At 61.7% G+C, this 57,671-nt stretch carries 39 protein-coding genes and 1 riboswitch (2 of these 40 only partly in view); of the genes, 29 read left to right on the top strand and 10 right to left on the bottom strand.

Going from position 1 to position 57,671, the window contains the following annotated elements:
• The 3 genes in view from VQ071_RS08095 to VQ071_RS08105 are tightly spaced (at most 10 nt apart) and all read left to right on the top strand, a layout consistent with a single transcriptional unit that may run on beyond the window.
• Positions 1–1,332, top strand: partial view of an ABC transporter permease gene (locus VQ071_RS08095; RefSeq protein ID WP_340513397.1) — the 3' portion only. The gene continues 363 nt to the left of window position 1, outside the view; 1,332 of the gene's 1,695 nt are visible here — the last part of the coding sequence; its start codon lies beyond the left edge, outside the window; its stop codon occupies positions 1,330–1,332.
• Complete coding sequence (locus VQ071_RS08100; RefSeq protein ID WP_340513398.1) at positions 1,329–2,507, top strand: ABC transporter ATP-binding protein; 1,179 nt, start codon at positions 1,329–1,331, stop codon at positions 2,505–2,507. Before VQ071_RS08095 ends, VQ071_RS08100 begins: the two co-directional genes overlap by 4 nt.
• 10 nt (positions 2,508–2,517) lie before the next feature.
• Positions 2,518–3,150: a metallophosphoesterase gene (locus VQ071_RS08105; RefSeq protein WP_340513399.1), complete on the top strand. Its 633-nt coding sequence runs from the start codon at positions 2,518–2,520 to the stop codon at positions 3,148–3,150.
• Between the two features lie 83 nt (positions 3,151–3,233).
• On the opposite strand, the gene VQ071_RS08110 is transcribed toward VQ071_RS08105, so the two are convergent.
• Positions 3,234–4,808 carry a VanW family protein gene (locus tag VQ071_RS08110; RefSeq protein WP_340513400.1) on the bottom strand — a complete coding sequence of 525 codons (1,575 nt, stop codon included), beginning with the start codon at positions 4,806–4,808 and terminating at the stop codon, positions 3,234–3,236.
• Positions 4,809–5,079: 271 nt separating this feature from the next.
• Between VQ071_RS08110 and ftsE the strand changes: the two genes are divergently transcribed.
• The 6 genes from ftsE to VQ071_RS08140 all read left to right on the top strand — a co-directional run bounded on the left by ftsE (position 5,080) and on the right by VQ071_RS08140 (position 11,576).
• Positions 5,080–5,766, top strand: a complete 687-nt coding sequence (ftsE, locus tag VQ071_RS08115; RefSeq protein WP_340513402.1) for a cell division ATP-binding protein FtsE — start codon at positions 5,080–5,082, stop codon at positions 5,764–5,766.
• Positions 5,756–6,667: a permease-like cell division protein FtsX gene (ftsX, locus tag VQ071_RS08120; RefSeq protein WP_340513403.1), complete on the top strand. Its 912-nt coding sequence runs from the start codon at positions 5,756–5,758 to the stop codon at positions 6,665–6,667. The genes ftsE and ftsX overlap by 11 nt, the downstream gene beginning before the upstream one ends.
• Positions 6,668–6,707: 40 nt before the next feature.
• Positions 6,708–7,886, top strand: a complete 1,179-nt coding sequence (locus tag VQ071_RS08125) for a murein hydrolase activator EnvC family protein (protein ID WP_340513404.1) — start codon at positions 6,708–6,710, stop codon at positions 7,884–7,886.
• A gap of 312 nt (positions 7,887–8,198) precedes the next feature.
• Entirely contained in the window at positions 8,199–9,713 is a 1,515-nt protein-coding gene (locus VQ071_RS08130; RefSeq protein ID WP_340513406.1) for a PDZ domain-containing protein, read from the top strand.
• Positions 9,714–10,691: 978 nt separating this feature from the next.
• Positions 10,692–10,804: riboswitch (guanidine-I (ykkC/yxkD leader) on the top strand.
• Positions 10,805–10,905: 101 nt separating this feature from the next.
• Entirely contained in the window at positions 10,906–11,259 is a 354-nt protein-coding gene (locus tag VQ071_RS08135) for a DMT family transporter (RefSeq protein WP_340513408.1), read from the top strand.
• The gene (locus tag VQ071_RS08140) at positions 11,259–11,576 is read left to right on the top strand and encodes a DMT family transporter (RefSeq protein ID WP_340513409.1); all 318 of its coding nucleotides are present in this window, start codon (positions 11,259–11,261) and stop codon (positions 11,574–11,576) included. The genes VQ071_RS08135 and VQ071_RS08140 overlap by 1 nt, the downstream gene beginning before the upstream one ends.
• An 81-nt stretch (positions 11,577–11,657) precedes the next feature.
• On the opposite strand, the gene VQ071_RS08145 is transcribed toward VQ071_RS08140, so the two are convergent.
• The 3 genes from VQ071_RS08145 to VQ071_RS08155 all read right to left on the bottom strand — a co-directional run bounded on the left by VQ071_RS08145 (position 11,658) and on the right by VQ071_RS08155 (position 14,270).
• Positions 11,658–12,773 carry a hypothetical protein gene (locus tag VQ071_RS08145; protein WP_340513410.1) on the bottom strand — a complete coding sequence of 372 codons (1,116 nt, stop codon included), beginning with the start codon at positions 12,771–12,773 and terminating at the stop codon, positions 11,658–11,660.
• 6 nt (positions 12,774–12,779) lie between these two features.
• Positions 12,780–13,847: an SPFH domain-containing protein gene (locus tag VQ071_RS08150; protein WP_340513411.1), complete on the bottom strand. Its 1,068-nt coding sequence runs from the start codon at positions 13,845–13,847 to the stop codon at positions 12,780–12,782.
• Positions 13,848–13,973: 126 nt separating this feature from the next.
• Positions 13,974–14,270, bottom strand: a complete 297-nt coding sequence (locus VQ071_RS08155; RefSeq protein WP_340513412.1) for a hypothetical protein — start codon at positions 14,268–14,270, stop codon at positions 13,974–13,976.
• Between the two features lie 209 nt (positions 14,271–14,479).
• On the opposite strand from VQ071_RS08155, the gene VQ071_RS08160 reads away from it, so the two are divergent.
• On the top strand, positions 14,480–15,454 hold the full coding sequence (locus VQ071_RS08160; protein WP_340513413.1) for a phosphotransferase: 975 nt from the start codon (positions 14,480–14,482) through the stop codon (positions 15,452–15,454).
• A gap of 57 nt (positions 15,455–15,511) precedes the next feature.
• Here the strand turns inward: VQ071_RS08160 and VQ071_RS08165 are convergent, their stop codons facing one another.
• Together VQ071_RS08165 and VQ071_RS08170 are read right to left on the bottom strand one after the other, a co-directional pair.
• Positions 15,512–16,300, bottom strand: a complete 789-nt coding sequence (locus tag VQ071_RS08165) for a flagellar motor protein MotB (protein WP_340513414.1) — start codon at positions 16,298–16,300, stop codon at positions 15,512–15,514.
• Positions 16,260–17,081, bottom strand: coding sequence for a flagellar motor protein (locus VQ071_RS08170; protein WP_340513472.1), 822 nt, complete (start codon positions 17,079–17,081; stop codon positions 16,260–16,262). Before VQ071_RS08170 ends, VQ071_RS08165 begins: the two co-directional genes overlap by 41 nt.
• Before the next feature lie 167 nt (positions 17,082–17,248).
• Here VQ071_RS08170 and uvrB point away from each other — a divergent pair, with 167 nt between their 5' ends.
• On the top strand, positions 17,249–19,237 hold the full coding sequence (gene uvrB, locus VQ071_RS08175; RefSeq protein WP_340513415.1) for an excinuclease ABC subunit UvrB: 1,989 nt from the start codon (positions 17,249–17,251) through the stop codon (positions 19,235–19,237).
• Between the two features lie 182 nt (positions 19,238–19,419).
• Here the strand turns inward: uvrB and VQ071_RS08180 are convergent, their stop codons facing one another.
• Positions 19,420–20,313, bottom strand: a complete 894-nt coding sequence (locus tag VQ071_RS08180; RefSeq protein ID WP_340513417.1) for a hypothetical protein — start codon at positions 20,311–20,313, stop codon at positions 19,420–19,422.
• A 182-nt stretch (positions 20,314–20,495) separates the two neighbouring features.
• Between VQ071_RS08180 and VQ071_RS08185 the strand changes: the two genes are divergently transcribed.
• The 6 genes from VQ071_RS08185 (at position 20,496) to uvrA (ending at position 32,731) form a co-directional block, all read left to right on the top strand.
• Positions 20,496–22,034 carry a TIGR02677 family protein gene (locus tag VQ071_RS08185; protein WP_340513418.1) on the top strand — a complete coding sequence of 513 codons (1,539 nt, stop codon included), beginning with the start codon at positions 20,496–20,498 and terminating at the stop codon, positions 22,032–22,034.
• A complete protein-coding gene (locus tag VQ071_RS08190) occupies positions 22,031–23,263 on the top strand; it encodes a TIGR02678 family protein (protein ID WP_340513419.1) in 1,233 nt (410 codons plus the stop codon). Before VQ071_RS08185 ends, VQ071_RS08190 begins: the two co-directional genes overlap by 4 nt.
• Positions 23,264–23,281: 18 nt before the next feature.
• Positions 23,282–27,415: a TIGR02680 family protein gene (locus VQ071_RS08195; protein ID WP_340513420.1), complete on the top strand. Its 4,134-nt coding sequence runs from the start codon at positions 23,282–23,284 to the stop codon at positions 27,413–27,415.
• Positions 27,412–28,905, top strand: coding sequence for a TIGR02679 domain-containing protein (locus VQ071_RS08200; RefSeq protein ID WP_340513421.1), 1,494 nt, complete (start codon positions 27,412–27,414; stop codon positions 28,903–28,905). Before VQ071_RS08195 ends, VQ071_RS08200 begins: the two co-directional genes overlap by 4 nt.
• A complete protein-coding gene (locus VQ071_RS08205; RefSeq protein ID WP_340513422.1) occupies positions 28,902–29,402 on the top strand; it encodes a hypothetical protein in 501 nt (166 codons plus the stop codon). The genes VQ071_RS08200 and VQ071_RS08205 overlap by 4 nt, the downstream gene beginning before the upstream one ends.
• 464 nt (positions 29,403–29,866) lie before the next feature.
• Positions 29,867–32,731: an excinuclease ABC subunit UvrA gene (gene uvrA, locus VQ071_RS08210; protein WP_340513423.1), complete on the top strand. Its 2,865-nt coding sequence runs from the start codon at positions 29,867–29,869 to the stop codon at positions 32,729–32,731.
• 62 nt (positions 32,732–32,793) lie between these two features.
• On the opposite strand, the gene VQ071_RS08215 is transcribed toward uvrA, so the two are convergent.
• Together VQ071_RS08215 and VQ071_RS08220 are read right to left on the bottom strand one after the other, a co-directional pair.
• Positions 32,794–33,804 carry an iron-hydroxamate ABC transporter substrate-binding protein gene (locus tag VQ071_RS08215; protein WP_340513424.1) on the bottom strand — a complete coding sequence of 337 codons (1,011 nt, stop codon included), beginning with the start codon at positions 33,802–33,804 and terminating at the stop codon, positions 32,794–32,796.
• Between the two features lie 91 nt (positions 33,805–33,895).
• Positions 33,896–35,854: a helix-turn-helix domain-containing protein gene (locus VQ071_RS08220; protein WP_340513425.1), complete on the bottom strand. Its 1,959-nt coding sequence runs from the start codon at positions 35,852–35,854 to the stop codon at positions 33,896–33,898.
• A gap of 134 nt (positions 35,855–35,988) precedes the next feature.
• Between VQ071_RS08220 and rpiA the strand changes: the two genes are divergently transcribed.
• The 7 genes from rpiA (at position 35,989) to VQ071_RS08255 (ending at position 42,361) form a co-directional block, all read left to right on the top strand.
• Positions 35,989–36,684, top strand: coding sequence for a ribose-5-phosphate isomerase RpiA (gene rpiA, locus VQ071_RS08225; protein WP_340513426.1), 696 nt, complete (start codon positions 35,989–35,991; stop codon positions 36,682–36,684).
• A 163-nt stretch (positions 36,685–36,847) separates the two neighbouring features.
• Positions 36,848–38,362 (top strand): HAMP domain-containing sensor histidine kinase, encoded by a 1,515-nt coding sequence (locus VQ071_RS08230; RefSeq protein ID WP_340513427.1) that lies wholly within the window; start codon positions 36,848–36,850, stop codon positions 38,360–38,362.
• Positions 38,328–39,020 (top strand): response regulator transcription factor, encoded by a 693-nt coding sequence (locus tag VQ071_RS08235; protein ID WP_340513428.1) that lies wholly within the window; start codon positions 38,328–38,330, stop codon positions 39,018–39,020. The genes VQ071_RS08230 and VQ071_RS08235 overlap by 35 nt, the downstream gene beginning before the upstream one ends.
• Positions 39,021–39,144: 124 nt before the next feature.
• A complete protein-coding gene (locus VQ071_RS08240) occupies positions 39,145–39,855 on the top strand; it encodes a YwaF family protein (RefSeq protein ID WP_340513429.1) in 711 nt (236 codons plus the stop codon).
• Positions 39,852–41,438, top strand: coding sequence for a DUF2339 domain-containing protein (locus VQ071_RS08245; RefSeq protein ID WP_340513430.1), 1,587 nt, complete (start codon positions 39,852–39,854; stop codon positions 41,436–41,438). The genes VQ071_RS08240 and VQ071_RS08245 overlap by 4 nt, the downstream gene beginning before the upstream one ends.
• Before the next feature lie 67 nt (positions 41,439–41,505).
• Positions 41,506–41,910, top strand: coding sequence for a VOC family protein (locus tag VQ071_RS08250; protein ID WP_340513431.1), 405 nt, complete (start codon positions 41,506–41,508; stop codon positions 41,908–41,910).
• Entirely contained in the window at positions 41,900–42,361 is a 462-nt protein-coding gene (locus VQ071_RS08255) for a GNAT family N-acetyltransferase (protein ID WP_340513432.1), read from the top strand. The genes VQ071_RS08250 and VQ071_RS08255 overlap by 11 nt, the downstream gene beginning before the upstream one ends.
• A gap of 144 nt (positions 42,362–42,505) precedes the next feature.
• Here the strand turns inward: VQ071_RS08255 and VQ071_RS08260 are convergent, their stop codons facing one another.
• Positions 42,506–43,021: a DinB family protein gene (locus VQ071_RS08260; RefSeq protein ID WP_340513434.1), complete on the bottom strand. Its 516-nt coding sequence runs from the start codon at positions 43,019–43,021 to the stop codon at positions 42,506–42,508.
• Between the two features lie 219 nt (positions 43,022–43,240).
• On the opposite strand from VQ071_RS08260, the gene VQ071_RS08265 reads away from it, so the two are divergent.
• From VQ071_RS08265 to VQ071_RS08285, 5 genes are all read left to right on the top strand, one after another.
• Positions 43,241–51,511, top strand: a complete 8,271-nt coding sequence (locus VQ071_RS08265; protein WP_340513435.1) for an S-layer homology domain-containing protein — start codon at positions 43,241–43,243, stop codon at positions 51,509–51,511.
• A 144-nt stretch (positions 51,512–51,655) separates the two neighbouring features.
• Entirely contained in the window at positions 51,656–51,862 is a 207-nt protein-coding gene (locus VQ071_RS08270) for a hypothetical protein (protein ID WP_340513437.1), read from the top strand.
• Positions 51,863–52,034: 172 nt separating this feature from the next.
• Entirely contained in the window at positions 52,035–53,156 is a 1,122-nt protein-coding gene (locus VQ071_RS08275) for a S1C family serine protease (RefSeq protein WP_340513438.1), read from the top strand.
• A 19-nt stretch (positions 53,157–53,175) separates the two neighbouring features.
• A complete protein-coding gene (locus VQ071_RS08280; protein ID WP_340513439.1) occupies positions 53,176–55,116 on the top strand; it encodes a stalk domain-containing protein in 1,941 nt (646 codons plus the stop codon).
• A 154-nt stretch (positions 55,117–55,270) separates the two neighbouring features.
• Positions 55,271–57,671, top strand: partial view of a U32 family peptidase gene (locus VQ071_RS08285; protein WP_340513440.1) — the 5' portion only. It continues 119 nt past the right edge of the window; the window shows 2,401 of its 2,520 coding nt (coding positions 1–2,401); the start codon lies at positions 55,271–55,273; its stop codon lies off the right edge, out of view.

Consider the following 57,671-nt stretch of genomic DNA (forward strand, 5'->3'; position numbering starts at 1 on the left):
GTCATGTTCGCGTCGTCGGACGGCCTCGCGGCGAACTGGTTCGGCTGGCGGTGGGTGCATGATGCCGTATTCACGCCGGCCGGCCTGATCGTCATTATGTCTCTCAGCAAGTTCCCGTTCGCCTATCTGGCCGTTCATGCCGCGCTCGAGTGGAAGATGGATCGGCTGGGCGAGGCGGGGCGTCTGAATGGCGGCAGTCCCTGGACCGTCTGGCGGACGATCGAGGCGCCGCTGCTGCTGCCGGCGTATTGCTCGGGTGCGCTGCTCGTGTTCATGGATACGGTCGGAGACTTCGGTCTGCCCGCGTCCATCGCCGCCGTATTCCGATTTCCGACACTCCCTTACTCGATCTATTCGGCGCTGTACACGTCCCCGATCCGATTCGATATGGCGGGCGTGCTGTCCTTCTATCTCGTCCTGCTCATCGCGCTCGCGATGAGCGTGCAGTTCTGGGCGCTGCGGCGGGCGCGCTTCGACTTTCTCGGCGGCCGGGCCACCCGCGCTGCGGCCGAGCGGCCAGCCAAGGGCGGCTGGCTGCTGGCGGGCGTCAATCTGCTGCTGCTGGCGATCGCAGCGGGCATCCCCTTCGGTGCGAACCTGCTGACATCCGTCACCCGCCCCGCTCAGACCGGGGGCACCGCATTCACTTTGGCCCACTACCGCGAGCTGTTCGCGTCGGGCGGGCAGCTGACGGGCGCCCTGCTGCACTCGCTTGAGATCGCGGCATTCGCGGCCGTCGTCGGCCTCTTGGTCGGCCTGCTCGTCGCCTACGTGCTCACGTATTCCAGATTTAAGCTGCGACGGGCCATCGACGTCATCTCGCTGATCTCGCTGGCCGTTCCGGGCGTCGTGCTCGGCATCGGCTACATTTTCATCTGGAACCAGGCCTGGCTGGAGCGCATCGGCCTGCTGCTCTACGGCAAACCTGCCATCCTCGTGCTGGCGGGCGTAGCGGGCGCGATACCCGTCATCACCCGGATCGTGACGGGCGCGATGGCGAAGGTGCCGCAGGGTCTGCTGTCGGCCGCGCAAATGCAGGGCGCGTCGTTCCCGCGCAGGGTGCGGACGATTCTGCTGCCGCTGCTGCGTAGTGCGCTGCTGTCCGCCGCGCTGGCGGCGTTCGGCGCGAGCGTGTTCGACCTGGCGATGACCTCGATTCTGTTCCCGCCGAACTTCATGACGCTGCCCGTCGTGATCAACAAGGCGTTCGAGGATCTGAACTTCGGCTACGCGGCAGCGGCGACCCTGACGGGAGGCGGCGTGGTCGTCGGGCTCATCCTCATCATGGAGCGATTGTTCAAACCGAAGGAAGCAAGGAGGCCAAGCCATTGAATCCCATCTTAGAGATCCGCCAGCTCCACAAGTCCTATGCGGGCCAGCCTGCGCTTCGGGGCATCGACTTCAGCGTGTCCCGCGGGCAGATCATCAGTGTGCTCGGCCCGTCCGGCTGCGGCAAGTCGACCCTGCTGCAGCTGATCGCCGGCCTGCAGCAGCCCGACGGCGGCGAGATCCGGCTGCGCGGCGAAGCCGTATCGACGGCGACGCGGCTCGTCCCGCCGGAGAAGCGGGGCATCAACATGGTGTTCCAGGACTATGCGCTGTGGCCGCATATGAACGTTTTCGAGAACATCGCGTACGGTCTGAAAAGAAAGCGGACATCGGCTGCCGACATCCGTACGAAGGTAGAGGAGCTGCTGCGGCTGCTGCATCTGACGCCGCTGGCCGATCGCCTGCCCGCACAGCTGTCGGGCGGCCAGCAGCAGCGCGTGGCGATGGCCCGCGCCCTCGCTACGCAGCCGGACCTGCTGCTGCTCGACGAGCCGATGTCCAACCTCGACATGCGGCTGCGGATCGAGATGCGGACCGAGCTGTCCTACCTGCTGCGAAGGCTCGGGACGACCGTCTTCCACGTGACGCACGACCCGGAGGAGGCGTTCGCGATGGCGGACCGGCTCGTCATCATGCGCAGCGGCGGCATCGACCAGATCGACAGCCCCGAGGCATGCTACCGCGGGCCGGCGACGGCTTCCGTCGCCTCGCTGCTCGGCGCGGGCAACCGGCTCGCGGGCCGGGTCGCCGAGGAGGAGGCTGCGCCCGCAGTCCGGACGGAGGCAGCCGTCCTGCGCGGCCGGACGGCCGCCGATTGGAGCGGCCGCCAGTCGGCCGGTCCGGCGATCGCGCTGTTCCGGCCGGATGCGGCCGCATGGGAGACGGCGGACGTCCAAGCGGGCGAGCTGCTTGCCGCCGCTGAGCTGGCCGCATCCGCTGAGCCGATCGTCTCAGACGCACGGCAGACGTGCGCCGCCGGTGCCTTCAACCGGCTCGCCGCCCGCATCGCGCACAGCGCCTTCGAAGGCAACCGCTGGCGCGTGCTCGCCGAGCTTGAGAGCGGCGTGCTGCTCTCTCTTTTCCACCACGAGCCTCTGAAGGCCGGTACGCGCGGCTGGTTGCGCATCCCGGTCGACGAGACCTACTTGTACCCGGCGCCTGCCGGCAGCGAAAGGTAGACTGATCTTCATGACCCGCATTCTCGTCATCTCGGATATTCACGGCCATGCCGCGGCAATGCAATCTCTGCTGCGCATGGCCGATTATACGCCGGGCGCGGACCGGCTGTACTTGCTCGGCGACTTTATCAACCGGGAACCGGAGAGCTGGAGCGCGCTCGGGGCAGCGATGGCGCTCGTCCGGCAAGGCGCGCGGGCTGTGCTCGGCAATATGGAGCGGTGGCTGCTCGACGCTTCGGCGCGCGGCGAAGGGCTGTCTTCGGATGCCGAGGAGCTGCGCTTCCTGAACGCTACGCCGTTATACTGGCAGGAGGGCGAGTACCTGTTCGCCCATGCCGGGATTCGCCCGGGCCTGCCGCCGGACATGCAGAGCGCCGCGGATCTGACGGAGATCCGCGGCGAATTTTGGGGGGACGGCAGCCCGCTCCCATATACGGTCGTATTCGGCCATACGCCGACCTTCAAGCTCGGGGCGGCCGCGGGCGAGCTGTGGCTGGGGCCGGATCGGATCGGCATCGACACGGGCGCGAAGCACGGCTGCCGGCTGACGCTCGTCGACCTGACCAACCGGCTGTCCTACTCCTGCAGGGTGCAGCCGGATCGTCCCCACGACGACTGCCGTCGATCGTCATGGCCGATATAGTTTTCCGGCTGCCGTCCGGCCCCGCTTTTCGTCTGCCGAGTCCGCCGTTCATCCTTGTTTGTACAAATCACCTCTATTTCCCCCTACATCGGCTCCGCAGGCGTCTGCCCCTGCCGTTCGGGTACCGGCGCAGGTGCAGGCGCAGACGAACCGCCGAGCCGCGGGTCGGCGGGATGGACGGCGACGATGCCGTCCTGCGCCCGGTACGCGGAACGGTCCAGCTTGCGGCGTTCGGCAAGCTTGCCGTCGACGTACTTGAGCCGGTACGTATCGACGACTGCGCCGGCCTTGCCTTGCTGCACGAGTCTCGTCATGCCGATCGCGAGTCCCGGGTCGCTCACATACGCGATCCGTGGCGCGATCTCACGCTCGCGGACCGTCTCCAGCGCGTACCGGACATTGTCCGGCATCGTGCCGAACAGCTTGACCGTCAGCCGCTTGCCGCGCACGGCCGTCTTGATGAGCAGCCGCTTGCCCGTATCGTTGCGGAACCGGAAGTTGATATAGCCTTCGGCGAAGGTCGCATCCGTCCCCTGAGGCAGGTAGTTCACTGGCAGCGAGTGGTTCCGCCGCTCGACAATCGTCAGGTCCGATGCGCGCAGGACGGCATTGTACAGCGTGCTGGACACTTGGCAGATGCCCCCGCCGACGCCGGGAACCAGCTTGCCCTTCATAATGACGGGGGCCGCGCGATACCCGAACTTCTGCCTCGCCTTGGAGACGACTGCGCCGTAATCGAATGTGCCGCCCGGCTCCAGGAGGATGCCGTCCAGTGCGTTGGCCGTCGCCGTCACATTGTGCGTCCGTCCCTCTCCGCTGGCCGCAAACGAGGTGGAAAATTCGGCAATCTTGCGCGCGATGCCCTCCGCCTTGAGCGATGCCGTCGTAATGTCGGGCTTCACCGGGGCGACAGGCAGGGGAATGTCGAGGCGCAGCGGCGCGTCCGCGGCGCCGGGCTGCTCCTGCCCGCGCCCCGCCAACGAAGCGGGCGCGCGCTTTTTCAGCGCGGACAGCAGCGCAGCGATGTCCAGCGTCTCTCCAGCCGACTCGGCGATATATACGACCCGATCGCCCGCATCGATCGTCCGCACGGCGTCGACCGGCTTTTTGTCCGCCAGCTCTCCCCATAGCGCCTCGGCCTTTTCCGCGAACGCTTCCTCATCCCAGCGCGCTTCGACAGGCCAGTCCTTGTCGAGCAGGCGCCGCGCCGCGCGCTTGTTCAGCCAGCTTGCGTCCCGATAGCGCTCGATGGCCCGGAGCGCTCCGGCCCCATCCAGCCACAGCCCCAGCTCGCGCCACGACGGCGCACCCGCCTGAGAATCCCGCTTGGCGCCGTTGCCGGCCCGCGGGCTTTTCAGCGTGACTGTCCCGTTCAGCGCTTCCTCAATCCGCGTCCTAACCTTGGCGATCGCATCGTCTGCTTCCAATCCGCCGACGGACATGCCGCCGACTGTCATCCTGTCGGGCAACGCACGGCCTTGTTTGCCCGATTCGATCGCCTGCGAGGCGAAGTCGGCTGCCATCGGCCACGGTGACGAGCGGCCGGCAGACGCGGCGTCGTTCATCTGCCCATAGCCCCATGCCGCCATTGGAGCGGCGTTCAAGCCCACGGTCAACGCGGCGGCCACCGCGAGCGCCTTGACGATACGGCCATTCATTTGAAGGTTTCCTCCTTCCGGGCGAAGCGTGATTTCCCATAGGTTTCCCTCCAGATTAAAAAATTCTCAAATACATCAAAATCGGCAAAAAAACGGCCGGATTCGGGCGGCCGAGGCGCGCGTTCGCCCAGATAAAGCTCGACAAATAAAGGATTTGCCTGCATGATGTCGAAGTACCTAAAGTCTGCGGAACTGAATTATACAGGGCCAAGCGCCCGACTCACATAGATGATCCGATTGCGAAGCGAATATAGGAACAGGATGTGATCCCTTGATCGAGATGCACGACATATGGAAGACCTATCCGGACGGCACGCCCGCCCTGCAAGGCATAAATATCGTGATCGACCGCAACGAGTTCGTATATGTCGTCGGCCCGTCGGGCGCCGGCAAGTCGACATTCATGAAGCTCATCTACCGCGAAGAGGTGCCGACCAAGGGCCAACTGTCCGTCAACGGCTTCAACATCGGCAAGCTCAAGCAGCGCAAGATTCCGTACGTGCGCCGCAACATCGGCGTCGTATTCCAGGACTTCCGGCTGCTGCCCAAGCTGTCGGTGTACGAGAATGTCGCCTTCGCGATGGAGGTCGTCGAGTCGCCGAGACGCCAGATCCGGCGCCGCACGATGGAAGTGCTCGAGCTGGTCGGGCTCAAGCACAAGGCAGGCAGTCTGCCCGCACAGCTGTCCGGCGGCGAGCAGCAGCGCGTCGCGATCGCGCGCGCGATCGTCAACAGTCCCTCGGTCATCGTAGCGGACGAGCCTACCGGCAACCTCGATCCCGAGACTTCCTGGGGCATCATGAAGCTGCTCGAGGAGATCAATTTCCGCGGCACCACCATCGTCATGGCCACCCACAACAAAGAGATCGTCAACACGCTTCGCAAGCGCGTCATCGCCATCGAGCGGGGCACCATCGTGCGGGATCAGCAGAGAGGGGATTACGGCTATGAAGTTTAGCACCCTCGTGCGCCATATCCGCGAAGGTGTCAAGAACGTCTTCCGCAATGGATGGATGTCATTCGCCTCGATCGGATCGATCGTCGTCTCGCTGTTCGTGCTGGGCGTCTTCATGCTGCTGGCGCTCAACGTGAACCAGTGGGCGGACCAGTTCGACAGTCAGGTGCAGATCAATGTATTTCTGGAATCCGATATCGGGCAGTCCAAGATCGACGAGCTGGAGCGGCGCATCGGCAACATCGCGGAGGTCAAGAAGGTCACCTTCGTCTCCAAGGACGAAGGGCTCGAGCAGCTTCGCAACGATCTGGACGAAGACGTGAAGGGCGCGCTCGACGGCTACCAGGACGCCAATCCGCTGCCGGACAAGTTCGAGGTCGAGCTGTTCGACGCGCAGCAGGTATCCTATGCGGCCAAGCAGATACTCGCTTTTAACGAGACGGACAGCACGAAGCCGATCATCAGTGTGAAGTACGGTCAGGGCTACGTCGAAAAGCTGTTCCGCATCACCAACGCCGTCCGCAACGTCGGGCTCGTTATCGTCGCAGGGCTTGCGGTGATGGCGATGTTCCTCATTTCCACCACGATTAAAATGACGATACTGGCGCGGCGCAGGGAGATCGGCATCATGAAGCTGGTCGGCGCGACGAACAACTTCATCCGCTGGCCATTCTTCATCGAAGGCGTCGTGATCGGAATCGTCGGCTCCGCGGTCACGACTGGCGCGCTGCTCTACGGTTATTCGAAGCTGATCGATTCGCATTACAATATGGGACTGATGATGATCGAGATGGTCGGTCTGGACAAGGTTGGCTGGCTGGTCGGCGGTACGCTCGTCGCGCTCGGCACGCTGATCGGCGTCTGGGGCAGCGTGGTCTCGGTCCGCAAGCATCTGAAGGTGTAGCGCTAGCCGTACATGCTAAGATGATGGAGGAGAACATGTCGTGATTAAAAGATACATTGCCGTGCTGGCCTTGCTCGTAGGCGTCATATTCCTGGTCCGCCCCTACGAGAGTCATGCCGAGACGCAGCTGCAAAAAGTCGAGCGCCAGCTCAAAGAAATTCAGGCACAGATGAACGCTGCGGCGGAGAACAAGAAAAAGGCCGAGCTTAGGAACCAGGATCTGTCGACCAAAAAGGAGGTCGCCAAAACCGATATCAACACGCTGATCGCCCAGATCCAGCAAACCTCGGACCAGCTCGACGCTACGCAAGCGAAGGTCGAAGCCGCGGAGTCCAAGCTGCTGAAGACGACCTCGGAGCTCGAATCCGCGGAGGCGGCGCGGCAGGACCGCGACAAACAGCTCAAGGAGCGTATCCGCCTCATCTACATGAACGGTTCGGTCTCTTACCTGGACGTGCTGATGAGCGCCAAGAGCTTCTCCGACTTCCTGGGCAGATTCCAGTCGCTGCAGTCCATCATGGAGCAGGACAAAGAGGTGCTGTCCAAGTCCGAGAGCTACAAGGCGCTCGTCACGGAAAAGAAGGCGCAGGTCGAAGTCGACCTCGCTTCGGTCAAGCAGCTGTACAGCGTCATGGCGGACAAAAAGGCGGATCTCGAGAGCAAGGAAAAAGAAAAAGAAGTGTTCATCGCGAGCATCAATCAGAAGATAGAGGAGACGGAGGACATCAGTGAGGAGGCAGAAGCCGCGCTGATGGAGTTCGGCAAGAAATACTCCAAGCTGCTCGAGCAGAAGAAGCAGCTCAAGACCTATTATACCGGCGGCAAGCTGGGCATGCCGCTCAAGCGCGAATACAGGCTGTCCTCGCCGTTCGGCTACCGGACGCATCCGGTGACCGGGCAGAAGAACAAGCTGCATACGGGCTTGGACATGGCGGTTCCTGAAGGCACGCCGGTGTATGCGGCCGAGTCTGGCACCGTCATCGTCGCCCAATCGTGGAGCGGGTACGGCAACTGCATCATCATCAACCACGGCGGCGGACTGTGGACGCTGTACGGCCATCTGAAGCCGGGAGGCATCCTGGTGGAAAAGGGAGAGACCGTCAAGCGCGGCGAGAAGATCGGTCTCGTCGGCATGACCGGCACGGCCACCGGCTACCATCTCCACTTCGAGGTCCGCAAGGATGGCACGCCGGTGAACCCGGCGCCGTATCTGAAGTAGATCAGCAGCTCGAACTATGATTGCAGCCGCTCGCCGGGCGCCTACGACCGCATTTTTTGCGGGGCGCGGCCGGGGCGGCTGCTGCTGTTTGAAGCGTTTGAACGGTATCCCCTTGGAACAGGTTGGAGGGGCGGGCCCGGGGAGCGGAATATAGAAATTGGGAGCATGCTCTGAGGCGGCCATACAGACGCCCGTACCTCCATTGGCAGGATTCATCCTTGCGGCTGTCGAATACTTAAGGTCGGTATACACGGCATATATGTCATACACTGCGGCTGATCGGCTGATCATATTCGAAAGGCGGGATTCGGCTTGGAGCTGACGATAGATTGGTTGAGGCTGGCAGCCGAGAACCTCGGCGCTCTGCTGCTGTCGCCTTTTCTCTATATTGCGCTTGTCATGGTATGGTGGCATTCGCGCCAGAGCAATGTTCTGCAGCGCAGGCTGTTCCACGTCCGGCTCCGCGGCGCGCTGCCTATGACGGCAGCGCGCGTCGCGGCGGGCTTCATCGCAGGCTTCGCGCTGTCCGCGCTCGGCTTCGCGGCCGGCGCTCCGCTGACGGCTCCGACGCTCGTATGCGTATGGGCAGCCACATTCGTGCTCGCGCTGTTCAAGCTTCGGTACGTCTGCCTGGCCTATGCGGCCGGGGCGCTCAGTGTCGTCCAAGCCGTGCTGGGCTGGACTGGCGTGCCCGACGGAGGAGAGACGGGGGACCGGATCTGGCGAGCGCTCACGGATATCGATGCGCCTTCTCTGCTGCTGTTGGCCGGACTGCTGCATATCGCCGAAGCGCTGCTCGTCCGGCTTCAGGGCGCGCGGTATGCGACGCCGCTGTTCCTGGAGGGCAAGCGCGGCAAGCCGATCGGCGCCTACGCATTGTCCGGCTTGTGGCCGGTGCCCCTGCTCTGGCTCGTGCCGGCTGGCGGCGGCAGCGGGCTGGAGCTGCCGTGGACGCCGCTCTTCGGCATGGGCGGCGGCCCGGCCGCGTCGGTCGCGGGCTGGACGCTGGTTGCCTTCCCGGTGCTGATCGGCTTCACGGACCGGACCGAGACGCGCTGGCCGGAGGCCAAGGCGAAGGAGACGAGCGGCAGCCTGCTGCTCTACGGCATCGTCATCGCGGGGCTGGCCGTTTGTGCCGCATTTTGGGAGCCGCTCACGATTGTGGCGGGGCTGGCCGCCTTCGGATTGCACGAAGGGCTCGTCCTCCTCGGGAGACTGCGCGAGCGGGGGCGGCAGCCGGTGTACGTGCAGGACGGCCGGGGCGTCGTGATTCTGGCGGTGCTGCCCGGCACGCCTGCGGCAGAGATGGGGCTGTTGGCGGGCGAGACGGTGAGCAAGGCGAACGGCGTCCGCGTGCGGAGCAAAGAAGAGCTGCATGCGGCGCTGCAGCTGCAGCCGGCCTTCAGCAAGCTCGAGGTGCTCAATCGGGACGGCAACGTGAAGTTTGCGCAGCGTGCCAAGTATGCAGGCGAGCATCACCAGCTCGGTCTGATCCTCGCGCCCGACGAGGATGCGGAGTATGTGGCTGCGCCGCGCTCGGCCTCGCTGCGGGGAGGGATAAGACAGGCCGGTGCCAGACTGAGGCGCGGGAGCCGACGCGGCAGTATAGACGGGCCGGATGAGTCGACGTCGGACAACAACCGGCAGGAGGAGAGGCCGGATGGCCGGCAGGCCGCAGGCGTGGAGGAGGCGGCAGCCTCGGCGGCTCAGCCGTCGGCTCGGCCCGCGAATGCGGAAGCTGCGCGGCCGACATCGGCCCGGCCTTCTGCCCCGACCGATGCCTCTGTACCTGGACTGCCGCCGCGCGGCGAGCGCCGCAGACAGTGAGCGCGCCCACCACAAGCGGCGATCGATCCAGACGCGTTCGCGAATATTCCATCGCCTGCACTGCAAGAGGCAATCGCCCCGACCGCGTGCGAGCAAGCTCCATCGCCTGCATCACAAGAGGCGATTGCCCCGAACGTGCTCGAGCAAGCTCTATCGCCTGTACCACAAGAGGCGATCGTCTCGAACGCGCGCGAGCAAGCTCCATCGCCTGCACTACAAGAGGCGATTGCCCTGAACGCGCCCAAGCCTACCCCATCGCCTGTACTACAAGAGGCGATCGCCCCGACCGCGCTCGAGCAAGCTCCATCGCCTGCACTACAAGAGGCGATCGCTCTGAACGCGCCCAAGCCTACCCCATCGCCTGTACTACAAGAGGCGATCGCCCTGAACGCGCCCAAGCAAGCTCCATCGCCTGTACTACAAGAGGCGATCGCTCTGAACGCGCCCAAGCAAGCTCCATCGCCTGCACTACAAGAGGCGATCGCCCTGAACGCGCCCAAGCAAGCTCCATCGCCTGCACTACAAGAGGCGATCGCCCTGAACGCGTGCGAGCAAGCTCCATCGCCTGTACTACAAGAGGCGATCGCCCCAAACGTGCTCGAGCCTACTCCATCGCCTGCACTACAAGAGGCGATCGCCCCGACCGCGCTCGAGCAAGCTCCATCGCCTGCACTACAAGAGGCGATCGCCCTGAACGCGCCCAAGCAAGCTCCATCGCCTGCACTACAAGAGGCGATCGCCCTGAATGCGCTCGAGCAAGCTCCATCGCCTGCACTACAACAGGCGATCGCCCCGAATGCGCTCGAGCCCGCCCCATCGCCTGCACTACAACAGGCTATCACCGCCGAACGAGCTCCAGACCCAGCCCCCGCATTGTCATCCTTGCCGGACAGCGGCAGGAGACGGTCATGCTTTTGGCATCGGCTCCGAGCGGAGGGAAGGGTTGACATCTGTTATACATTCCAGCTAATATGAATGGGATTCGTCCTCTAGGGTTCCGGGCGGGCTGCGGCCTGTCGTCTGGTCCAAGGGAGGACGCGCTTGGTCGCGAGAGGCGGCAGGCGGCACGGAGGGACAAAAGCCCGGGAGTATCAGAATGCACGGCTGTACGCGACGATCTGTCGCGCGCCGGGCATGCCGATGCTTCCGGGCTTTTTTTTGTGACATCCTAGACTAGGGAGGCGTTCTGGAAATGATGAAGCATTGGTTGCTGCTAATTGCGGCTGGCGTGACGGAGGTAGGCTGGGTATCCGGCCTGAAGCACGCTGCCAACTGGTGGGAGTGGGGGCTTACAGTGGTGGCGCTCGGCTTTTCCTTTTGGAGTTTGATGGAGGTGACGCGCGTGCTGCCGATCGGTACGGCCTACGCGGCGTTCACCGGAATCGGGGCGGCGGGCACGGTTGTCGGCGAAGCTGTATTCTACGGGGGCGAGCTTAATGCAGCCAAAGTGGCGCTCGTCGCGCTGATGATTGTCGGCATCGTGGGACTGAAGATGACTTCCGGACCGAAGCGGCAGTCGGACGGCGAGCAAAGGGGGGCTGTGTGATGGCCTGGATTTGTCTGGCATGCGCCGGTCTGTTCGAGGTGGCGGGGACGGTCGGTTTGAACCGTTGGAGCAAGCGCAGAGATTTAATAGGCCTGCTCATCATTTGTATCAGCTTTTTGTTCAGCTTCAGTCTGTTGACCGTCGCCATGCAGGATATTTCCATGGGGACCGCCTACGCCGTATGGACGGGTATCGGCTCTGTAGGTGCGACCGTTCTCGGCATGATTTTTTACGGGGAGTCGCGGCAGGCAGCCAGGCTTTTTTTCCTCGCGCTGGTCATCGCCGCCGCCGTCGGCTTGAAGATCGTCGGCGAGTGAGCGCGGCGAGCGACCGGCCCCCCGAGCGTACGAAGAGCGCCCGGCGGCGTGTGCCAGGACGCTCTCCTTTCGGCCTGTCATCTATTGCGGTGTCTGCTGGCTGCTCGCATACCACAGCACGAGCGCGCCGACGACGGCCAGGCACGCGAGTACAAAAAACGTGATCTTCCAGGCGCTGCGCGGTGCCTTGCCGGAGACGAGGCCGGTCTGACCGTTGACCATGAACCGGTACGGCTTGGATTTGTAGATGTAGCTGGCGTTCCAGACGGGCAGCAGCAGATGCTTGTAAGTCTGATTATAATAGCTGGTATCGATATGGAGTGAGCGGATCTCGTCGCCGCCGATCTCGGAGCGGATGTTGCTCCGCAGCGCATCGTCGATTCGGGACTGCGCCTGCTCCCAGCCGTGGGAGCGGCCGATCGAATAGCGCTCGGCGATATACCCGCTCAAGTATTCGGGCTTGTAGCCGAGCAGGGCGCCGAGCTCGAAGTTGCCCAGACGCTCGAGGAGCTTGGCGTCGTATTGGCCCGAAGCGGGAATCAGCACATCGTCGAAAAAGCGGTCGTAATCTCCGCTGACCCAGTGCCATACCGTGTACCGCTCCTGCTCGGTGTACGTCTCCGTCTTGCCGTTTACGACGCGCGTCTTCGTCACTGTCCGGTAGTGGTAATCTCCGCGTTCGGCCGAGTAGGACGACGACGTGTCCGCATCGTACGTCCAATAGGGGATATAGATGCCCGCCAGCCGCGCGCTCGTATTCTCCCTCTTGAACGCGCCGGGGAGGAACCACAGCTTTTTTTTCCAGGCCTTGAAGGCGGTCGCCGCGTCGTCTCTGTCGATCCGGAAAGGAATGAGCGATTCCGGCTTAATATTCACCGTGTCCGGCTGGGGCAGCACCTTGGGCGAACCGCAGAACGGACAGAGCGTCGCCGTCTGCTCGGCCGGAATCAGGCTTTCCCCGCCGCAATTGCTGCACTTGACCGTCTGCTGCTCTACGCCCCAGTCGGTATCCGCGTCGTCCTGGCCGTCGTCCAGCGCGTGCTCGCGCGGGACCGAGGTGTCGCTCGGAATCTCCTCCAGCCGCCCGCAATATTGACACTTCAACTGCCCACTGTCCGCGTCGAACAGCATCGGCCCCCCGCAGCTGCTGCAGGGGAACTGGATTGCCGTTTGCGCGGCTTCTGCGTCCATCGCCATCCGCCGTTACACCTTCGTTCCGCAGCTGGAGCAGAACTTCGCGCCCGGCGCCAGCGGCTGTCCGCATTCCGAGCAGAACTTCTTGCCCGCCGCCGCACCGCCATCGCCGGCAGGAGCGGGCGCTGCGCCGCCGACCTGCGCCGCGCGCTCGCTCGCACCCGTAGCATCGCTGCCGGACACCTGGCCGCCCGCATTCCCGGCCGCCTGCTGCTGCTCGCCCTGACGCATCATCTGGCTCATCGCTTGCCCCATTGCCATCCCCGCGCCGAGCCCGATGCCCGTGCCCGCCGCGCCGTCCGCCGGGTTGTTCGCCGCTTCGCGCAGCGCTTCTGCCGTTTGATACTTCATATATTGATCGAGATTGCCGACGACGCCCATCGACGACCTGCGGTCGATCGCCTTTTCAACCTCTTCCGGCAGCGACAGATTCTCGATCGTGAGCGCCGTCAGCCACAGCCCCATCGCCATGAAGTGCGACTGGAGCTTGTCGGTGGCTGCCCGGCTCAGTTCATCGTACGAAGCGGCGAGATCGATGACCGGAATTTTGGACTCTCCGAGCAGGTCGCTCACGCCCGACACGATGACGGACTTCAGATAGCCCGCCACATTTTCCGCCGAGAAATCCTGCTGCGTACCGAAGATTTCTTTGAGGAACACCGCAGGATCGTTTACCTTGAGCGCATAGTTGCCGAAGCCCCTCAGCCGCACGATTCCGAACTCCGCGTCGCGCATGATAACCGGATTCGTCGTCCCCCACTTGAGCTGCGTAAAGTTGCGCGTGCTGACGAAGTAGACGTCCGCCTTGAACGGAGAATTGAAGCCGTACTTCCAAGACTTGAGCGCCGTCAGCACGGGCATGTTCTGTGTGCTCAGCGTATATGTGCCCGGTCCGAAAACGTCCGCAATCTGCCCTTCGTTCACGAAGACGGCTGCCTGGGATTCGCGCACGACCAGCTTCGCGCCCATCTTGATGGCATTGTCGTAGACGGGGAACCGGTACACCATCGAGCCGGTATCGTCGAGCCACTCGATTACCTCAATAAATTGGCCTTTAATGAAGTCGAAAATTCCCATATCCATCCTCCGTTCGCTGCATTTGTTACCATTATAAGCGTTCAACCGCGATTGTTCGATAAAATATTGCTAAAAGAAAAGGACGCTTCGGAATTGCGCCGAGCGTCCTTGCCTGCCTTGACGCAACTATTGCAGCGCGTCCTTCACGCCGTCCAGTCGATCTCGCAGCCGGTCGATTCTGCGGTCCGTCGTCCGTGTCCAGTCCCGGGTCTCGCGCCTGAACTCGTTCATATCGTTGCGGAAGTCGCGAAGGTGGGTTTTAATTCTCTGGCTATCGCCGGCCAACAGCTTGTTGGACACTTCTTGCGAATCGCGGAATTCCTGCAGCTCCGCGCGCAGCGCATCTTGTCCGGCTTGCAGTCCGACAACATCTTTCTTCAGATCCGCCAGCGCATCGAGAATCGCCTTCAACGCCGCCTCCATATCCGACTTCCTCCTTCTTCGTGTATTTCCTTCTCCGCGCTTGGACCCTGTGCAGCGGGCCGCTTCAGCTATTTATCAACAATATATCACAAAAATCGGCCGACTGGCAGTCGGCTATTCCGGCCATCCGGTCGCTTCGGCGGCATGTTATACTACTAACCTGACATGTGTTAACGATCCGAAGCCGAAGAGCCGGAGGAGACGAGTCTATGAGGACGGAGACGGAATATACGCTATTGCGCGAGTTGATTGAGGCTGCGGAGCCCATTGTCGGCAGCAGCATCGTCCATGCTTCACCGGTGGCGCGAGGCTGGCTGAACCGCAAATGGAAAATCGAGACGGCAGCCGGCGAAGTCTATCTGCTTAAGCAATACGATCGGGACCGGTACGGGGAAGATAGGGTGCCGGCGCTTCGCACGGCACTATCCTGGCAGCAGCGTCTGTATCGGGCGGGGTTTCCTTGTCCGCAACTGGCCGAGCGGGAGGGGCAGCTTCTTCATCGGACGGGAGGCGGCGAGCGATTCAATCTGATGGCTTATATTCAAGGCGATGTGCCGCAGCCCGGACGTCTCTCACAGCAGCAGCTTCGTGAGTTCGGCAGCGCGGCGGGGAGGCTTCACCGGCTGTTGAACGAAGACACGCTGACAGCGGAAACGTCACCGCTAACGGTGCTGTCCTCCCGAAGCGAACGTCTCAGCCGGCTGGACGAGCTGGCAGCGCTGCTGCGGACGCAGGGCGCAGCAGCGGCATGGCAGCCCCAGTTGGATCTGCATCGGGAGGCGGCACGATCGATCGACCTGGCTGCGCTTGCATCATCGCCGCCCGGCTTCGCGCACCGCGATCTGTGGACCGACAATGTGCTGGTCCGCGCAGATGGGCTGGCGGCCGTACTCGACTTCGACAGATTGGGCTTCGACTATCCCGAGCACGATATCGCCCGGGCGCTGATGTCCTGCTGCTACAGAGACGGGCATTACGACGAGTTCATGGAGTCGGCATGGCTGGACGGCTACGCGTCCGAGCGCCCGCTGTGCGAGAGCGGGATCGCCAGGGCGAAGATACTGCTCTATTGGGTGGAGTGCGATTGGTGGATCAGACCGGACATGCTTCATGAATTAACAGGTCCGCCTGCCAGATTCCGCGAAGAATTGGCATGGCTGGCAGCGGACTTTTTGTCCCGTTGACGAGCAGACATAGCGCCTCGTCGAACCGGGCGTTTGATTTTCAAGACCTGACCATCTTTACTTGGCTGTCTCCGCCTGGCGCACGACCAGAATTTCGACGCGCCGGTTTTTTTGGCGATTGGCCTCCGTGTCGTTGGCGGCGACCGGCCGCGTGTCCGCATAGCCGGCAATCTCGAATAGCTTTTCCGGCAGCTTGCGGCTGTCTACGAAGTATCGGAGGACGGAGAGCGCGCGCCCCGACGACAGGCCCCAGTTGTCTTGGAACGCGGACCCCGGCTGGATCGGCAGATTGTCGGTGTGGCCCTGGATCGAGATCGTCGTGTCGAGCTTCGTGAACAGGCTGGACAGCTTGTCGAGCGCCGGTCTCGCCTCGGGCTTGAGATCCGCCTTGCCGAGGTCGAACAGGAAGCGGTCGGACAGACGAATTGCGATCCCCTGCGGTGTATCCCCTACAAAAACGTCCTGCTGAAGCTTGTTCTCTCGCACGTACGTCTCGATCACCTTCAGCAGATCTTGGAGTGCTTGCTCGCGCCGTTTGGCAATCTCTGCATCCAGATCGGCCGCAGCGCTGGGAGGAGGCGTGGCGGTCGGAGGAGGAGTGTCGTATTTGGCCACGTCGGTTCCGCCTTCAAGACCGCTTCCCATCTCGATAATGCTGTCAGCCCGATGGAATTCCAGCTGGAGCGACTTGGCCAGCGAATCGTATTTTTTAATATCGATCTGGCTCATGGCGTACATAATGATAAAGAAAATAAGGAGAAGCGTGATCAGGTCAGCGTATGTAATCAGCCAGCGCTCGTGATTTTCATGCCCGCTTCGTTTGCGTCTGTTCCGTCTCCGTGCCATCCTCGGACTCCTCCTTTTTCCGCGCGAAGGACATCTCCTCGGTGTGCATGAAGGCCGTAAGCTTTTTGCGGACGAGCGCCGGGTTTTCCCCTGCCTGAATTGCCAGAATGCCTTCGAGCATCATCTCCATAAACTGGACGCTGTCCGCAGCCCGAATGCGAATCTTGGAGGCGACGGGCAGGTATAAAATATTGGCGGAAGCGACGCCGTACAGCGTAGCGGTAAAAGCGACCGCGATCGCGGGTCCGAGCGAGCCCGGGTCCGCAAGATTGCTCAGCACGTGGATCAACCCCATGACGGTGCCGATGATGCCCATCGTCGGCGCATAGCCGCCGGCGGATTCGAATATTTTCGATTGATTTTCCATCCGCTGCTCAACGGCATCGATCTCGAATTCGAGGATTTGCCTGCTAAGCTCGGGATCGGTGCCGTCGACGACGATTTGCAAACCGTTGCGGATAAAAGCGTCCGGATGGTCGGCGATTTTGTTCTCAAGCGCGAGCACGCCCTCGCGACGGGCGATTGTAGCCAGCTCGACCAACTCGTCGATGCGTGCGGGCACATCCGGCGCGGCGGGGCGGAATACGGTCTTCAGCGATTCGGGAATTTGCCGCAGTCGGGAAGCCGGGTAGCTCACCGCCACGGCCGCGAACGTACCGCCGAACACGATGAGCAGGGCGGTTTTCTCGATGAGACCCTCCCAATGCCCGCCTTCCCACAGGAATCCTCCTATTAACGCGGCCAGTGCCGCCAAGATACCCCAAGAGGTCGTTTGATCTATCCGCTGCTTCATGCAGCTCACTCCTTTGACTGGTTTCCGGGAACCCGATATAATATATGGGAACACATATTCGGCGTTCGGCTGGAATGGTTATCCTGTTTATCGGTCAGACCGACATGGGTATGATATAGGACTTTGGTCTATAAGACGCGGAGGTGAGCTTAAGCATGGCAGTGCCGTCCGGATTCAAGCTGCAATCGGAATACGAACCGCAAGGCGACCAGCCGGGAGCGATCAAGCAACTGGTAGCCGGCATCCACGAGGGCAAGCGGCATCAGACGCTGCTCGGCGCGACGGGTACGGGCAAGACGTTTACGATCGCCCAGACGATCGCCAAGGTGAACAAGCCTACGCTTGTCATCGCCCACAACAAGACGCTTGCGGCCCAGTTGTGCAGCGAGTTCAAGGAGTTTTTCCCGGACAATGCCGTGGAATACTTCGTCAGCTACTACGATTACTATCAACCGGAGGCGTACATTCCGTCGTCCGACACATATATCGAGAAGGATTCCAGCATCAACGACGAGATTGACAAGCTGCGCCACTCCGCGACGTCCGCGCTGTTCGAGCGGCGCGACGTCATCATCGTGGCGAGCGTCTCCTGCATCTACGGCCTCGGTTCACCGGAGGAATACCGCGATCTGCGGCTGAGCCTCCGGGTTGGGATGGAGAAGTCCCGCAACGCAATCCTGCACAAGCTGGTCGACATCCAGTATCAGCGCAACGACATGAACTTCACGCGGGGCACGTTTCGCGTACGCGGCGACGTCGTGGAGATTTTCCCGGTATCGGTCGGCGACCGCGCAATCCGGGTCGAGATGTTCGGCGACGAGATCGAGCGGATCACCGAGATCGACGTCCTGACGGGCGAGATCATCGGCTCGCGTGAGCATGTCGCGATCTTCCCGGCGTCTCACTTCGTGACCGCCGAGGAGAAGATGAAGGTCGCGCTGGTCAACATCGAGCGCGAGCTGGAGGAGCGGCTGGCCGAGCTGCGCGAGCAGGGCAAGCTGCTCGAGGCGCAGCGGCTGGAGCAGCGCACGCGCTATGATCTTGAGATGATGGCGGAGATGGGCTTCTGCTCCGGCATCGAGAACTACTCGGGCCCGCTGACGTTCCGCGAACGCGGCGCGACGCCGTACACGCTCATGGATTTTTTCCCGGACGACTATCTGATCGTCATCGACGAGTCCCATGTGACGCTGCCGCAGGTGCGCGCGATGTACAATGGCGACCAGGCGCGCAAGACCGTGCTCGTCGACCACGGCTTCCGCCTTCCTTCGGCGAAGGACAACCGGCCGCTGCGCTTCGAAGAGTTCGAAGGCAAGGCCAAACAGCTCGTCTACGTATCAGCGACGCCGGGACCATACGAACTTGAGAATTGCCCGACAATGGTGCAGCAGATCATTCGGCCGACCGGTCTCGTCGATCCGATCATCGAGGTGCGCCCGACGAAGGGGCAGATCGACGACCTGCTCGGGGAGATTCGCATCCGCATCGAGCGCGATGAGCGCGTTCTCGTGACGACGCTGACCAAGAAGATGTCGGAGGATCTCACCGATTATATGAAGGAAGTCGGCATCAAGGTCCGCTATTTGCACTCGGACATCAAGACGCTGGAGCGGATGGCGATCCTGCGCGACCTGCGTATCGGCACGTTCGACGTGCTCGTCGGCATCAATCTGCTCCGGGAAGGTCTCGACTTGCCGGAGGTCACGCTAGTTGCCATTCTCGACGCCGACAAGGAAGGATTCCTGCGCGCCGAGCGCTCGCTCATTCAGACGATCGGCCGGGCCGCGCGCAACAGCGAGGGCAGAGTCATCATGTACGGCGACAAAATTACGGACTCGATGGCCAAGGCGATCGGCGAGACCGAGCGCCGGCGCACGATCCAGACCGCCTACAACGAGAAGCACGGCATCACACCGCAGACGATCCGCAAAAAGGTGCGCGACGTCATCGAAGCGACGAAGGTCGCCGAGCAGAAGAGCGCATATCTGACGGGTCTCGAGGACGTCGACAAGCTGACGAAGAAGGATCGCCAATCCGTCATCAATCGTCTCGAAGCGGAGATGAAGGACGCGGCCAAGAACCTCCAGTTCGAACGCGCAGCCGAGCTGCGCGACGCGCTGATGGAGCTCAAGGCAAGCATGTAAATGTAAACGATGCCTCCGTCCCGGCTTATTGCCGGGCGGGGGCTTTTTGTTGGGCATATATGCGTCAATTTCCTTGTAAGTACACGTTTTCAGTCCATGTACCAAATATCAACTGGTATTTGCAGCTGGAACCCTCTCAATCAAACTTATTTATTACAGATATATTCTGATTAAAAAAATGTTTATAAACCAGCGAACAGTAATCTACGAATCCTCTCTCTTAAAGTAAAGTGCTGCGTTTCGTCCTGAAACTGGTGCCAGGCAGCATAGAGCGGCAAGTAGTCGGAGGCGGTTCCGCGCATGCGGGCATACTCTTCGGCGAAGCGTCCGGCGAAGGGGGCAGCCAGCTTGGTATGCAGCAGCTTGCGTTCGGCGCTTGAGGCCGGAGTCGCCGGAGCAAGTTCGCTATGCCAGAGGTTGACGGCCTCTGCGAATTGCTGCTTCAGCTCCTGCAGCGAACAAAGAGTGACACTAGCATTCCCGCCTCGGCTTTTGCAAAATATAAGCTTTTTGCTTGCTTCGGAGTCGGATGTACGCGGCTTGCGTTGTCCTTTGCGGGATGCCTTAACGGCAAGCTCATTGTATTCAACGATGCCGGACAGGGATGCCTGCTGCTTCTCGGCCAGATGCGTCAGCAGCTTCTTGCGCCAGGCTTGTGCGGTTGTGGGACTGATTCCCGTTTCCCTGGCGACGCGGCGGATCGGCAATCCGTCCAGCAGATATTTGAGGAAGACGGGCCAGAGTTTCAGCTTCTTCGTTTTATGCAACGCAGTTCCCGTGTGATCGTTAAAGTACGATTTGCAGCTTTTGCACATGTATCGCTGCCGCTTGCTACCGGGCTTCACATTGCCATAACAGATAATTACATTCGAAGCCGCATTATTATCAATCTGCCCAGTCGTTCCGCAATGGGGACAGCGGAGTCTGTTCGCATGCGTTCTTTCCCGGATCGTGGCCTCGTCAATATCGAGCGAACGATTGATATCGTCAATCAGTTTCTGCCTTTTTTCGCCGGGTAACCCTCTTAATTGTCGAAACAATTGCTCTTCAAGGCCGCTTGCAGCTTCTTTGGACATATCTAACTCCTCGTTTCTGCCATGACTCGCTATATTTGTATCTTATACAAGCTTAAAATAGACAGCAACGGTGAACTGGTACATAGGACTGTACTTCTGTTGCGAAAAAAGGAAGCTCTTGTCAGAGTTGCGGCTTCTTACTTACGATGGAGGGAATAGCATTGGCGGAAGGAGGTCTGCAGATGGACAGTAAGGCTGGTTATCGTACGCTGCGAAGCGTGCCCGAATTGAAGTATACAAATGCGGATAACGTAGTGCGCTATCGGGCAATCATGCGTTTTTTCTATCAGGAGTACAAGAGGCTTAAATACTGGATGAAGCCGGAGGAAGTTTATGAGGGCATCAGCAGCTTGGCGGAGCTCTCCGAATATACCTTGGAGCAGTGCGTATCGGATCTGGAACAGTTGGAGGAATGGGGCAACCTGGCATCGAGGCACGACGGCGGCCGTGCGGCTACGCTTGAAGAATATTTGAAGAAGAAGATGCAGTATCTGATGCGTCCGTACTCGATCGAGATCGAGCGGCTGCTGGAGACGCTGGAGAAAGTAACCGGCTACGGCGGCTCGCTGGAATCCAATCTGTTTGACACGATCGCGGAAAAGCTGTTCAAGATTCGGCGGATGGATTGGGAGACGACCCCGGGCGCGGCATCGGAGCTGTGGGCGACGCTGTACGAGGCGTTCAGAAAGCTGCATGAGAACGCAGCCGATTATATCGCCAGCCTGCAGACAGCGAAGGCGGAGGAGATGATGGTCGCCGAGTCGTTTCTCGTTTTCAAGGATCGGCTGACCAATTATTTGCAGAACTTCATTCAGGCGCTGCAGCGAAGCGCTTATAAGATTGAGGGCAATCTGGAGCGCGTTAACGCCGGCATCTGGGAGCCATTCCTGGAGCGGGTCGCAGCGGAAGAGATGGACAAGCCGCGGCTGGAGGAGATGCCGTCGCAGGAGACGCTGCTGGAGGAGCAGCGACAGGGCTGGACGAACCTGCAGCGCTGGTTTCTGGGCGACGGCCTCGCGCCGTCCGAGCTGACGCTGCTGGAGCGGGCGACGAAGGACGCGATCGCGCGCATCGTGCGCAGCGTCATTCGCATGCAGGAGCGCAAGCGCTCGGGCGTCAGCCGCAAGAAGGAGCTGGAGTACTTGGGTCAATGGTTCGCTCGGCTGGAGGAGCTGGGCGACGCGCATCGGCTCGCTGGATTGACGTTCGGACTGTTCAGCACGCGCCATCTTCAGGGAGAGGATTTGCGGCAGTCGGACCGGGCGGATCAGTCGATGTGGGACGAAGTGCCGACGATCCGTACGCTCAGATCGCGCAGCCGAAAGCGGGGCCAGCGTTCGGATACGGAGCCGGTACCGGAAAATGCGGAGCGCAAGCGTCGCGAGCGGGAAGCGTACCTGCAGCGCCAGGCGGAGGAGTGGGAAGCGATCCGTGAACTGGTGGAGCGGAGACGGCTGCAAATCTCCGAGCTGGGCCGGGTGACTGTGCAGATGAGGCTGCGGCTGCTCCAATGGATCGGCAGATGCACGTCGGCGCCCAAGCATACGTTCGTGACGCCGGAAGGCGTTCGCATCGAGATGCTGAACCCCCGCACGACGGGGCGGACGGTACTGCGGTCGGAGGATGGCGAGCTGCATCTGCCCGACTACGAGCTTGCGTTCGGATTGACGGAGGCGGTGCGGGAAGCGGCGGCGGCGATCGAAGGGAGTGCGGCGGAATGAGCGGTGCGAGGAGCTCGGCGATTCGCCGGGCCGGGAGAACGCTGCGGTCTGAAGCGAATGCGGCGATGGCGCTGGAGCGCAAGCAGGCATGTGCGCATGCGTTGCTGAACCGTCCATGGATACTGAAGGAAGACGATCCGGAGCTGTACTTTTCAGTCAAGGATCATTACGAAGAGTTGCGGGAATGGTTCATGGACCGGGCCGGCTTTTCGCTGATCGTGACCCGGAGTCTGGCGAAGCTGGAACGGACGCCGGTAGTCGCGCACGAATGGATGGGCTTTGAGGAATTCAGGGAGGTCCGCGATTACGTACTTTTTACGTACGCGCTCTGGTACCTGGAAGGCAAGACGGAGATGGATCAGTTTCTGCTGTCGGATATTGTGGAGGAAGTCCGCGAACAGATGGCGACGGGCGGGCTTGCTGCGGATTGGCGCCACTATCACCATCGGCTGTCGATGATTCGTGCCTTGAAAAAGCTCGTCTCGCTCGGCGTGCTCGTGCTGGTCGACGGCAATGAGAACGATTGGGCGCACAACGAAAGCAACGACGCGCTGTACGAATGCTCGCCGCATTCGCGCTATGTGCTGCGGCGGTTCCCGCAGGATCTGACCGCTTACAGCGCGATGGAGGAGCTGACCGATCCGGTCCGATACGCTGACACCTTGGACGGGACCAATGCTCGGAAGCGACATCGCGTCTTCCGCCGCTTCCTGCTCGAGCCGGTTGTGCTGGATCGTCACTGGGAAGAGGAGTTGCTGCCTTATGTGCTGACGCAGCGGCGCTATATTATGGACAACCTGCAGCGCATGCTCGGGATGGAGGGGCGGCGGTACCGCGAGGGCTTGCTGTTCTTCCATCCCGAGCTGACCGGCGAGGCGGAGCTGTTCCCGACATTGTCCGGCGCCTCCGACCTGGTGCTCCTCATGGCCGGCGAACTGCGACGGCAGCTCAATAGGGAGGACCATTCGCGTTATGTCGAGCCGGACGGCTCTATTCGGCTCGAGCGCTCGGAGCTGGAGGGTATGCTCCTGAAGCTCAAGGAACGCTACGGCATGTATTGGAGCAAGGAATTCCGGGAAGCGTCTTCCGCCGAGCTGGCGGCGATCGTAGTGGGGCATATGGAGCAGTGGCGATTTGCCGAGCGGGAGGACGCGAATCATATTCTCGTGTCGCCGGCGGTCGCCAGATGGAATGCGGACTACGCGAATATGGACTTCGGGCAAGAGTAACGGGAGGAGGACGGTCGAATGACGGACGAACGGAACCGGCTTGAAGGGGATACGGAACGCTGGCGCATGTCCCGTGTCGGCTTGTTGAATTTCTGGTATTACGACGAGGAGATCTTCGAGACGGAGGAAGGCCGGCTCATTCTGCGGGGGGCGAACGGTTCGGGCAAGTCGGTCACGATGCAGAGCTTCCTGCCGCTCGTGCTGGACGGCGACAAGCGCTCGCATCGGCTCGATCCGTTTGGCTCGCGCGACAGGCGAATCGAATATTATTTGCTCGGGGAAGCGGACAGCGGCAAGACGGACGTGACGGGCTATCTGTGGATGGAATTCGTTCAGCCGTCGCGCGGCTTGACGAAGACGATCGGCATCGGGCTGCGCGCAAGGCGGGGCGCGGCGTCCGTGCAGTTCTGGGGCTTCCGTCTCGACAATGGTCGACGGATCGGCGAGAGCTTCTGGCTCTACGACCGGAACCGCTGGCTGGAGACGCAGGAGCGCGTGCCGTATGGCCGGACGGAGCTGGAGAAGGAGATCGGCTCCGGCGGCGAGGTCGTTCATGACCAGGCTGGCTATCGCGATATGGTCAACAAGCATCTGTTCGGCTTCGCCGACGCAGAATCGTTCCAGGACTTGCTTCACCTGCTTATTCAACTGCGCAGCCCGAAGCTGTCCAAGGACTTCAAGCCGTCGGCGATTTACGAGATTCTGCACGGCTCGCTGCCGCCGTTGCAGGAGGATGATCTCCGCCCGCTGTCCGAGGTGCTCGAGGACATGGACCAGATTGCCGACAGGCTGGACGAGCTGCGTCTGCACAAGCGCGACACGGAGCGGCTGAACGATGTGTACGATCGCTACAACAAACGGATGCTGTACGACTTGTCGACGCTCATGCTGGAGCGCCATGCAGAATACGGCGCGCAGCGCGCGAAAACATCCGGAATGGAAACGATGCTTGCGGAAGCGGAGGAAGCGAAACATGCGGCGGCCGAGGAAGGCGAGCGCGCGGATGCGGAGCTGAAGCGAATCGCGGCCGAGCTGGACGTGTTGGAGAACCATGAGGCGATCGGCAAGCAGCGCGAGCTGGAAGCTGCAACCGCGGCTCAGCAGGATACCGAGCAGCATCTAAAACGGGCCCGGGAGCGCGTGGACAGGCAGAATGTCAAGCAAGCGACGGTCGACCGCGAACTGGAAGACCAGACGTACAAGCGCGACCGCTTGACGGCGGAGCAGCAGGAGACGCTGCAGGAGCTGGAGACCGTGGCGCAGGAGCTTGAATTTGCCGAGCATGCCGTTTATCACCGCTATTGGGAGCGAGGAGATCCGGAGCACGACGGCTGGCGCGAGCCCTGGCGGCGGGACCTGCGCCGGCATCGCGAGGCGCTGGAGAAGGCGCTGGCCAAGGCGCGGGAGGAGCAGGAGGCGGCGCGTCTGGCGGCCGAGCTGGAGCGGGAACTGGGTGCGGCGCGGAAGGAGCGCGACACGCGCGAACGCGATCAGGCCGAGGCGGCCAGATTGCTGGAGGGACACAAGGAGGCGCTGCGCGAGGCCGTCGTCGTATGGCGAGGATCGCTTCGCGAGCTGCCGTACGGCGACGAGCGGTTACGCCGCTCGTTCGAGTCCATCACGGCTTTCGGACAGGATGCGCGTTCGCCGGAGACGATCCGGGCGCCGATGGCGGAGGCGCTGGCCGAGAAGCGGGAGATGCTGACGGCGGAGCGTCTGCGGCTGCAGCACGGGAAGTCGGAGCTTGAAGACGAGCGGGAGCGGCTGCAATCGGAGAAGCAGTCATGGGAAGCTTACCGCGAGCCGGAGCCGGCTCGCAGCGAGGCGCGAGCCAGGCGCCGGAGCGGGCTGCCGGCGGGCAGCGGCGCGCCGCTTTATGCAGTATGCGATTTTCGAACGGGACTGGGGGGTGAACGGCAGACACGGATTGAGGAAGCGCTCGAGCGTGCCGGACTGCTCGATGCCTGGATCTCGCCGGACGGCAGGGTCGGCGCGGCGGCGGAAGGGCAGGAGGACGTGTGGATCGCGCCGTCACCGCACGAGTTCGGCTATACGCTGGCGGATGTGCTCGTTCCCTCGCCGCCTGAGGACAGCGGACTGAGCGAGGAGACGATCCACACGGCGCTGCGCACATTTCTTTGGGTCGAAGAGGGAGATGTCGCAGACTTTGACGGGGGCGGCGCGGTCGTCTCCGGCTCCGGTTATTTTCGGCTCGGACCGCTCTCCGGTTCGGCGGCGTCCAAGTCCCGGGCGGAATATATCGGCAAGGAGACACGCGAGCAGACGAGAAGGCTGGAGATCGAACGGCTGCAGCGCGAGCTGGAGCAGCTCGGCGAGCGGCTGAGAGGGCTGGAAGGGCGCCTCTCCGAGCTTCAGGAACGAGAGCGGCTGTTGCTCACGGAAGCCGAGTCGTTCCCGTCCGCAGCGGAGCTGGAGCAGAGCCTTCAGTCGCTGCTGGAGACGTCCTACCGTTTGCAGGCGGCGCTTGACCATGAGAGTAGAGTCGTTGAACGCTTCAAGGAGAAGTCGGTCGAATGGCGCGAAGCCCAGCGGCAGCTAAGCGAGCTGACGGCCGGCTGGACGCGGCTCAAGCGACTGAAGGATTTGGAAGAGGCTTTGTCGGCTTCGAAGGACTACGAGAGCGCGATCGGCGAGCTGTACTCGCTCTGGAGCCGCTGCGTCGAGACATCCGTTCGCATTGAAGCGCTGCGGACCGAGCGGCAATCGCTATCCGAAGCGATTGAGGACGACGAGTCGATGATCGATGAGCTGGACGAGCGGCTGCGCTCGCTGCGCGCCCAAGTCGCGTCGCTGCGCAGCGTGATGGAGGAGCTGGGCTTGGCCGATGTGTCCCGCCGCATCGTATCGCTCAAGTCCGAGCGCGCCGGACTGGTCAGGGAGCTGCGAGCGATTCAGGTGAGGCTGGAGGAAGCCAAGGAAGCGTCGGCCCGGGCCGATGCGAGCGTGCGATTGTATAGGGAACGCGAGGAGGAGCTGGAACAGCTTCTGGAGGAGGCGTCAGCCGGCTGGCATCGGGAATTGAAGCGTCGGCTCGTCCCGGATTGGCGCGATGTGTACGTGTCTGTCGAAGATCGAGAAGCAGCGGTGCGGCTCGGTGCCGATATTCGCCAGCGATACGACGCTGCGTTCTCCGGCAGAAATGCGGACACGTTGAAAAATTCGCTGCTTGAGCTATACAACGAAGTGCGGGGTGTACTGACCGATTATGTACTGGAAGCTGAGATCGACGAAGAGACGGGACGAATTTTAATTCGTTCGCAGCGCGATCGCGCGCGCCCGCAGTCGCTGCAGCTGCTGCTGGAGGAGCTGACGCGCGACGAGGAGCAGCAGCGCTTGCTGCTTAGCGAAAAGGATCGCGAGCTGTACGAGGAAATTATCCTTCGCAGCGTCGGCAAGGCGATTCGCCAGCGCATTCACCGGGCGGAGAGCTGGGTCCGGCGGATGAACCGGCTGATGGAAGAGCGCAATACGTCCAGCGGGCTCAGGCTCAAGCTGGACTGGGACCCGAAGGCGGCGCAAAATGAGCAGCAGTTGGATACGTCCGCGCTGGTCGAGCTGCTGAAGCGCGACTCTCACCGATTGCGCGAGGATGAGATCGATGCGATGATCCAGCATTTCCGTTCGCAGATCGGTTATGCCAAGCAGTCGGCGCAAAGCGAGAAGGAGTCGCTGCGCAAGCATTTGTACGAAGTGCTGGACTACCGGAACTGGTTCCAGTTCGAGCTGAAGTATCGCAAAGGTGAGCAGACGGGCTACCGGCCGCTTACTGATTCGCGTTTTAATGTGTTGAGCGGGGGAGAGAAGGCGATGGCGATGTACATTCCGCTGTTCGCCGCCACTTGGTCGCGTTATTCGGACGCCCGTGCGGACGCGCCGAAGCTGATCTCGCTGGACGAAGCCTTCGCCGGCGTGGATGAGGAAAATATGCGCGATATGTTCCAACTGCTCACGGAGATGGGCTTTGATTATATGATGACGTCGCAGGTGCTTTGGGGCTGCTACGATACGGTGCCGAAGCTGGCCATCTACGAAATTTACCGTCCGAAGGATGTCGATTTCGTCACGTTGTTCCACTATCGGTGGAATGGGCAGGTGAAGGAATATGTGCACGGAAGGGATGAAGCCGGTTGAACGCAGACAACGACTCGCTTCGTCGTGCAGCCGCATACTTTAGCCGCGAAGGGTTCCGGCAGGCATTGGAAGCCGTGTGGAGGAAGTATGCCTCGCTTGGCCGGATCGGCGGGAAGGCGGTGCTGGAGCAGGCGACGCAGGAAGAATGCGAAGCGCTCGGCGAGTTCTTCGGACGATACTTTCGCGCCGGCGAGTCGATTCCGATCCCGCTCAAGCAGTTTGAACAGGAGCTGCGGGAGTCGGCATTCGGAATCGGTCTGCTCGAGCTGCATCTCGCCCTGGAAGGAAAGCCGCTGCTCACGAGAAGCGAGCGGCAGGCAGGGGAAGGACAGCTATGGCAGCGGCTGTTCGAGGAAGTGCGGGAAGCTGAGAGAAATTTGCTGGGCGCAGAGTCGGCAGGAGCGAGCTGGCTGGACGAGATGGAGCGGGGCACGGGACCGGGGCTGCGTACGCTGCGGGAATGCTACAGAGCGGACCCGGAGGCGGCTCGCGCTGCGCTGGTAGCGACAGTCCGCGCGCTATGCTGGCTGCAGGGCATCGGAGAGCGCGAAGGACAGAAGCAGCCGATCCGGCTGCCGGTGCTCGCGGCCCGCGTCAGCGGGGACGCACACATGCTGGATCTGAACCGTCCGGCAGGCCGGTTGCTGATAGCGGCGCTTGGGCGGAGGCTTGGCATGGAGACAGCAGGGTCGGATTTGATGAGTGAGCCGGATGCGGAGAACGACGAGGAGCGATCCGGAGCGGGTGATCCGGACGCATCAGACGAACGAGGAATGGAGAGCGTTGACGGCTCGGAATCGCTGCGTTTGCGCGAGTTGTACCGTCGTGCCGGCATTCTGGACGATGACCTGTCGTCGATCGTACATTGGTTCATCCCGCAGACAGGTCGCCCTGCGCTGCCGACGGTTTGGACGCTGCGACAGGTCGAAGCCGAATCGGCAGGCCGTTTCCCTTCCTGCTCACGTATTTATGCAGTCGAGAATCCGGCGGTCTTCTCCACCATCCTAGACGCGTTCGGAATTGCCGAATTCGGAGCAGACGGCTACACGATTGCGCTTATCTGTACGAGCGGTCCCGCGAGCGCCGCGGCGATCCGCTGGATGCAGCGCTGCTTGGAGGTATCGCCGCCAACATGCCGGCTCTATTACGCCGGGGATTTTGATATCAAGGGACTGATCATGGCGCAGACGCTGCAGCGGTTGTGGCCGGAGCGCTTCATTCCGTGGCGGTTCGATTCGGTCGCATACTTGGAAATGTCCGCTCGCTGTCCGGGACCCGCATTCGACAACGCTGAGCTTGAACGGCTGGGAAGCATGAGCGTATCTTGGGATAGCGATCTGTGCGGATTGATGCGGCAAACAGGCCGAAAGGTGCATCAGGAAGCTTGGATCGATGGGCTGCTGCAGGACTTCGCGAATGCTAGTGAAGGGTCAATACTTCGCTTGCCGAGATGGACGAACATTTTCACCGGCAAGGAGGAGACGATGTGAGCTGGAAACTGATTCATCGCGCCGGTGAAGTTTACGATGCCGACTTCAGCCCGCTGACACGCAAGGACATGGTGCAATTGAGGAAAAGCGATGGCTGGACACGTGGGATTGATTGGGGAATTTATCTTCAACCGAATCAACCCTTCTCTGCTTATAAGCTTCAAATAATGGGCGATACATCCATTCAAGGGTTGGTTTCCATAGCAATCCGAGAAGGTTTTGTCGAGCTTGCATTGGCCGAAAAAGCGCCATTTAACCGAAAGCCTACACAGCGTTTCATCAATGCTGGCGAGCTTCTGTTTGCCAAAGCCTGTAAAACCAGCTTGGAGAAAAACGGTGAAGGGTATGTACTGCTCCAGGCCAAGTCGAATTTAATCGCTCACTATATCGACTATTACGGTATGGAAGTCGTGAATGTCAAAAATCGCCATTTGGCTATTCCTCCGATTGAATCCAGAAGACTGGTTGAGGTATACTGGGATCAAAGGAGTGGATGATCATGCGCAAGGCAAAGCCTCTTGACGCTAGGCTGCCATCCGTTACCGTCCGTCCGCTTGCAGTTCGTCCTTTAGAGGACGCAGTCATGACAAGACCAATTCCTCCGGAGCAGCGCGACCAGGCGCATGAAGATATGAAGAATTTTATCGAGCGCCGTCGGCAGGAATCATTTCGTTAGCATGCTTTGTCATAACAGTGGTCTCCAACAGCTCGCCGTCGGCGGGCTTTTTGCATTTCAATAAGCAGCTCATAAATGGGTTCCGACGCTCATTCTGGGTCTAACAGCAGCCAATCGGTGTAAGGAGCTTAAGAAGCGCTTCCGTCGCATAGCTGGGATTTCCATTTGCGTACCAGTTCACCGGCAAGTATAATGAGATGAGAACACATATTCTTATGTGAACGGGAACGTGAACGGAGGCGGCGCGGATAGCGAGCCAGGCCGTTACGACAGGAGGATTACGCAGTGGGAAGCGATCAGATCGTCATCAAGGGCGCACGCGCCCATAATCTTAAAAATATCGACGTGACCATACCGCGCGACAAGTTTGTTGTGCTGACCGGTCTTAGCGGCTCAGGCAAGTCCTCGCTAGCGTTCGATACGATATACGCGGAGGGACAGCGCAGATATGTGGAATCCCTTTCCGCATACGCACGCCAGTTCCTCGGTCAGATGGACAAGCCGGACGTCGATTCGATCGAAGGGCTGTCGCCGGCCATCTCCATCGACCAGAAGACGACGAGCCGCAATCCGCGGTCGACCGTCGGCACGGTGACCGAGATATACGATTACCTGCGTCTGCTGTATGCGCGCATCGGCAAGCCGCATTGTCCGGAGCACGGCATCGAGATCACCTCGCAGACGGTGGAGCAGATGGTCGACCGGATCATGGAGTATCCGGAGCGCACCCGGCTGCAGATTCTGGCGCCGGTCGTATCGGGCCGCAAGGGCGAGCATACGAAGCTGCTGGCCGATATTCAGAAGCAAGGCTTCGTCCGCGTACGGGTGAACGGGGAGATTATGGATCTGTCCGAGCCGATCGAGCTGGAGAAGAACAAAAAGCATTCGATCGAAGTCGTCATTGACCGGATCGTCGTCAAGGAGGATGTGGCGACGCGGCTCGCCGACTCGCTGGAGACGGGGCTCAAGCTGTCCGGCGGCCAGATCATCGTCGATATTATCGACAAGGAAGAGCTGATGTTCAACTCTCATCTGGCCTGCCCGGTGTGCGGGTTCTCGATGGGCGAGCTGGAGCCGCGGCTGTTCTCCTTCAATTCGCCGTTCGGCGCTTGTCCGGACTGCGACGGGCTCGGCGTGAAGATGGTCGTCGATCCCGATCTGCTGCTGCACGACAAGTCCAAGAGCATCGAGCAGGGTGCTTTTTCCGCATGGGCGGGCAGCACCTCCACCTATTATCCGCAGTTCATGGCCGCCGTCTGCAAGCATTACAAGATTCCGACGAATGTCCCCGTCTCCGAGCTCGGCGACAAGCAGATGAAGCTGCTGCTCTACGGTACCGGCCCTGAGAAGATCCGCTTCCGCTACACCAACGAATTCGGCTATACGCGCGACGCGCTTGTCCAGTTCGAGGGCGTCGTGCCGAATCTGGAGCGCCGCTACCGGGAGACGGCGTCGGACGGGATCCGTGAGTTTATCGAGGAATATATGGGCGCCAAGCCGTGCGAGGGCTGCAAGGGCAAGCGGCTCAAGAAGGAAGCGCTGGCTGTCACGGTCGGCAGCCAGAACGTCGCGCATGTCACCGCGCTCTCCATCGGCGATGCGATGAACTTCTTCGACGCGCTGGAGCTGAACGCCAAGGACAAGCAGATCTCCAACCTGATTCTGAAGGAGATCAGCAGCCGCCTGGGTTTCCTCGTGAACGTCGGCCTGGACTATCTGACGCTGTCCCGCGCCGCGGGCACGCTGTCCGGGGGAGAGGCGCAGCGGATACGGCTGGCCACGCAGATCGGCTCCAGCCTGATGGGTGTCCTGTACATCCTCGACGAGCCGAGCATCGGCCTGCATCAGCGGGACAACGACCGGCTCATCAAGACGCTGGAGCATATGCGGGATCTCGGCAATACGCTTATCGTCGTCGAGCACGATGAGGATACGATGATGGCGGCCGACTACCTGATCGATATAGGGCCGGGCGCCGGCATCCACGGCGGCACGGTCGTCGCCCAGGGTACCCCCGAGGAGGTCATGCGCGACGACAATTCGCTGACGGGCGCCTATCTGAGCGGCCGCCAGTTTATCCCGGTGCCGCTCTCCCGCCGCAAGCCCGACGGGCGCTGGCTCGAGGTGAAGGGCGCGACGGAGAACAATCTCAAGAACCTGAGCGCCAAGTTCCCGCTCGGCGTCTTCACGGCCGTGACGGGCGTATCGGGCTCGGGCAAGTCGACGCTCGTCAACGAGATCCTGTACAAGACGCTGGCGCGCGATCTGAACAAGGCGAAGGTGCGCCCCGGTCAGTACAAGGAACTTCTCGGTCTCGAGCATCTGGAGAAGGTCATCGACATCGACCAGTCGCCGATCGGCCGTACGCCGCGATCCAATCCGGCGACGTACACGGGCGTGTTCGACGATATCCGCGACGTGTTCGCGATTACCAACGAAGCCAAGGTCCGCGGCTACAAGAAGGGCCGCTTCAGCTTCAACGTGAAGGGCGGGCGCTGCGAGGCCTGCAAGGGCGACGGCATCATCAAGATCGAGATGCACTTCCTGCCTGACGTCTACGTGCCGTGCGAGATATGCAAGGGCAAGCGATACAACCGCGAGACGCTTGAGGTCAAGTACAAGGGCAAGAACATTGCCGAAGTGCTGGAGATGACGATCGAGCATGCGACGGCGTTCTTCCAGAACATCCCCCGCATTCATCGCAAGCTCCAGACGCTGCTGGACGTGGGCCTCGGCTATATGACGATCGGCCAGCCGTCGACGACGATGTCCGGGGGCGAGGCGCAGCGGGTCAAGCTGGCCGCCGAGCTGCACCGGCGCAGCACCGGCAAGACGCTGTACATTCTCGACGAGCCGACGACCGGCCTTCATGCCCACGATATCGACCGTCTGCTGCAGGTGCTGCAGCGCCTGGTCGACTCGGGCGAGAGCGTGCTCGTCATCGAGCACAACCTGGACGTCATCAAGACGGCGGACTATCTGGTCGATCTTGGACCCGAGGGCGGCAGCGGCGGCGGCACGATCGTCGGCGTAGGCACGCCGGAGCAGCTGGCGTCCAACGCCAAGTCGTACACCGGCAAGTATCTTGGGCCCGTGCTGGAGCGGGACAGGGCACGTACCGAGGCGGCATTGGCTGCGGTAGAGGTGTGACGCTGTCCGAGGGCGGCGGAGCGAAGCAAGCCTATGAGAGGCTGGCCGGCGCTCCGCCGTTTTTATTTGTGCTGCAGCACCGCTTCCGTCAGGCGATCGACCTGGCCGAGCACGGAGACGGGATCGAAGTAGAAATAGGTTTTATAATCGAGCGGTATAATATGGCCGTTTTTGTAGGCAGGGAGACTCTTCCAGACGGGGTTGTCGATGAGCGCCTGCAATTCCTCTGCGGTCGTCTCTGTATAGGAGGACAGGAAGATATAATCCGTATCGGCAATCTCGGGCAGCTTCTCGATGGAGATCTCCTGATATTGTACGCCGTTGTCGATGACGTTTTGTTTTATCCACGCGGGCGCTTGGAACTGCAACGCATTGTAGATCACTTCCCCGCCACGGCCGTAATTGTCGCCCAGGACGGCGAGCGACTTGCCGTCGATCTCGAGCAGCGCTGCCGTAGCGCCGGGCTTGACGGTATCCTTCAGCTTCTCTCGCGCCTGTTCGGCTTTAGCGGCATAGCCCGCCAGCCAGGCATCCGCTTCTTTTTGTTTTCCCAGCAACTCCCCGAACACCTTCACTTCTTCGCGAATGTTGTGAATGGAACTGTACTCCACCAGCAGCGTAGGGGCGATCTTCGAAAAGTTGTCGTATTGGTCGACGAGCGTATCGTTAATGACGATGAGATCGGGATTCAGCGCCAGCACCTTCTCCGTCGATGCCGGGGATCCGATGTCGGTCATGGCCGCCTCCTGTTCCTTCAAAAACGGGCTGCCCATCCACCAGTCCTTGCTGCCGCCGACAGGCTGCATGCCCAATGCCAGCAGCGTCCCGTGATAGTAGCCGGCCACGATCCGCTTCGGATCGGTCGGAATCTCGATTTCTCCCTTGACGGTTTTAAGCATGCGTGTGGAGGGCGTGTCGGAAGAAGGACCGGCAGCGGTCGATGCCGGGAGAGACGCAGGTTGACCGGAAGAAGCGGACGGTGCCGTATCGGATTGGCCGCATGCGCCGAGCACGACGAGCGCGCCGGCCAGCGCGACGGACGCGAATAGAGACTTGCGGGGTGAAGCGAGCATAGATTCAAACCTCCATGATATTGAGAATCATTATTAGTTGAATCATATCCATTTACACCCGCCCAAGTCCATGCACATCGATGCTGTGCGATCATCCTGAATGTGATGTCAGCATACTCACGGCGTGTTCGAGCTGTAGCTCGAGCGACAGCGGATCGTAGCTATAGAAGAGATCCGGGTTCGGCATATAAACGTGGCCGTTCCTGACGGCTGTCAGCGCGAGCCAGGCGTCGGATTGCATCCAGCCGGGCTTGTCGGGATACCATTTGGAACGGTAGTCGAACAAAAAGAGGCGATCCCCGGCGTAATGCGGCAGCTCATGCGGTTCGATCGGCTTGTTCGGGAGGCAGGGCTTGAACAGTTCGTCGCGGACGGCAGCGGGTGCGCGCAATCCCAACGTATCGTAAATGACGCAGCCGCCCATACTCGTCGAACGGCCGTAGACGTAAAGCTTGTCCGAAACGATCTTGACGATGCCGACGGTGTCGTCCGGACCGATCGCACGGGACAATCGCAGCCTGGCCTCGGCGGCAAGCCGGTCGAAGCGGTCTGCCCAGGCTGCCGCCCGATCGCGCAATCCGGCCGCATTCGCAATGAGGAACAGCGGCTCGCGCCAGTCGTCGTCCAGGTCCGGAACGGCGATGACCGGCGCGATCTCGCGCAGCTGCTCCCAGTGCGCGTCGCCTTCGCCGGCGAGGATGAGATCGGGCTGGGCTTTTTCCAATGCGCGCAGCGCCTCCTCGCCAAGCTCCCCGAAGACGCGCATCTCGTTCAAACTCAGCCGACGTCCGTAAACATCCTCCATCCACGGCTCGAGTACGCCGACTCGCGGCACGACGCCCAGCGTCAGCAAGCAGGAGGCGATATGCGGGGACAGTGCGGCATACGATCTCGGCCTGAGGCGGTAGGCGGTTGGGGAACAGCCCTTGGCCTGCTTGAATTTGCGGCTGAAGTAGTGCTCGCTCTGGAAGCCGCTCGATTCGGCGATCTCGCCGATGCTCTTGTCCGGCGACAACAGCAGCAGCTCCTGGGCGTGCCGAATCCGCGTCCGGCACACGTAATCGACGAAGCTGCAGCCCGTCTCGCGTCTGAACAGCCTGGAGAAGTGGGCCGGGCTGATGCCGAGTGCGGCGGCCGTGCGGTCGCGGGAGAGCGGCTCGTGGAAGCAGGCCCGGATAAGACGGATCGCTTCGTCGATCCAGCCCGCGGCTCCGCCGTCTTCGGCTGCCGGAGCGCCAGGCTCGAATACGGCGCCGAGTATCTGGTAAAAGGCGAGCTGCGTCCCGATCGGATCGCCCCGGCTGTCCGTCGAGGCGCTGCGCAGCTGACGCACCCACCGGGCGATACGTTCCGGAGAGGCGGGCGCGAATGCATTCGCGCGCCAAGGCGCCGCGATGACACGTACAGGGGCGCCGTCGCCTTCCTCGGGCCGAATGCCGGAGACGGCAGGGTGCTCGACCGATACGAAAGCAATCTTGTCGAGCGTGAGCCGCTGCTTGAACGGATTGCCGATATGTATCCCGCGGCCAGCCGGACAAAAGATGACCGAGCCCGCCCGCAGCGCATGCTTGCGCCCGCGGATTCGAAGCTCGCCCTGGCCGTCGCGAACGAGCAGCAGAACGTCACTGTCGGTCACATTCCATTCCCATGGCGCCCATGGCGCATATACGATCTCGCTCATATCGCGGAACAGGAAGGCAGAGGCCGCGCCGGCAGCGGCGGTATGCCGATCGGAGACGCGCCCGGCAGGTTCGGCCGCTGCGCCGCGCACGCCTTCGCGCGGCTGCTTGTGCAGCCCTGCGTCAAGCCCGGCCGCACTATACGCGCCGTCTCGCAGCTGCTTGCGCAGCCCCGCGGCAGATCCGGCCGCACTGTGCGCGCCGCCCTGCAGCCGCTTGCGCAGCTCGGCGGCAGCCTCGTCGCTCAGCGCGCCGATGTATCGCTCCGTGCGGTGCCGGGTGCGCCCTTCGTCGTCTCTGTAGGCAGAGACGATCCGATAGTAGCAATAGGTTTTTCCGTTTTTGCGTACGGTTTGCTTTTTAAGAAACATCGCAAGGCTCCTCATGCGCGAGTTGGGGACTACAATGTGGGGACAACTTCAGTTTAACATGAGAAAAACACGGGGTTAATTGCTATAATGCGGATATACATTCACAAGAATCGAGAACGAGGAAGGTGCGGCAAATGGGAGACGACGCGAAACGCCGGGCGGGCGAAGAGGCCGTCAAGCTGGTCGAGGACGGCATGCTGGTCGGACTGGGGACGGGCTCGACCGCTTATTGGGCCATCATGGAGATCGGCAGGCGCGTAAGAGAGGGGCTGAAGATCACGGCCGTGCCCACCTCGGTGCGGTCCGAGGAGCTGGCGCGCTCGCTGGGCATCACGCTGGTCCCGCTGGACGACATCGCGCCGGGCGGCATCGATCTGACTATTGACGGCGCCGACGAAGCCGACGATGACCTGAACCTGATCAAAGGGGGAGGCGGCGCGCTGCTGCGGGAGAAGATCATCGCCGCCCACAGCAAGCGGCTCGTCATCGTAGCCGATGCCTCCAAGGAAGTGGCGGCGCTCGGGCGCTTCCCGCTGCCGGTCGAGATCGTGCCGTTCGGCTGCAAGCTGACGCTCGAGCGCCTCGCGGAGCTGGGAGGGCATCCCGAGCTCCGCCTCTCAAGCGGCGGGGAGCCGTACGTCACCGACAACGGCAACTATATCGCGGACTGCCGCTTCGGCGTTATTGCTGATGCGGCGGCGCTGGAGACGACGCTCAACCTTATCCCGGGCGTCGTGGAGAACGGGTTGTTCGTCGGCATGGCGGAGCGGGTTATCATCGCCATGGAGGGCGGTACGATTAAATCTCTGACGCGGTCGCCGCAGGCGTAAATACGGCATGCCATCCGAGGATTTGCGAAGGTTTCCTGCGAGACAGTCGAGCCCGGACGGAGTTTGATTCGGCCAACGACGCCGGCTGCAAGAAACCCGGGGGACAGACTTGGTCAGTGCGGACTTGATTTGGATTGGCGAAGCGAGGGAAGGAGGTTGTCGGATGCTTTTCGTATGGCCGGCCTTGTGGGCGGTGGCGCTTTTTCTGCTCGCGGCGGGCTCGGGCTCGTCTGCGTCGCGCAGGCTGGCTGCCGTCGCCTTTCTGAGCGGCGCGGGCGCGATGGCCGCCGTCCTCGACATGAACATCATTCCTGCGCTGGCCGAAGGGGCCGTCCGCGATCGCTGGGAGCGGCCGCTGTATCATTTGCAGGCGTGGGCTTCGCTCAGTTCCTACTACGGCGTTCCTTACGCCTTCCTGCTGTTCGCGCTGGCTTTTCGGCCGATTCGTCTGCATCCCGCCGTTCGCTTGGGCCTGCCGGTCGTTCTGCTGCTGCCGATCGCGTGCTGTCTGCTGCTCACGCCCGGGTATACCGAGCGCTATCCAATTTCCTTCGACATCGTCGTCTGGTGGGCGGTGCCGTACATCCTGTATGGCGCGCTTCATATTTTGCTGCTGCGGCCGCGTCACACGCCGCTTGCGCCGACTTACTGGATCGTATGCCTCGCCGTGCTCCCGCCGGTGCTTTTTCTCATGGTCATGAGCTATGTGCTGCCGAGCCTGGGCTTGATGCGGATGTGGGTATACAATGCTTGGGTGGCTTCGCTCGCCGTCGCGGTGTTCCTCATCGGGTTGTTCAGCTACGGCTTCATGGGCATCCGGCTGCTGGTCGACCGGCGGCGGCTGGATACGACCTGGCGAGCCGTCAACTCGGGCACGGCTATTCTGAACCATGCGATGAAGAACGACGCAGGGAAGCTGCGGCTGTTCGGGGAAAAAATGAAGCGGTATGCGGAGCGGACCGGACAGCCCGAGCTGCTGCAGGACATCGAGACGATGCTGGCCGCCTCGCTGCATATGCAGGAGATGATCGCTCGCGTACACCGGCGCACGGGCGACCTGGCGCTCATGCGGTCGAGCGTATCGCTCGGCGGTCTCGTTCGCGGCACGCTCGCCACGCTGCAGCCTCAGCTGGGCGGCGGCATCCGGCTGTGGCTGGAGCTGCCCGCCCGGGATTGGCAAGCGGAGGTCGATGCCGCGCAGCTGGGGGAAGCGCTGAACAATCTCGTCGCCAACGCCGCGGAGGCGATGAGAGGCGCAGTCCGTGTGCCGGAAGCGGCGCTGGCCGGCTCGCCGGAGGCAGCATCGGCCGCTTCGCCGGAGACTGCGGCCGGCACAATCACGGTCAGGCTGTCCGCCGGCAGGCGCGACCTGACGATCGAAGTGGCCGACACCGGTCCGGGCATGGGGCGCAGCCAGCGTGCGCGCGCGCTCGAGCCCTTCTACACGACCAAGGGCGGGAGCGCCAACTTCGGCCTCGGATTGCCCTATGCGTATCAAGTGATGCGCAAGCATGGGGGCGCGCTCAGCATTCGCAGCAGGCGCGGCGAAGGGACGACAGTCTATCTGACGCTGCCCAAGCGGAGCGTCAGGGCTCATCCGATCGATGCGGCGCCGGCAGTCGAGAGAGGAGGGATCTATCCTGATGGACATCATCAAGCTGTGGATCGTCGAGGATGACGAGGATTGGCGCCGGGGGCTGGCCGCCTATCTGAACGAGCCGTCCGACCTGGCGGTGACGCTCGCCAGCGGGCATCCCGAGCAGGTGCGCCGCGCGCTCACGGAGGAGGAGCGGTCATCATGGCCGGATGTCGTCCTCATGGACATCATGCTGCACGGCGCGCCGGAAGGTATCGCGCTCGCCGAGGAGACGGCGGCCGCTTGCGGCGCACGGGTCATCATGCTGACCTCGATGGAGGAGAAGGAGCTGATCCTTCGCGCCTTCCAGGCAGGGGCGATCGACTATCAGCTGAAGTCTGACTTCGAGGGCTTGCCCGATGCCGTCCGGGCCGCCGCCCGCCGCGAAGCCCCGATCAGTCCCGCCGCCGCCGAGCGGATGCGGGAGGAGTTCAAGCGGCTCAAGGCGCTGGAGCGGGCGTTCGAGGTCAAGCAGCTGCAGGATCTGATCACGCCCGCCGAGCTGCAGCTGCTCGAGATGGTGGATCGCGGCTACTCCCAATCCCAGATCGCGGACCGGCAGTTTATTTCCATCCGCACGGTCAAAAACCACATCAACCACATCCTCCGCAAGCTCGGCGTCCCCGGCTCCAAAGAAGCGGCCAGGCAAGCCAGGGAGATGGGGCTGTTCGAGGCGAAGGGAAAGCAGGAAGACAGCTGACGTCGGCAGCACGACCGCTCGCTATCATAGGCAAAACGATGGTACCACGAAAAGTTGGTACTATTTTTTTTGCCCTTCTTTCCTAAAATAAGGGTGTGAGGCAGAGCGGAGGGAGGACGAGAAGATGGCATTCGAACCGTACACGGCGCCGCATTGGGCTGCGCTCGGGCTGATGGCTGCGCTAATCGCCGGCATATGCCTGTGGCGGAGAAAACTGCGCGGCGCGAGGCGGGTCCGACTCGGACTGGCCGCCGCAGCCGCCGTCGTCGAGACGACGATGCTGGCGGAGCGCGCGGTCACCGGGGAGTGGGACGTCTATGCGCTGCCGTTCGAGCTGTGCAGCCTCATGATCTGGCTTACCGCAATTATGATGCTGACCGGCAGCCGGAGGCTTTACGAAGTCACCTTTTTCCTCGGTATACTCGGTGCAGTTCAGGCGCTCGCGACGCCCGATCTCGCAGCTCCCTTCCCGACGCTCGGCTTCGCGCATTTCTTCATCGGCCATATTCTGATCGTCGTCTCCAACCTCTACATGACGATCGTCGAGGGCTATCGTCCGACGCTGCGGTCCGCCCTGCGCGCCTTCGGCTGGCTCCAGCTCCTTGCAGTGCCTGCCGCGATCGCCGATGCGCTGGCCGGGACGAACTTCATGTTCCTCGCCCGCAAGCCGCCGACCGCCTCGCTGCTCGATCTGCTCGGCCCGTGGCCCTGGTATTTGCTGCAGCTGGAGGGCGTCGCCTTGGCGCTGTGCTTGCTGCTGCTCGCGCTCGTCAAGCTGGCGGACCGGCTGCTGGCGGGCAATTCCCCTCATCCGAAGGAGGCCTCATCGACATGACCGACCATTTGCGCAAGCACTGGACGTCGCTGCTCGGCGTCGCGCTGATACTGGCTGCGTTTATTACGCTGTTCCGATACACGATCGACCGGGGATGGATCACCGATCCGATGAAGATCGGCCTTGGCCTGCTGTGCGGCGTGGGCTTCACGCTGGCCGGCATGCAGCTCGCGATCCGGCTGAAGCATGCCGTCGCGGGCGAGATTGCGATCGGACTGGGCATCTGCGTCCTGTATGCAACGATCTCCTTCGCCGGCATCGCGTACGATCTGTGGGCGCCGATGACCGTGCTGCTCGGCATGTCCGCCGTGACCGCGCTGGCTGTGGCCTACGCCTGGCGGTTCGATTCGCGGCTGCTCATGAATATCGCGCTGGCGGGCGGACTGCTTGCCCCGATGCTGATGCTGCCCGAGACGGATCAAGTGTTCGCGCTGTTTTTATATTTGCTCGTACTGAACGCCGCTTTCTTCTCTCTCAGCATTGCGAAGGGCTGGAGCGAGCTGCGCGCTGTGGCTTTTGCAGGTACCTGGGCGCTGTACGCCGTCTACTTCTTCTGGTTCGATCCCCTCACGGCAGGGATATGGAGCATGCCGATCCGCTATGCGGTCGCAGCCTTCCTTTTCTATCATATCGGCTGCCTGGCCGCCAGCTGGCGCCTGAAGCGCTGCTTCGACGGCATGAATATGTACCTCAGCCTGGCGAATGGCATCCTTTTCGGCGTATGGGCGCTTCTCATTTTGCAAGGCGAGCTGCACTACGGCTACACGCTGGCGTTCATCGGTGTACTCTTCCTCGCGGCGGGCGCCTTCGTGCTTCGTCAATCCGGCCGCACGCTCGTCTATGCGCTCAGCCACAGCTTGTGCGGGGCGCTGCTGACGCTGGTCGCGCTCACGCAGCTCGGCAGCGGGCTTGACGTGAAGCCGATGCTGAACGTCTACCTGTGGACCGGCGTGGCCATGCTGCTGGCTGCCGCCGGACGACTCCGCAAGCATTGGCTGCCGGAGGTATTGTCCATGGCGGTCTGGTTTATCGTCGGCATTTACTGGTTCTCCGTCACTTGGTGGACCCCGCGCGGCGACTGGTTCGGGACGTTCGTGCCGTTTCTGAACTGGGGCGCATTGTCCTGGATCGTGCTGGCGGCATTGGGCTTCTATTATTCGACGGGTCGGCGGGCGTTCGGCCTGGCGGCGTCGGATCGTCCGCTCGTATCGAACTTTTTTGCACTGATGTCGCATCTGGTGATCTTCGGCTTGCTGACAGTGCAGATCGTCGGCATCTTCGATGCCTACGACTGGGGCGGCAGAGCAGATATGCTGACCAAGCTCAGCCTCTCGTTCGTCTGGGGCGTATACGCGCTGCTGCTCTTTGTCTGGGGCGCATACAGCCGCCAGCGGTTGTTCCGATGGTTCGGGTCCGGCGTACTCGTCGCAGTGGCGCTTAAGGCCGTGCTTCTCGATCTGAGGGGCGAGGAGACGCTGTTCAAGGTGCTCGTCCTGCTCGCGCTCGGCGGCATCTCGTTCCTCGTCACTTGGGTTAACGGCAGATGGTCGCCTGCGGGAAATAAGGTTATAGATGGTAGATAAGAGGGGCCATCCGATTTATAATGCGAGGGTATGGGAAAAAGTACGATTGGCGGAAGGGAGACTGACGATGACCAGAAGTCCGCTTGCGATGGCGATTCATCATGTACAGATCACCATTCCGACCGGCGCGGAGGAAGATGCCAGAGCCTTCTATTGCGGCGTGCTCGGCTTGGAGGAGGTCCCGAAGCCCGAATCGCTGGCCGGACGGGGCGGCTTGTGGGTACGGACGGGCAATCTGACGCTTCATATCGGCACCGAAGACGGCGTGGATCGCGCCGCTTCGAAGGCGCATGTCGCGTACGAGGTGGGCGACGCCAAGGAAGCCTCGCGTTACCTGCAAAGCCATGGCGTCCGTATTCTGGATTCGGTGCCGATCCCCGGCTATGACCGTTTCGAGTTCCGAGATCCTTTTGGAAACCGGGCCGAATGCATCCAGCTGTTGTCAGGCGAAGGGCTGGCCAATGAACGCTAACCAAGACGGAACTGCGCTCGCATGGAAATCAGCATCGTCCGCGGATCTCAAGCTGCTGGCGGCGATGAACCGCGAGCTCATCGAGGACGAAGGCAGCGCCAATCCGATGACGGACGCCGAGCTTGAAGCGCGGATGTCAGGCTGGCTGGACTCGTCCGAGTGGACGGCGCTGCTGCTCTGCATGGGGGACGGGGACGCGGCAGGCTATGCGCTGTATCGCCGGCAGGACGACGGGGATGTCTACCTGAGGCAATACCTGATCCGCAGGCCGTACCGGCGAGCGGGCTTCGGGCTGGCGGGCATCGCGCTGCTGCGGGAGCGGCTCGGCCCGGCCTGCCGCCTGACGATCGATGTGCTGGCAGGCAATGCCCGGGGCATCGCGTTCTGGGAGAAGGCGGGCTTCGCGGCTTACAGCGTTCATATGAAAAGTAGCGTGCAGGCGACGGATTGACTGTTCAAGGCCAGTCGGCGCTCGATCCGCGCTCAGTCATCGATTGTACGGATCGCGAGCTGCGGTAGGCAGGCACAGCTCCGGTCAAATTAAAAGCGGGCAGTCCCGAATTTACGGACCCCCGCTTTTTTGCGTGCGCAAAGTTTACTTTACATACTTTTCTTCGACAATCCGCAGGTGATGCAGCTCGTGGCCGCTATTGATGCAGGCGAGCGCCAGCGCGCTGATCGGGGTGCCGTTTGCGGTGCCGATCCGCTTCCAGTCGTCCGCAGATAGACCGCGCAGCAGGGTAAGCGTCGACTCGCGGACCGCGCGATAGTCTTCGGCCAGTTGCTCGAGGCTCCATCCCTCGAAGGGTGCATTCGGCACGAGCACATCCTGATCGTAGCCCGGCAGATCCGTCTGGTCGCCGCGCGCAATGCGGAGCAGCCGATAGCTCATAATGCGCTCATTGTCGCTGATATGGCCAATGACCTGCTTCAGTGTCCACTTGTCGGGCGCATACCGGTAGTTCGCCTGTTCTTCCGTCAGTCCGGCGATCAGGCTGAGCGTGCGCGCTCTCTGCGACTCCAGAATCTCGATCAGGTCGCCTTCGGGTACGAGCGAGACGTATTGGGCCTGGTAGGGGGTGTACTCGGATACAGCTGGACGTTCGCGCACGGACTTCACTCCTATAGACTGTTATTTGATTTGAATTGCTCTGATGTTCACAGAATCTCACAATTGAAGCGCGATGTCTATGCTTGTCCAGCCTGACAGAAAAAAATGGGTCTAAATGAATTATTAAGATGTATTTCTTTCAGTTGCCCCTTATACTGAATTTATATTTTTAGGACTTCTACACTAAAATTCCACCATTTGGGGAGGCATAAAGAATTAATGAACGGGAAATTTCGCAAGTGGAAGTCGATCACGGCAACAATCGTAGCAATGCTATTGCTTGCGCAGTCGCTCGGATTCGGCGCGAATCAAGCGGCTGCGGCTCCGGCCGGAAGCCAAGCAGCGGCATCGGTTTCATTGTCCGATATCGGCGGGAGCTATGCCCGCAGCGAGATACAAGCGCTAGTTGACAGAGGCATTCTGTCCGGATTCCAGGATGGCACGTACAGGCCCAAAAACGCCATGACTCGGGCGGAGTTATCGAAGGTTTTGTCGATCGCGGCAGGACTTGAGCCAAATGCAGGTGCGGCCGCAGTCTTTGCCGATATTCCCGCTGCGGCTTGGTACAAGGGCTACGCAGGAGCGCTCGTGAGCGCAGGCATCGCGACGGGCGTAGCGTCGGACCGGTTCGATCCGAACGGACAGGTGTCGCGGGAGCAGCTTGCGGCTTTTTTTGTGAGAGCGATGGGGCTGCAGGACAAGGCCGAACAGCTTCGGTCGACGCCGGACGTATCGGACTTGTCGACTGTCGCACCGTGGGCGCTTCCTTCGGTCAAGCTCGCCTTTTCGATCGGCTTTTTGCAGGGAACGGCGGGCAAGGACGGCAGCGTCCGCTTCAATCCGAAGCAGCATGCGGATCGTCAGGCGCTGGCAAGACTTGCTTTTGAATTTGTAGAGCATCGCGGGCAATACGAGAAAAAAGCCGAGGAGCTGACAGGCCAACCGCAAGATCCGAAAACCGGAGAAACGTCCGGGGGGACTTCCGGACAGACGCCTGCTCCCGGCGGCGGGGCTGGCGGAGGCGGTTCGGGAGGCGGGGCTCCCGGCGGCGGTTCCGGCGGCGGTGGAGGCGGTGGCAGCGGCAGCGGTTCTGAGCAGCCGGCGCCATCCGTTTTGTCTGTCGTCTCTACCGGCACCGGTACGGCCGAAGTCACATTCGACAGAGCCGTGGGTGCCGTAGCTGCCGAAGACTTCGTTTTCGCACCTGCGTTGTCTGTGTCGGCCGCTTCGGTCAAGGCGGGCAACGACAAAGTGGCGGTGCTGACGACGGGCATTCAGCAGCAGGGCACGATATATGCGCTGAGCTACAAAGGCGCATCCACCGGCAAGTCGATGACCGGCGCAACGACTTTGTCGTCGATTGAACCCGGCGAATACCAGGGCGATTACCGCGTAGCCAGAGGCGTCAAGGTGTTTGGCCCTGCCTCCGGCACCGCGATTATCCGGGGCAAGCTGCAGCTTGATCCGGGCGCCGACGGCGAGCTGCTGCTTCGCAATGTGCAGGCGGATACGATCGAGGTCCTCTCCGGCGCGTCCAAGTCTGTGCACCTGAGCGGCGTCAAGGTGAGGCTGCAGCTGGTCATCAATGCGGCGGGTCAGAGCGCCAGCGTACGGATCGTCGCGGAGCAAGGCACGAGCGTCGCACAGACGAGCGTCGGCTCGGGCGCGATTCTGGAAGGAAACGGCGGCTCCCTGGGCGATATCCGTGTGGAGAGCGGGGCCGCGAACAAACAGATCAGTCTGGCGGGCGGCATTGACGGCAAGGTGACGGTGAGCGCGGACGACGCCAAGCTGAACATCGATTCGGGAGCGACCGTGGCGCTGATTGAAGTGCTGGCGGACGTGGAGCTGAATTCGGCAGGCGAGGTTGCGTCAATCGTTATCGCGGCTCCTGCCTCGGTCAAGCTGGCGGGCAAATTCGACGGTACGATCAGCGTGACGGCAGGCGATGCGAGCGTCAACGTCGGCGAGTCTGCGCAAGTGGCCTCGATCGAGCTGAAGGCGAGCGCGATACTGCTGGTGAACGGCCGGCTCGATTCCTTGCAATCTTCCGACGCCAATCTCTTTATCCAGCTCTCCGGCTCGCGTGCCAATGCGTTGGCGCAGCAGGCCGCCTCAAGCGCGGCGGCGGCGATTGCCAAGCTTCCGGGCGTTTCTGGATTGAAGCTGGGCGACCGCTTCAGCGTCAGGGAGGCGCGCGCCAAGACGACAGGCGCATGGCTGCTCGAGCCCGCCGCCGAGATCGTCGGTCTGGACAAGCTCGTCGCAGCGGAGGGCACGATCAAGCAGCTTGCGGCCGCCGCGTTCAATGAGGCAGTACAGGCGTTGCCGCAGGATGTGTGGCTCGACGACCGCGACAATCTCAGAGGGAAGCTCAAGACGGCCGAGGAAGCGCTGCGTCTGGCGCGGGAGGAAGAGCAGGTGCCGGATGCGCTGCTGACGGGCCTCGCCCGGTTGTCCGGCGCACAATTCGATCTCCGCTTCCTCGATCAGCTCGCCCAGATGATCGCGGATGCCAACGCTGCGCTTGCCAAGCTCCCCGACGCTGCGACGATCGATGCCGACGGGATCGCGCAGACGCGGTGGCTCGTGAACGAAGCGGAGCGGACGATGAGGCGGGCCCAGGATAACGGCGCTACCAGTAAAAACTTTGTCGGCATCGATCGCTACGTTGCGACGAGAGACCGACTCGTGGAGCTAGAAAAGAAGCTGGACAGCAATGCGCAATTCGCAGTCTCCGTCCAGGTAGAGCTGATGAAGCTGGCCTCGTTCGAACGGATCTCGCTGTCCGACCGCACTTATATCGAGTGGCTGCGCGGCAGTGTCGACACCGCGATCTTGTTCGGCGCAATCCCGCCCACGCTGGAAGCTCTGTCCGTGCTGAACGCCGCGGAGGCCAGGCTCAAGGAGCTAGAGGTGCAGAAAAACACGGCCGTGCAAGCTGCGATCCAGGCGATCGCTGCGCTGCCCGCCGCAGCCGAGCTGAAGCTGCAGCAGGCCGGGGCCGTCAGCGATGCCCAGACCAAGGCGACGGCCGCGATCCAGCTCGGCGCGACGGCGTCTGACATGTCCGGGATGGACAAGCTGACCGCGCTGACAGCCCGGCTGACCGAACTGCAAAACATAAAGGCAGATCTGGTGAAGGCTGCGCTGGCGGCGATCGCTGCCTTGCCTTTGCCGGACAAGCTCAAGCCTGCCGATATTCCGGCCTTGCAGCTGGCAAGATCCAAAGTCCAGGCCGCTCTTGAAGGAGGCGCCGCCGAGACGGACATCTCCAACCTGGCCAAGCTGAAGGCGGGAGAGTCCCGGCTGAGCGCGCTCCAGCAGGCACAGGCGGCGAGCGATGCGATCGCAGCTCTGCCCGAAGCCGGGCAACTGACGCTTGGCGACAGCGGCAAGGTCGCCGAAGCGCGAGCCAAGGCTTCCGCTGCGCTGGCGCTGCCGGGTATTACGGCCGAGCATATCCCGAGCCTGGCCAAGCTGGTGGCTGCGGAGGCGCGGATCGCAGAATTGACAGCCTTCAAGGCTGAAAAGACGCAGCTCGCGTCCGCGGCGATCGGCAAGCTGCCGGCGGCGAGCGCGGTGTCGGCGTCCGACGGGCAGCTCATTCTGACAGCCCGGCAGGCGGTGAATGAGGCGCTGTCCGCAGGTGCGGTACGCCAAGAGATTGGCGGCATGGACAAGCTCGAAGCCGTCGAGGCGGCGTTTGCCGGACTGGCGGAGACAGCCGAGCCGCTGATCGCGGCGCCGGCATACAGCGGCGCCCTCCTGCTGACCGGCACAGCGGAAGCCGGCGCGACGATTAAGGCCGATGCGGGCGGCAAGACGGCCACGGCGCTTGCTCAAGCCGACGGACAGTTTTTCCTGTACGACGGTTCCATTATACTGGCAGCGGGAGACCGGATCACGGTCACGGCGCAGGCGCCAGGCAAAAAGCCAAGCTCAGCTATTGCAATGACGGCCAAGGGCGTTCAAGGTCGGACTGCGGCGCCGACCGCCCGTACGTCGTACGAGGGGGACTGGTTCCTCGGCGTCACGACGCGCTCCGATGCGACGCTCTATCTGTTGGACCGCTCGGGCAAGATGGTGGCCCACTACGAGGCAGCCTCCGCAGCAGAGATCGATAGCGCATATGTGTATCTCTATCCGGCCGACGGTACTCCGTTGCCCGCAGGTGAGCTGAGGCTGTATGCGCGGTCGCCGGGTCAGGCGCCGAGTGTGCCCGTGAGCGTAGAGGTGGGAGCCGTCGCGGAGAAGCTGACTGCCCAACCGATTGTCGACAGCGAGGTTTACGATAGCGACGATTGGATGGAGATCAGGACGGAGCCGTATGCCATCGTTCGCGTATCGGGCGGCGACGGGGATCGCAAAGCGTTCGCCGAGGCAGGCGCGGAAGGACTCGTCTATGTCGACTTGCAGGTATTTACCGAAGACAACCGTCTGACACTGCAGTCCAAGGCGCCCGGCAAGCGCGCCGGCGAGCCGCTCACGGTACCGTTGCTGCATGCTGTCGCGAAGGCTGCCGCTCCGGTCGTGACGGGACAATCCGGAGCAGGTTATCTTCTGATCGAAGGCAGACTCGATCCGGCATCGTCGCTTGAGTTTGATGAATCGGTATCCTACGCTGTCGCGCGGGCGTCCGACGATCATTTTTACGCGGCGGTCGCCAGACGCATGAACCCGGGCGACACGATCACGATCCGCGCCCGCCAGCACGGCAAGCTGCCGAGCGATCCTGTCACAGTCCGCGTCGCCGAGGAATTGCCGAAGGCGGCCAAGCCGCAGGCTGTAGAGGACCCGGTCGCAGGCGGGTTCTATATTAATTTGAAAAACGAAAACATGTACCGGTTGACGGTCATCGAGCGATCGGACGGATCGATAGCGACATGGAATCTGGACAGCGACTGGTCGAGCGGTTCGTCGCGCTGGTATATGGAACCTTCGGACATGCTGGAGGGTTCCAGGCTGAACGTGACGTCGACCGTGATCGGCGCGTCGACCAGCGAGGCGTTGGCGTTAACGGCCCGTTCGCCCGATGAAGTGCTCCCCGGCCCTAAGATTGAAGGGGCATATTACGGGGACGGCGTACTGTGGGTACGGGCCATGACGGTACCGCGCGCAACCTTGCGCATCACAGTCGGGAACAGTGGGTTTCAATGGGAAGCTGACGAAAATGGCCTTGTTGATAACTATGCGTATATGGATGGCAATCCCGACGCCATCGTTCATATGCAAGTCCAGACAGCCGGTCGCGCGCTCAGCAAGATCGCAGAGGCGCAGCTCCAGGTACCGGCCACCGCCGCCGCCACGCCGGTTATTACAAGCCCCGTGTACGCGGACAGCACCTATGTGCGCGGTCGGGCTTCGGCAGGCGACCTGCTCGTGGCCACGACGTCCGATGGCCTCATGATCGGCGAAGGACGCGCCGCGTCGGACGGCAGCTGCCAGATTTATCTCTTCGATTTTTATCGTCATTTATGGCCGGCTGGCAGCACGATCGAGATTCGTGCGATCGGCTTCGGCCGACAGGCCAGCGATGCCGTCAGCGTCCTCGTAGAGCCGCTCGTCGGGCAGACGGGCAGCCCGGTCGCTTTGAACGAGCTGTACGAAGGCTCGTTCGAGCTTCGCGCCAGCGCAGAGCCGAATGCGACCGTCCGGCTGAAGGACCAGAGCGGCCGTCTGCTTGCCGCCAGCAGCGGCGGCGATGATGGCCGGGTCTATTTCAGCCTTGAAAATGTGCAGTTTCATGCCGGCGACACGTTGTACCTGACGGCCGACATATCAGGCAAGGCGGAGAGCGATCCGACATCTATCGTCGTACTCGCAAATAACGGTGTCACCGAATTGACGGTGACGTCAGGCGGCTTTTATACGAACGGCTTCGTGATAAAAGGGACGACTGCGCCCCATGCACGGCTTAAGCTCGTGATCGACAGCAGCAGCTACGGCACTTACGCAGACGATGCCGGCAAATTCAGGATGGACAGTGTGGGCTATTGGCGCGACATTCCGGCAGGACAGAGCGCGTATCTGATCGCGATAGCCGACGGCTGGGCGCGCAGCGAACCCGTTGCGTTTACGGCCATGCCGCCTGCGGGGACGACGGACCAACCGGTCCTCGATGCCGTTAGCGCCGTCTATGAAGACGGTTGGATCATCCGGGGGGAAGCGGCTCCGAATACGATCGTCAAGCTGGCGAAGCAGGACGGCACCACGCTGTACTGGCAGAGCGGCACGAGTGCGGACTTCATGTTCTATGATGACGAGGGCGGTTTGAAGGCGGGGAGCAAAGTTCAATTGACGGCGTTAACGCCGGGCAAGCTGGAGAGCGAACCGGTAGTTATGGAGGTACAGCCGCTGAACGGCAAGACAGACGTCGGTGTACTGCCCAAGCTGGACGAAGGATCGCTGAGCTGGATCGGTCAAGCGCAGCCGTATAGCCGGGTCACGATTACCAATGCTGCCGGACAGACAGTCGCTTCCGCCCATACGTATTCGTCAACTAATTATTTCATGAATCTGTTCGGAGACGGGAAGCCGCTAAGCGCGAGCCAGACCTACAGCCTGACGGCCGATACGATCGGCAAGGCGCCTTCCGACACAGTCCCGCTCTCGATCGGGCAGGCGAGCGGTACGACTGCGATCGCTTCCGTTTCTTCATCGATTTTGAACCGGGAGTTTCAATTGACCGGACTTACCGACCCTTGGGCCACAGTCATGCTTCTTTACCCTGAAGGTTCCGGCTCTACGTGGACAACGGCAAATGAGGAGGGACGGTATTACCTGGAGGGCTATTGGAGCGGAGCGGCCGATGCAGTCTTTAAGCTTGTGGCGGCTGCGCCAGGCAAATATAGGAGCGATATCAGCGCGGTCATCCTGACGCCGGGCAGCTCTACAATGAAGCCGGTGCTCATGAAGGACTCCGTCATCACCGAGGAAGGCTTCGATCTGATCGGTTCAGTGGAGCCGGGATCAAGCTTGCAGCTTCAGTCGGCCGATGGACGTGTGCTGGCCGAATCGGGCACATGGTCGAATGACGTCTTCCGCTGGACATCTTCCCAATCGCTGCCGGTGGGACCGGCGCGTCTGATCGCGACAGTGCGCGGGAAGTCCCCGAGCGAGTCCGTCACGCTCGAGATTGCTCCATTGTCCGGCAAGACCAAACCGATAGCATTGCGCGACCTTTCGTTCACGCCGGCTACACTGAACCTGCGGGGAACGGGCGAGCCGGACAGCCAAGCATTTTTAGTGAATGACCAAGGAGAACAGATTGCCTTCGGATACGTCAATTACGACGGGTATTTTTATATGGATCTGCTCCATCCGCTGCAGCCGATTCAGGCTGGCGGCACATACGAGCTGTATGCCAAGGCGACAGGCAAGCAGCCGAGCGAGCGCCAGGCAATCGTGGCGGAGCCGGCATCAGGCCAGACGGAATTGCAGGTCGACGAACATCGGATTTATGAGAAAAGCTACCTGGTGTCCGGACGAGCCGCGATCGGCACGGAAATTGTCCTGCAGCTCGGGACCGGCACGACCTCGACGACCGTGACGGACGGTACGTTCAAGCTGAGCACATCCCCCTCGTATGAGGGCTTGCCGGCGAATAGCGGCGTGACGTTGTACGCTGCCGAGCCGGGGAGAGAAAGAGCCGTCCACATGTTCGTTGTCGAGACAGGTCAGGACAGGACGCCAGCTCCGAGTGTGCTGCACGCTGTCTACGCGGGGGATCGGACGATGGATCTCCTGAAGAATGGGGATATCGCGTTGTACACGCTCAGGTTGAACGGCGGAGCAGAATACACGGTCTTTCCGAGTGCCGACTTCGGCTCCTTTGTTCGCATCGGGTTGCCTGGCGACTTCCTGCTTCAGGAGGGCGACGAGCTGACGATCGCGGCGACGCTGATCGGGATGCTGCCGAGCGAACAGGTCAAGACTCGCGTGCAGGCGGTCAGCGGTCAGACGGCAGCACCGGCGTCCGTACGAGAATTGTTCGACAGCTCGCTTGATTTTGTAGGACGCGCAGAACCAGGGGCTTGGGTGACGCTGAGCAATGCTTCGGGTATGATCCTGACGCAGGGCGGCGCGCAAGAGAAAGACGGATACTTTTATTTTGGCTTCTACCCGTCTATCCATTTGAAAGCGGGAGAAACCTACAAAGTTGTCGCCCAGCTGCCGGGCCGGCAAGCCAGCGAACCGCTGCTGCTGCAACCCAAAGCTGCCGCTGATGCAGTTACCTCTCTTGAGCTGACAAGCAAGAGCATCAACGCTGCGGGATTCTGGCTGCAGGGGAAAACGGAGCCGGGGGCAATCGTCATGTTCAGGACCGGCAACGGCTCCTATTCGACGACCGCCGATAGTGCGGGCGACTTCGCGATGAGCAGCATGACAGCCCGTCTGAACCCTGCGGCTGCGATGGAACTGATCGCAGTCGCGCCGGGTATGCAGAGGAGCCAGGCGATCCCGCTAGCGTTCGACCCGGTGTCATAAATATTGGCGGAGATGGACATCGTATAATTCCGAGGCAGGATTGTGACAAAGTTGTTACGACGCCAGATTCGGACTTGCGCCGGGCGGCGCTTATGGCTAACATAGAGGATACTGGGAAAGTTATGAGATAAGGGAGGACAACCCATGTTTCTCGCGGAAAATGCGGCTGAATCCGCAAGCACGTTCGCGGTATTCGACATTTTCATGGTTATCATCACGGTTCTGATCATCGTCGGACTCGTGCGGCTGGTTATGCAGCGCGGCAACAAGAACATTTTCGCCATCGGATTCACGGCGGTGTCCCTGATCGTGTTCCTGATTGCGGACGCGAAGATGGTCAGCGGCTGGTAAGCGGCCGGGCACAACCCCAACTATTATCCAAGGACAAGAGGACCGACATTCCGTCGGTTCTCTTTTTTTGAATTCGACATATTATGACATTATCTCCGATATCGCCGGAGCGTCGATTCTGCTATTGTGAATAGGTATTTACTTACTGAACGAGGGGAAGCTGGGGAGCGGATTGTTCAACAGATTAAACGGCAAAGCGGCGATCTGCGCCGCATTTTTTTCGTTCGGGGTGCTGACGGCCGGTTCGGCGATTGCGGCCGCGCCGGCGGCCAGCAGTGTCAGCCTCCCGGTCAAGGTCATCGGCGGCGAAGTGTATGTCAAAGCCACCGCCATGACTGCGGCGCTTGGCGGCGCCGGGACGTACGACAAGGCGAGCCAGACGTACAAGTATACGCCTGCGGACGTGCCGTCCGTCATCAGGCAGGTCGCGCCGAGCGTCGTCGCCATCATTGGCAAGCCGGACACCGAGGGCGGCCGGTTCGCATTGGCTCACGGGACGGGCGTCATCATCAAATCGGATGGATTAATCGTCACGAATGCTCATGTCGTGCAGGACATGACGCGGATCGTCGTCGTCACGGCGGATGGCAAGGAGTATGCAGGTACGCGCAAGCAGGTCGACACGACCAGCGATCTGGCGCTTGTGCAGATCAAGGCAAGCGGACTCAAGCCCGCGAAGTTTGCGGCTTCGCCGCTCAAGGTGACGGTCGGCGAGACGGCGATCGCCATTGGCACGCCGGTGTCCTTTTCGCTGCGCAACACGGCTACGGTCGGGGTCATCAGCGGGCTGAACCGGTCCGTCTCCGACGACTACAACCTGATCCAGACCGATGCGGCGATCAATCCGGGCAACAGCGGCGGTCCGCTCGTGAACATGAAGGGCGAGGTCGTCGGCATCAACTCCATGAAGTTCGTCGACGTCGACATCGACAGCATGGGCTTCGCCATTCCGGCGGACACGGTCCAATACGTGTTGAATCAATTCGCCAAGTACGGCAAGGTCATGCGGCCTTCGCTCGGCCTGGAGCTCGAGGAGAGCTGGTCCGCCGTCGTCGGGCTGCCCACCGAAGAGCCGATGACCGTCACCGCTGTCGTCTCCGCCGAGGCGCAGGCCGCCGGCTTCAAGGTCGGCGATCAGATTTACGCGGTCGGAGGCAAGCAGATTGCCACGCTTGTGGAGCTGAGCGAGCTGCTCAAGTCTTATCTGCCCGGCGGGAAGATCGGCGTCACCGTATTGGCGGACGGGGATCTCGTGACCCGGCAGGTCGTATTATCCAAGAGTTTGTCTCAATAAAAAGGAGCCTAATCCACTTATGTCTAATTCGAGGAACTTATTGAATTCTAAGTTTTTCCTGTCCCTCCTGCTCGTCATGACGCTTGCGATCTCCTCCGCCACGGCAGCCTTCGCAGCGACGGGCACGGCTGCCGCGACGACGCAGGTCGTCATTAAGCTGAAGCTCGGCAGCGGTCAGATGACGGTGGACGGCGTCGCATCGGCCGTACAGCCGCCGTTCCAGAAAAGCGGCGTCACCTTTATCCCGCTCAGCGTCCTGACCAAAGGAATCGGCGCGCAGCTGCAGCTGACCGACAACAAAAAGATGACGCTGACGCATAATGCCGGCCTCCAAGTCGTCCTCACAACGGGCAGCAAGGACGCATATGTCAACAGCGTGCAAAAAACGCTGCCGGCCGCGCCAGTCGCCGTCAAGGGCGTCATGATGGTGCCGCTGCGGGCGGCCGAGCTGCTGGGCGCCAAGGTCGCGTACACGGCGTCGACCAAGGAGATTGTCATCAAGGGCCCCCGCGCTGCGGCGGCTGTCGGCGGCAAGGGCAGCATCGACACCGATGCCGGCAAGTCCAAGATCGGCGACAGCTACTTCCAGTGGTCGATGAATTATCCGACGGGGCTGGCGCAGGACTATCAGTCGGGTACCGGTGATTTTATTTCTTTTCAGGATGTGAAGAAAGATTACTACCTGGGGATATCCGTCGACGAGGCGGAGGACCCGCTGGACGCCCAGGAACAAAAGGATCGTCTCAAGAACTATGTCGACAATGAGACGGTGCTTAACGTCAAGGAAATCGCGCTGCCGATGGGCAAATTCCAGACGATGGTTACCAAGGACCCGGCAAACGGCTTTTACTACGAATACAGAGGGATTCAGGCGAATGACCGCTTCTATGTGGTAATGTTCGGCAAAAAGGCCAAAGCGGCCTCGGAGCTGACCGCCAACGCGGCGCTGCTGGGCAGCTTCGCACCCAAGTTCGACGCGGGGAACAAGGCGCTGAAGGATCTGAGCAAGGTCAAAAACGGCATCGTCACCTATAAAAACGAGGACTACGGCCTCACTGTCCAACTGCCGCCGGAATGGAAGGAAGGCTACACCGACGGCAAGATCAGCTATTACCGCGGCGATGCTTCGATCTCCTTCCAGGTCAACTCGCTCAAAGCGGGCGATTCGCTGGAAGCCTGGTACAAACGCGAGTCCGAGGCGCTCGTGAACCGCATCGCGGAGAAGTACCGGGAGCCGCTCGAGGCGACGGATATCCAGTGGAACGGCGTGCCGGCCAAGCTCGTCAAGCTCGCCTCCAGCGAGGACGGCACAACCTGGATGGATGCTTACAGCATTATGGCCGTCAAGGGCGACTACAAGTATGAGACCTACTTCAGCTATGAGCGGGATATGCCGAAGCTGAACGCAGCCGATATCGTCAGCAAGCTTCGCACCGGCATGACGGTCAATTTTGCCAAGGTAGAGAAGACGTTCGGACAGGTGCCGGACCCTTACGATGATATCGATCAGACCAAGACTGTCGTCAAAACAAGCAAAAAATACGGATATAGCGTAACGGTTCCGAGCGAGTGGATGAACACCGCTTACGGCACGAGCGTCAATGTCGACATGGAGCGGGAGATCGCCAACTTTTACGGGACGGGCATTAATCTGACGATCGCCATGGAGAAGGGCTCAGCGATGGAGGGCTATCCGGAATATATGGTGAAGACCTATACAAGCTCGGGCCTGTTGAAGCTGGACAGTCGCACCGACGTCACGCTGGCAGGCGTGCCCGCCGTCAAGCTGGCGCTGTCTCAGAACGTCGCTTCTACCGCCGGCGGCAAAATCACGTCTTACCTGATGGAGAAAAACGGCGGCATCTATCTGATCCAGGTGGTTCTTAATGACGCTGCGGCTACGGAGTTCAATCAGAAGCTGATTGACGATGCGGTCGCTTCGTTCAAATTCAACGGTTAACGGCCGGTACGATCCGGCCGGCAGCGGCGCCTCTGCGAGCATGCAGGGCGTCGCTTCTTTGTTGACGGCTGCAATTTCCTTTGGTCCTGGGTGCCGGCTTTGCTATACTAATAGAGAGAACGCCGCCCGGAGGCGGCATGGAGGTTAAGCGTACATGAGCAATCAAGCCGCAGTGCGGCGTGAAGATATAGAGCTGCTGGCTCCCGCCGGAGACTGGGAATGCATGCGCGCGGCCGTCGCGAACGGCGCGGACGCAGTGTTTTTCGGCGTGGAGAAGTTCAACGCGCGGGCGCGCGCGAACAATTTTAAGATGGACGAGCTGCCGGAGATTATGGCGTTCTTGCACCGTTACGGCGTCAAGGGTTTCCTCACCTTCAACATCCTCGTGTTCGAGGACGAGCTGAGGAATGCGCAGGAACTCGTCGAGGCATGCATCAATGCCGGCGTGGATGCGGTCATCGTGCAGGATCTCGGCCTCGTCAAGCTGATCCGCGAGATCTCGCCGGACTTCCCGATCCACGGCTCGACACAGATGACGATCACCTCGCCGGAGGCGGTCGAGTTCACCAAGCCGTTCGACATGGAGCGGGTCGTGCTCGGACGGGAGAACAACCTCAAGCAGATCGCCAAGATCGGCGAGCAGGCGAAGCTGCCGATGGAGGTATTCGTGCACGGTGCGCTGTGCGTCTCGTACTCGGGCCAGTGCCTGACGAGCGAGATGTGGGGCGGCCGCTCCGCGAACCGCGGCGAGTGCGCGCAGGCTTGCCGCCTGCCGTACGACCTGATGGTCGACGGCGAGCACAAGCCGATGGGCAACATCGCCTACCTGCTGTCGCCCAAGGATCTGGCGGCGATCGACATCATGCCGGAGCTGATCGAAGCCGGCGTCACGTCGTTCAAGATCGAGGGGCGCCTCAAGAGCCCTGAGTACGTGGCCAACGTCGTGAGCAAGTACCGCAGCGCCATCGACAAGTACTTCGCGGGCCAGAATGCGCGGCCGTCCGAGGAGGAAGTTCGCGAGCTGCAGCAGAGCTTCTCGCGCGGGTTCACGCACGGCTTCCTCGAAGGGACGAACAACAAGCAGCTCGTCGAGGGCACGTTCCCGAAGAGCCGGGGCGTGTACCTGGGCCGCGTGGAGCGGGTGACGCGCGACAGCGTCGTCTGTCTGCTCGAGGCGCCACTCAAGCGCGGAGACGGCCTCGTGTTCGACGCCGGCGACCCGACCAAGAAGGAAGAGGGCGGCCGCGTCTACGACCTGCGCCGCGGCAAGGCGAAGCTCGAGGGCGAAGTCGCGCAGGGCGGCGAGATCGAGATCGTCATGGGCCGCAACGACGTCGACCTGACCAAGCTCCACGTCGGCGACCGCATCTGGAAGACGAGCGACCCGGCGCTCGACCGCCGCCTCCGCACGACGTTCGAGACGGACAAGCCGTACCGCACTTTCCCGGTGTCCGTCACCGTATCGGGCCGCGAGGGCGAGCCGCTGCGCACGATCTGGACCGACACGCAGAAGAACACGACTGTCGTCGTCCAGTCCGATATGCCGCTCGAGCGCGCCATGAATCGCCCGCTCGGCCGCGAGGTGCTGGAGGAGCAGCTCGGCCGTCTCGGCGGCTCGCTCTATCACCTCGGCGAGCTGACTGTGACGCTCGAGGGCGACGTCATCGTGCCCAAGAGCGAGCTGAACCGTATCCGCCGCGAAGCGGTAGTGCAGCTCGAGCCGCTGCGCGACCGCCCGCCGGTGTACGCGAAGCGCGAGGTCGACGCCTACGGCGATGCGCCGCATCCGGCGCCGTCCGTACTTGAAGCGGGCGGCGGACGGCTGACCGTGCTGTGCCGCACGTTGGAGCAGGTGCAGGCGGCCGTAGAGACGGACGCCGCGATGATCTACGCGGACTTCGAGTTCATCAAGCAGTTCCCGGACGCGATCGCGGTCTGCCGCGCGGCGGGCAAGCCGATCGCGCTGGCGACGCCGCGCATCCACATGCCCGGCGAGAACGGCTACCACCGCAACATTCTGAAGCTCGCCCCGGACGCGGTGCTCGTGCGCAACACGGGGGCGCTGTACTTTTACCTGAAGGAACGGATGGAGAATCCGGGCGCCAAGCATCCGACGCTCATCGGCGACTTCTCGCTGAACGTGGCGAACCACAAGACGGTCGAGCTGTTCCGCGAGGCGGGACTCGACTGGGTGACGCCGTCGTACGATCTGAACGTCCAGCAGATGGTAGACATGCTGCGCCTGTCGGACACGTCGCGGCTCGAGCTTGTCATCCACCAGCATATGCCGATGTTCCACACGGAGCACTGCGTGTACTGCACGTTCATGAGCGAAGGGACGGACTTCACCAACTGCGGCCGGCCGTGCGAGGAATCCCGCGCATCGCTGCGCGACCGGATCGGGTTCTCGCATCCGGTACGGGTCGACGAGGGCTGCCGCAACACGGTGTACAATGCGATCGAGCAGTCCGGCGCGGAGTATCTGACGACGTTCCAGGAGCTCGGCGTGCCGTCGTACCGGGTCGAATTCCTCGAGGAGGACGCGGCCAAGGTGC

The organism is Cohnella sp. 56 (genome assembly GCF_037963805.1).
GTDB lineage: Bacteria > Bacillota > Bacilli > Paenibacillales > Paenibacillaceae > Cohnella.

Excerpts from the sequence above, each read along its gene's own strand:
- VQ071_RS08230 (WP_340513427.1), top strand. The coding sequence starts at position 36,848 with ATGCTTTTCGTATGGCCGGCCTTGTGGGCGGTGGCGCTTTTTCTGCTC.
- VQ071_RS08105 (WP_340513399.1), top strand. The coding sequence starts at position 2,518 with ATGACCCGCATTCTCGTCATCTCGGATATTCACGGCCATGCCGCGGCA.
- VQ071_RS08140 (WP_340513409.1), top strand. The coding sequence starts at position 11,259 with ATGGCCTGGATTTGTCTGGCATGCGCCGGTCTGTTCGAGGTGGCGGGG.
- VQ071_RS08160 (WP_340513413.1), top strand. The coding sequence starts at position 14,480 with ATGAGGACGGAGACGGAATATACGCTATTGCGCGAGTTGATTGAGGCT.
- VQ071_RS08245 (WP_340513430.1), top strand. The coding sequence starts at position 39,852 with ATGACCGACCATTTGCGCAAGCACTGGACGTCGCTGCTCGGCGTCGCG.
- VQ071_RS08235 (WP_340513428.1), top strand. The coding sequence starts at position 38,328 with ATGGACATCATCAAGCTGTGGATCGTCGAGGATGACGAGGATTGGCGC.
- VQ071_RS08255 (WP_340513432.1), top strand. The coding sequence starts at position 41,900 with ATGAACGCTAACCAAGACGGAACTGCGCTCGCATGGAAATCAGCATCG.
- VQ071_RS08190 (WP_340513419.1), top strand. The coding sequence starts at position 22,031 with ATGAGCGGTGCGAGGAGCTCGGCGATTCGCCGGGCCGGGAGAACGCTG.
- VQ071_RS08150 (WP_340513411.1), bottom strand. The coding sequence starts at position 13,847 with ATGGGAATTTTCGACTTCATTAAAGGCCAATTTATTGAGGTAATCGAG.
- VQ071_RS08155 (WP_340513412.1), bottom strand. The coding sequence starts at position 14,270 with ATGGAGGCGGCGTTGAAGGCGATTCTCGATGCGCTGGCGGATCTGAAG.
- VQ071_RS08215 (WP_340513424.1), bottom strand. The coding sequence starts at position 33,804 with ATGCTCGCTTCACCCCGCAAGTCTCTATTCGCGTCCGTCGCGCTGGCC.
- VQ071_RS08265 (WP_340513435.1), top strand. The coding sequence starts at position 43,241 with ATGAACGGGAAATTTCGCAAGTGGAAGTCGATCACGGCAACAATCGTA.
- ftsX (WP_340513403.1), top strand. The coding sequence starts at position 5,756 with ATGAAGTTTAGCACCCTCGTGCGCCATATCCGCGAAGGTGTCAAGAAC.
- VQ071_RS08135 (WP_340513408.1), top strand. The coding sequence starts at position 10,906 with ATGATGAAGCATTGGTTGCTGCTAATTGCGGCTGGCGTGACGGAGGTA.
- rpiA (WP_340513426.1), top strand. The coding sequence starts at position 35,989 with ATGGGAGACGACGCGAAACGCCGGGCGGGCGAAGAGGCCGTCAAGCTG.
- VQ071_RS08240 (WP_340513429.1), top strand. The coding sequence starts at position 39,145 with ATGGCATTCGAACCGTACACGGCGCCGCATTGGGCTGCGCTCGGGCTG.
- VQ071_RS08110 (WP_340513400.1), bottom strand. The coding sequence starts at position 4,808 with ATGAATGGCCGTATCGTCAAGGCGCTCGCGGTGGCCGCCGCGTTGACC.
- uvrB (WP_340513415.1), top strand. The coding sequence starts at position 17,249 with ATGGCAGTGCCGTCCGGATTCAAGCTGCAATCGGAATACGAACCGCAA.
- VQ071_RS08145 (WP_340513410.1), bottom strand. The coding sequence starts at position 12,773 with ATGGCGATGGACGCAGAAGCCGCGCAAACGGCAATCCAGTTCCCCTGC.
- VQ071_RS08195 (WP_340513420.1), top strand. The coding sequence starts at position 23,282 with ATGACGGACGAACGGAACCGGCTTGAAGGGGATACGGAACGCTGGCGC.
- VQ071_RS08280 (WP_340513439.1), top strand. The coding sequence starts at position 53,176 with ATGTCTAATTCGAGGAACTTATTGAATTCTAAGTTTTTCCTGTCCCTC.
- VQ071_RS08165 (WP_340513414.1), bottom strand. The coding sequence starts at position 16,300 with ATGGCACGGAGACGGAACAGACGCAAACGAAGCGGGCATGAAAATCAC.
- VQ071_RS08270 (WP_340513437.1), top strand. The coding sequence starts at position 51,656 with ATGTTTCTCGCGGAAAATGCGGCTGAATCCGCAAGCACGTTCGCGGTA.
- VQ071_RS08185 (WP_340513418.1), top strand. The coding sequence starts at position 20,496 with ATGGACAGTAAGGCTGGTTATCGTACGCTGCGAAGCGTGCCCGAATTG.
- VQ071_RS08250 (WP_340513431.1), top strand. The coding sequence starts at position 41,506 with ATGACCAGAAGTCCGCTTGCGATGGCGATTCATCATGTACAGATCACC.
- VQ071_RS08180 (WP_340513417.1), bottom strand. The coding sequence starts at position 20,313 with ATGTCCAAAGAAGCTGCAAGCGGCCTTGAAGAGCAATTGTTTCGACAA.
- VQ071_RS08220 (WP_340513425.1), bottom strand. The coding sequence starts at position 35,854 with ATGTTTCTTAAAAAGCAAACCGTACGCAAAAACGGAAAAACCTATTGC.